This is a genomic window from Streptomyces sp. NPDC087845 (assembly GCF_044742755.1).
Taxonomy (GTDB): Bacteria; Actinomycetota; Actinomycetes; order Streptomycetales; family Streptomycetaceae; genus Streptomyces.
The window spans coordinates 82,516-140,186 of record NZ_JBIUVC010000017.1; the positions used below are offsets into that span (position 1 = coordinate 82,516).

Below are 57,671 nucleotides of genomic sequence, written 5' to 3' on the forward strand. Positions count from 1 at the left end.
GGCCGGGAGATTTCGGTAGGGGACCTGGCGAAAGCCCTGATCACCGCGTCCGGCCGGGACGCGGAGGTGGTGGTGGACCCGGCGCGGCTGCGGCCCTCCGGCAGCGAGGTCCAGCGGCTGCTGTCCGACAACACCCGGGCCCGCGAGTGGGCGGGCTGGCGGCCCGAAGTCCCCCTGGAGGAAGGCCTGGAGCGGACCTCCGCCTGGGTGGAGAAGCACCTCCACCTCTTCGCGCCGGGGCGCTATCAGGTCTGAGCCCCGGCCAGCCCGAGCAGCAGCAGAGAGGTGAAGTTGCGTGCCCACTCGGCGTCCACATGCTCGGCGCTCACCAGCGTCCGGTGCACCACGGCACCGGCGATCACATCGAAGATCAGGTCCGCGTTGTGGGCCGCGGTCTCGGCATCGTCCTCGTACGACAGCTCGCCGCGGGCCTGGGCACGTTCCCGGCCGAGGACGACCAGGCGCTTCTGCCGGTCCACGATGGCCGACCGGATCCGCAGCCGAAGCGAATCGTCCCGGGTGGACTCCGCGACCACCGCCATCAACGCGGTCCGGGTCTCCGGCCGCTCCAACAGCGCGGCGAACTGGAGCACGACGCCCTGCACATCGGCCGCCAGGCTGCCCAGGTCGGGGAGCTCCAGCTCGTCGAAGAGGACCGCGACCGCGTCGACGACCAGCTCGTTCTTGCCTGCCCAGCGCCGATAGAGGGTTGTCTTCGCGACTCCCGCCCGGGTCGCCACATCGCCCATGGTCAGCTTCGACCAGCCGAGCTCGACCAGGGACGCCCGGGTCGCCTCGAGGATGGCGGCATCGGCCGCAGTACTGCGCGGACGTCCTGTCCGGGAGGGGGTTTGGCCGCTGTGGCTCAGCATGCGGAGACCATACCGGTCAGTAGCAAGAACGAGGCGGCCCCGGTGTCCGTGAGACAGATCACCGGGATCATCTGTCCAGGAGAGCCCATCGGCAGTTACGCTACGGGCCGTAGCGTAAGGAAGGCGGCCAGGGTGCCGCGACTCGCGCCACGAACGAGTGACAACCACAGGCGACGGGTGGGGACCCGGAGCCGCACCAGGCACTGGACGGGGGTCCGGCTGCCGAACCGGGTCTTTCAGGGGCCCACCGGGGGTTCTTTTCGGCCCCTTCCGGGGTCCTGCGCGGGGCCCGGGACCGTGTCTGTCCGCCCGCCCCGCACGCCGGCAGGGGCCGCGGACCGATCCGGTTCACGTATCGCTTTCCGTATCGGTGCGCCAAGGGGGGAGGATGTACGCATGCAGCCTAGGAACATGTCCATGAGCGGCGTCGTCGACCTCGCCGCGGTGAAGGCGGCCGGCGAGGCCAAGGTGAAGGCGGAGCAGGCCCGTGCCGAGGCCGCCCGGCAGGGCGGTGGCGGTGCCGTGCCGCCGTCCGCCCTGGTGATCGATGTCGATGAGGCGGGCTTCGAGAGCGATGTCCTGCAGCGCTCCACCGAGGTCCCGGTCGTCATCGACTTCTGGGCCGAGTGGTGCGAGCCGTGCAAGCAGCTGGGACCGCTGCTGGAGCGCCTGGCCCACGAGTACAACGGCCGCTTCGTGCTGGCCAAGGTCGATGTCGACGCCAACCAGATGCTGATGCAGCAGTTCGGCATCCAGGGCATCCCGGCGGTCTTCGCCGTCGTCGCCGGGCAGGCCCTCCCGCTCTTCCAGGGCGCGGCCCCCGAGGCCCAGATCCGGCAGACGCTGGATCAGCTGATCCAGGTCGGTGAGGAGCGGTTCGGTCTCACCGGGATCGCCGTCGACCAGGACGCGGACGCCGCCGAGGAGGCAGGCCGGGCGCCGGCCGAGGCGCCCGCCGGGCCGTACGACGCCCTGCTCGAAGCGGCCGTGCAGGCCCTGGACGCCAATGACTTCCCCGGCGCCATCCAGGCGTACAGAGACGTCCTCGCCGACGACCCGGCCAACACCGAGGCCAAGCTCGGTCTCGCCCAGGCCGAACTGCTCGCCCGGGTCAAGGACTTGAACCCGCAGCAGGTCCGCAACGAAGCCGCGGAGAAGCCGGCCGACGTCACGGCACAGCTCGCGGCCGCCGATCTGGATCTCGCCGGCGGTCATGTAGAGGACGCCTTCGGGCGCCTCGTCGAGACGGTGCGCCGTACTTTCGGTGACGACCGGGAGGCGGCGCGGGTGCGGCTGCTGGAGCTGTTCGAGGTGATCGGCCCCGACGATCCGCGGGTCGTCGCCGCGCGCACGGCGCTGGCGCGCGTCTTGTTCTGATGTGACAACACGGCCGTGGCACCCCGGGGGTGTCACGGCCGTTTTCGTGATCGGGGCGATAAGAGACGGCTCCGCTTTACCAAATCTTGATAAAAGAACGCCCTGTTACTCGCAGTAAATGGCCCCTCGGGATCTGTCCCCATAAGGGCCTCGATTCTCCCTTTCGTCCTTCCGTTCGATGCCACCCTGTGTGGCCGGGCGGTACCACCCGGTCGCACGTCGGTTATCGGGCCGTTACTAGCGAGTAACGATCCCCCTTGTGCCGCGGGCGGGAATGCACCACGATCGGCCACGCTCGGTCCAATAACGCCAGCCCGGCTGCCAGTCGGCGCGGCGGCCCTGTTGGGTCCCCACCGAGTGGGTCGGCGGCAGGGCCGCCGACTCCGGACAGGGGGGTTCCTGTCGTCCGGCAGGGCCTGTCCGAACAGGTTGCGCGCATGCGTGGCCAGTGGTTGTCGCTCGGGGGTGATCGCCGGTGATTCGGACGCGGTTCCTGCCTCCGTACGCGGGCGCTCTCCTTTCCGAGGACGTAGCACTTCTCCCATCCCAGGACGGGCCCAGGCCCGGACCGGAGATGTACGTCCGAGAAGGAGGAAAAAAATTATGAGTTCCCAGGTTCGTGGCGGCACCAGATGGAAGCGTTTCGCCCTGGTCATGGTGCCGAGCGTGGCGGCGACCGCAGCGGTGGGCGTCGGCCTGGCGCAGGGTGCGCTCGCGGCTTCGTTCAGCGTGTCCGGCCAGAGCTTCAAGGTCAGTGCGGACAGTCTCGTCGGCCACAACTTCGTGCAGTACGGCAGCGTGGCGACCGGCACGGACCCCGAGGGCAAGAACGGGGCGCACGCCGTGGCCGTGTCCGGCTTCAGCGATGCCAAGATCACCAACATGTGCCAGTCGGTGGTCACTCCGAACCTTCCGTTCGGCCTCGGCACTGTCACGCTGGTGCTGAACGCGGGTACGAACCCGAAGAAGCCGGTGAGGGCGACCAACCTGTACCTGGACGTCGCCGAGCTCGACGCGGACGCCACGTTCAAGAACATCGACATCGGTGTTGCCGCGGGTTCCCTCAAGGACCCGAACAACCCTAAGTCGATAGGCATCCAGCCGCGCACCCAGGCGAACCCGAACGGCTTCTCGCAGCGCGCCGAAGAGGCCAAGCTGACCAACGTGCAGCAGACGGCGTGGGCGACCACTGCCGGCACCTTCAAGCTCAGCAACCTGAGCCTGCGGCTGAAGTCCGGCGACAAGTCCTGCTACTAGGGCACGTGCCCAGGGTGGCCGGGGTGCCCGCCACGGACCTCCGGCCGCCCGCCCCTTCTCTTCTCACAGCAGTACCGGTTCCAGGGAGCTGTTTTCCATGAGCCCCGAGTCCACAGGGCAGAACGAGCACCACCTCCGCGTCTTCCGGCGGGGATTCCGCACCTGGCGGGGTAACCGGCCGTTCTGGGCGGGCCTGTTCACCATGGTGGGTGGTCTACCCATCGCGTACTTCCCGTACGCCAACATGCACCTCGGCAACATCACGCTGGCGATGTCCACGACCGCCGGTGCGGGATCGCTGATCATCGGGGTCCTGCTGATCACGCTGGGCCTCACGATGTGGTTCCACCACATCGTGAGAGTTTTCGCCGGAGTTGCCGCGATCCTGCTGGCGCTGATCTCCATACCGGTCGCCAACATCGGCGGATTCCTGATCGGCTTCCTGTTCGCCCTGCTCGGTGGAGCGCTCTCCATCTCCTGGGCCCCGGGCGAGCCGAAGCCCGACGCGGCGCATGCCGGTGCGCAGGGACAGATGGCCGAGGACGCCGGTTTCGGGACGCAGAAGCCCGAACCCGAGTTCCACAGCACGGCGGCGGTGCCCCAGCAGCAGCCGGAGCAGTACGACACGACAGTTGAGGTCGACGGCGGGAGGCATCGTGCGGGGTGACGAGACGCAGCTGAACGCGACCGGGGAGAACCTCCGGACGAGAGGCGGACCGCGCCACGCGGCCCCCAGGAAGTCGTTGCTGACGAAGCTGCACATACCCGCCGGCAAGGCCTTCGCGCTCGCCGCCATGCCGACGGCCGTCTTCGTGGGTATGGGGCTCACTCCCAAACTCGCGCTGGCCGACGACAGAACGGACATCCCCTTCGCGCCCGGCCCCTGTGTGACCCGCTCCGACGAGCCGAGCGAATCGCCGTCCCCGTCCCCGTCCGCGTCGGAGACGAAGTCACCGTCCCCGTCCGCCACCGATTCCGGTGACAAGGGTGACGCGGCGACCCCGAAGCCCTCGGCGACTCCGTCCGCGAGCGACGCCGCGAAGCCTGAGGCGAAGACGAAGGCCGCCGATGCGCCCGCCGCCTCGCCGAGCGCCTCGCCCACGCCCACGAAGTCGAGGAACCCGCTCGACCCGCTGGGTCTCGGCGACGCGCTCAAGGACCTCTTCGACGGACCGGGCAAGGCGGCGGCGAGCCCGTCCCCGAGCGCCACCACCGCGTCTCCGAAGCCGTCGCAGAGCGACGCCGCCGAGCCCGCGGAGAAGCCCGCAGAGAAGCCCGCGGAGAAGGTCACGGGCGCCGCGAAGGAGACGGCTGACAGGACCGCCGCCGCCATCCGCGACGCCGCGGACCGGGCCGGCCGGCCGGTCGAGGAGCTCGACGACAGCGCCAAGGGGCTCGACGCCAAGAAGGACGAGGACATCCCGGACGGCGCCAAGCAGCGCTTCCCGTGTCCGACCGCCGACCCCGAGGCACTGGCCGCGGCCGAGCCGGAAACGGGCCTGCCGCTGCTGCCGACCGATCCGTGGATCCTGGACAGCTCGTTGCTCACTCTCAACGGGCTCGACTACAAGGGCATCGTCGAGGTGAAGACGCAGGACGGCACCGTCAAGAAGGTGCTGAAGTTCACCGCGAGCTCCGTCGACATCAAGGACCTCCACCAGCTGACGGTCGGCCCGGCCGGCACCACGGCCCACGTCCAGGCGCGGAAGGGCTCCACGTCCACCATCCGCGACGGCAAGGTGACGATGTACACGGAGGAGCTGAAGGGCAACCTCTTCGGCCTCATCCCGGTCACCTTCAGCCCGAAGACCCCGCCGCCGCTGAACGTCCCGTTCGCCTTCTTCACCAAGGTCAAGGTGACCCAGGCCGGCCAGTTCGGCGGCACGCTCACGGTGCCGGGGCTGCACAACTACTTCACCGGCGCCAACGGCTAGCGGACGCCGACCCGTTCGGGAGCCGCGTCAAGACCGTGGGCCGCACTCCAAAGGGAGTGCGGCCCACGGTCGTACGGGTACCGGGCGCGTCAGTCGCGCTCGCCGCCGCCCACGTGGTGCACCCGCACCATGTTCGTCGTGCCCGGGATGCCGGGGGGCGAGCCGGCCGTGATGACCATGGTGTCGCCCTCGTTGTAGCGGTCCAGCTTCAGGAGCTCCGCGTCGACCAGGTCGACCATCGCGTCCGTGTTGTCCACGTGCGGCACGACGTGGGCCTCGACGCCCCAGCTCAGGGCGAGTTGGTTGCGGGTGGACTCGTCCGTGGTGAACGCCAGGATGGGCTGCGCCGCGCGGTAGCGGGAGAGGCGGCGGGCCGTGTCGCCGGACTTGGTGAAGGCGACCAGCGCCCTGCCGTTCAGGAAGTCCGCGATCTCGCACGCGGCGCGGGCCACCGAACCGCCCTGGGTGCGGGGCTTCTTGCCCGGAACCAGCGGCTGGAGGCCCTTGGAGAGCAGCTCCTGCTCGGCCGCGACGACGATCTTCGACATCGTCTTGACCGTCTCGACCGGGTACGCGCCCACGCTGGACTCGGCGGACAGCATGACCGCGTCCGCGCCGTCCAGGATCGCGTTGGCGACGTCGGACGCCTCGGCGCGGGTCGGCCGCGAGTTGGTGATCATCGACTCCATCATCTGGGTCGCCACGATCACCGGCTTGGCGTTGCGGCGGCAGAGCTCCACCAGGCGCTTCTGCACCATCGGGACCTTCTCCAGGGGGTACTCGACGGCGAGGTCGCCACGGGCGACCATCACGCCGTCGAACGCCATGACGACGCCCTCCATGTGCTCGACGGCCTGCGGCTTCTCGACCTTGGCGATGACGGGGACCCGGCGGCCCTCCTCGTCCATCACCTTGTGGACGTCCTTGATGTCGTTGGCGTCGCGTACGAAGGAGAGCGCCACCAGGTCGCAGCCCATCCGCAGGGCGAACCGCAGGTCGTCGACGTCCTTCTCGGACAGCGCCGGGACGTTGACCGCCGCGCCGGGCAGGTTGATGCCCTTGTGGTCGGAGATGACACCGCCCTCGATGACGATGGTCTTCACCCGGGGGCCCTCGACCGCGACGACCTTCAGCTCGACGTTGCCGTCGTTGATCAGGATCGGGTCGCCCTTGGCGACGTCGCCGGGCAGGCCCTTGTAGGTCGTGCCGCAGATCGACCTGTCGCCGGGGACGTCCTCCGAGGTGATGGTGAACTCGTCCCCGCGGACCAGCTCGACGGGGCCCTCGGCGAACTTCGCCAGGCGGATCTTCGGGCCCTGGAGGTCGGCGAGCACACCGACCGCACGACCGGTCTCGGCGGCGGCCTTGCGGACCCGGTCGTAACGACCCTGGTGCTCCTCGTGGCTGCCGTGACTGAAGTTGAAGCGGGCCACGCTCATGCCGGCCTCGATCAGAGCGACGAGCTGCTCATGGGAGTCGACGGCGGGACCGAGTGTGCAGACGATTTTGGAACGGCGCATGAGGCGGATCCTATCGGTTTGTTTCGCTACGGAATATTCCGTCTGGTGGAAGGTACAAAGGGGCGCGGGGGTGCTCAGTTGTCGGCCTGTCCGACGAGTGCGAAGGTCTGGACGGCGATCTCCAGCTCCTCGTCCGTCGGCACCACGGCGACCGCGACCCGTGCGTAGTCCGGCGAGATCAGCCGCGGCACGTCGGACCGTACGGCGTTCAGATCCGGGTCCACCGCCAGGCCGAGCTCCTCCAGCCCGGCGATCGCAGCCTCCCGTACCGGCGCCGAGTTCTCCCCGACCCCCGCCGTGAAGACCACGGCATCCACCCGCCCGAGGACCGCCGAATAGGCGCCGATGTACTTCTTCAGCCGGTGCACATAGATGTCGAACGCCAGCGCGGCCCGCTCGTCGCCCTCGTCGACCCGGCGCCGGATCTCCCGCATGTCGTTGTCGCCGCAGAGCCCGACCAGACCGCTCCTCTTGTTGAGCAGCTCGTCGATCTCGTCCGTCGACATCCCGGCGACCCGCTTCAGGTGGAAGGTGACGGCCGGATCGATGTCTCCGGAGCGCGTACCCATCACCAGCCCCTCCAGCGGGGTCAGCCCCATCGAGGTGTCCACGCACCGGCCGCCCGCCACCGCCGACGCCGAGGCGCCGTTGCCCAGGTGCAGCACGATGACATTGACCTCCTCCGGGGTGCGCCCCAGCAGCCCGGCGGCCTTGCGGGAGACGTACGCGTGCGAGGTGCCGTGGAATCCGTAGCGCCGGATGCGGTGCGCGTCGGCCGTCTCCACGTCGATCGCGTACCGCGCCGCGTACTCCGGCATCGTCGTGTGGAACGCCGTGTCGAAGACCGCCACCTGCGGAAGGTCCGGACGCAGCGCCCGCGCCGTGCGGATGCCGGTGAGGTTCGCCGGGTTGTGCAGCGGGGCCACCGGAACCAGGCGCTCGATCTCCTCCAGCACCTCGTCGGTGATCACGGTCGGTTCGGTGAACCGCAGCCCGCCGTGCACCACCCGGTGACCGATCGCCGCCAGCGCGGGGGAGTCCAGGCCCAGCCCGTCGGCCGCCAGCTCCTCCGCCGCCGCCTTCAGCGCGGCCGCGTGGTCGGCGATCGGGCCGATGCGCTCGCGCGGCTCGGCGCCTCCCGCCCGTCGCCCGCCACCACCCTCGACGGAGGCCCTTCCGGCCACCTCTTCCGATGAGGCCAGCGGGGTGTGCACCAGGCGGGAGGTCTCCTCGCCGATCCGCTCGACCAGCCCGACCGCGAGCCGGGAGCGGTCGCGCATGTCCAGCAGCTGGTACTTCACCGACGAGGAGCCGGAGTTGAGGACCAGCACGCGGTACGCGCCCGTCGTGGAAGAGCCCTGTGCGGTCGGGGTGGTCATCCGTTCACTCCTCGCCCTGCGCCTGGATCGCCGTAATGGCCACGGTGTTGACGATGTCCTGGACGAGCGCGCCCCGGGACAGGTCGTTGACGGGCTTGCGCAGCCCCTGGAGCACCGGTCCGACGGCCACCGCGCCCGCCGAGCGCTGCACGGCCTTGTAGGTGTTGTTGCCGGTGTTCAGGTCCGGGAAGATCAACACCGTCGCCTGTCCCGCCACCTCGGAGCCGGGCAGCTTCGTCGCGGCGACGCTCGGCTCCACCGCGGCGTCGTACTGGATCGGTCCCTCGATCCTGAGGTCCGGCCTGCTCGCGCGGACCCGCTCCGTCGCCTCGCGCACCTTGTCGACGTCGGCCCCCGATCCGGAGGTGCCCGTCGAGTACGAGAGCATCGCGATCCGCGGCTCCACGCCGAAGCGGGCGGCGGTCGTGGCCGACTGCACCGCGATGTCCGCGAGCTGCGCCGCGTCCGGGTCCGGGTTGACCGCGCAGTCGCCGTACACCAGGACCTTGTCGGCGAGGCACATGAAGAAGACGGACGAGACGATCGAGGCGTCCGGCTTCGTCCCCCCGGCGTCCGCCGCCCCCCTGTCCGACGCGCTTCGCTCGGGCCCCTTTGTCCTCCCGTCGCCCGCCACCGCCCTGCCTGACGAGCTTCGCTCGGCCCCCTTTGCCCTCCCGTCGCCCGCCACCGCCCTGCCTGACGAGCTTCGCTCGGCCCCCTTTGTCTTGATGATCTCGAACGCCGGACGGATCGTCGCCGCGGTGGAGTGCACCGCCCCGGAGACCATGCCGTCCGCGAGCCCCTCCTGGACCATCATCGTGCCGAAGTAGTTGACGTCCACAATGACGTCGTACGCCAGCTCCACCGTGACCCCGCGGTGTGCGCGCAGCTGCGCGTACCGCTCGGCGAAGCCCTGGCGCAGCTCGGAGGTCTGCGGGTCGACGAGCCGCGTACCGGCGAGATCGATGCCGAGGTCCGCGGCCTTCTTGCGGATGACGTCGGTGTCGCCGAGGAGGGTCAGCTCGCAGACATCGCGGCGCAGCAGCACGTCGGCGGCGCGCAGCACCCGCTCCTCGGTGCCCTCGGGCAGGACGACGCGGCGCCGGTCGGCGCGGGCCTGCTCCAGCAGCTCGTGCTCGAACATCATCGGGGTGACGCGGCTGCTGCGGGCCACCGAGATCCGGTCCAGCAGCGCGGCGGTGTCCACATGGCGCTCGAAGAGGCCCAGCGCGGTCTCCGCCTTGCGGGGCGTCGCCGCGTTCAACTTTCCTTCCAGGGCGAAGAGTTGCCCAGCCGTGGGGAACGAACCGCCGACCACCGAGACGACCGGGGTCCCCGGTGCGAGCCGCGCGGCCAGCTTGAGTATCTCCTCGCCGGGACGCTCGTCCAGGGTCAGCAGCACACCGGCGATGGGCGGAGTCCCGGCGCTGTGCGCGGCGAGCGAACCGACCACCAGATCCGCCCGGTCCCCGGGCGTGACCACCAGGCAGCCCGGCGTCAGCGCCTTCAGCATGGTCGGCAGCATCGCACCGCCGAAGACGAAGTCCAGCGCGTCCCTGGCCAGCCCGGAGTCGTCGCCGAGCAGCACCGTGCCGCCGAGCGCCGCGGTGATCTGGGCGACGGTCGGCGCGGAGAGCGCCGCATCGTCCGGCAGCACCGAACAGGAGACGGGCAGCTGGGCCGTCAGCCGCTCCGCGATGGCATCGCGGTCCTCGGCCGCCACCCGGTTGACGATCATCGCGAGGACGTCGCAGCCCAGACCGGTGTACGCCCGGTAGGCATTGCGGGTCTCGGCCCGCACCGACTCCGCGGTCTGGCCCTTCCCGCCGACCACCGCGATCACCGAGGCGCCGAATTCATTGGCGAGGCGGGCGTTGAGCGCCAGCTCGTCGGGGAGCTGGGTGGCGGCGAAGTCGGTGCCGAGCACCAGCACGACCTCGTACTTCTGGGCCACCTGGTGGAAGCGTTCCACGAGCCGGGAGACCAGTTCGTCGGTGCCCTGCTCCGCCTGGAGCGCGGATGCCTCGTGGTAGTCCAGGCCGTAGGCCGACGCCGGGTCCTGGGGGAGGCGGTAGCGCGCCCGCAGGAGTTCGAAGAGCCGGTCGGGTCCGTCGTGGACGAGCGGCCGGAACACCCCGACCCGGTCCACCTGACGCGTCAGGAGCTCCATGACTCCCAGATCGACGACCTGGCGGCCGTCTCCCCGGTCGATCCCGGTCACGTACACGCTGCGCGTCACGCGTGCTCTCCCGTCCAGTTCTGCGGTTTGGGATGGTATTGCCATGTTGACGATACCTGCGGGGTCCTGGACGCCGCCCGCCGGGCGAGGGGCCCCGCGCCAGGGGCCGTACGGCCCGCCCCGGGACTCGCCGGACGCCTTGCCGCACCCGGCGGAACACCCGTGCGGGCATCCCCGGAGCGGCGGGGGAGCGCGAGGTCCAGACCTGACGTGGGACAATCGACGTGGCTCACAGTACGGGGGATTCGTACGGGGGATTCCGTAGTCACCCCCGAAATGCACGGCACCAGCGAGCAGGAGATACAGCACGATGCGCATCGGAGTTCTCACCGCAGGCGGCGACTGCCCGGGCCTGAACGCAGTGATCCGGTCGGTCGTGCACCGGGCCGTGGTGGGTCACGGCGACGAAGTCATCGGCTTCGAGGACGGATTCAAGGGACTCCTCGACGGCCACTTCCGCCCCCTCGACCTCAACGCGGTCAGCGGCATCCTCGCCCGCGGCGGCACCATCCTCGGTTCGGCCCGGCTGGAGCGCGACCGGCTGCGCGAGGCCGCCGAGAACTGCGCCGAGCTCAGCCGCCGTTACGGCATGGACGCCCTCATCCCGATCGGCGGCGAAGGCACCCTCACCGCCGCGCGGATGCTGGCGGACGCCGGAATGCCCGTCGTCGGCGTTCCCAAGACGATCGACAACGACATCTCCGCCACCGACCGCACCTTCGGCTTCGACACCGCGGTGGGCGTCGCCACCGAAGCCATAGACCGCCTCAAGACCACCGCCGAATCGCACCAGCGGGTCATGGTCGTCGAGGTGATGGGACGCCACGCGGGCTGGATCGCGCTGGAGTCCGGCATGGCGGGCGGCGCGCACGGCATCTGCCTCCCCGAGCGCCGTTTCCAGGTCGAGGACCTGGTCAAGATGGTCGAGGAGCGCTTCGCGCGCGGCAAGAAGTTCGCGGTCATCTGCGTCGCCGAGGGCGCGCACCCGGCCGAGGGCTCCATGCCGTACGCCAAGGGCGAGATCGACCAGTACGGTCACGAGCGCTTCCAGGGCATCGGCAACCGGCTGGCCATCGAGCTGGAGACCCGGCTCGGCAAGGAGGCCCGGCCGGTCATTCTCGGCCACGTGCAGCGGGGCGGGACGCCGACCGCGTACGACCGGGTGCTCGCCACCCGCTTCGGCTGGCACGCGGTGGAGGCCGCACACCGGGGCGACTTCGGCCGGATGACGGCCCTGCGCGGCAACGACATCGAGATGGTGCCGCTCGCCGACGCCATCACCCAGCTCAAGACGGTCCCGGCGGCCCGGATGGACGAGGCCGAGTCGGTCTTCTGACCCCGGACGCGCGCGGCGGCGCCCCCGGAACCTCACGGGAAACGGCCGGCGGCCCTGACTGTCCCCCCGTGGACGGTCAGGGCCGCTTGCCGTTCCCCCTGGCTCCCAGGGCCTTCTCCGGAGGTCGGGCCGGACCGGCCGTGGTGCCGGAATCCACTCTTGAGCCGGCGGCCCGGATCAACAAGGCTTACCCCTGTCCGGGACATGTCCCAACGCTGTCCGGGCGCTCGATTCGGGGGAGGGCACAGGGCATGGTGGTCGAGGACAGGGCTCCGGATCCGCGGGAGGCGCGGAGCGCGGCCGAGTTCGTCGCCCTGCTGCGGCTGCTCAAGGACGCGTCCGGTCTGACGTTCCGCGAGCTGACGCAGCGGGCGGACGCGGCCGGGGAGGTCCTGCCGCGCTCCACGATCGCCAACATGCTGGGGCGTACGTCGGTACCGCGCGAAGAACTCCTCGCCGCCTTCGTGCGGGCCTGCGGCTGCGGGCCCGCGGCGGTGGAGGACTGGCTCGCCGTACGCAAGGAACTCGCCGTGCACGGGCGGCGGAGCGGGGGAGCGGGCGAGGCCGAGGAGGTGCGTGGTACGGGTGGGGCCGGGGAGGTGCGTGGTACGGGCGGGGCCGGGGAGGTCCCGGCCGCGCCGCCCGAGCGGTCGCCCGAGCCGCCCGCCGGGACGTCTCCGGCCCGTCGCCGCCGCCGGTTTTGGAACGTGCTGGTGGCCGCCGCCTCGCTGCTGGTGCTCGCGGCCGCCGCGGTGGCCGTCGCCGTCCTCGCGCGCGACGAAGAGCCGGGGTCCCCTTCCGTCGCCGGGCCCGTGGCGGGACGGACGGTGCAGATCCGGTCCGTCCACTCCGGGCTCTGCCTCTCCGAGAAGCGGGGGTCCGACAGCGGCCGGCTCTACCAGGTGCCCTGCGACGGGGAGACGCTGCCGAGCTTCTCGCTGCGGCCACTGGGCGACGGCGTCTGGCGGATCGCGACCGACCACCCGGACTACGGCCCCGGCTGTACGGGTGTGTGGAACGGGATGCGGGAGGGCGGTGCCCCGATGCAGGACCAGGAGTGCGGCCGCCGCGGCTCCGCGGAGGCGTTCCGGATCGAGCCCCTGGGCCACCCCGCCGAGGGGTACCGGATCCGGCCCACCCACACCCGCCTGTGCGTCGGCGCCGAGGCGGGGAGCGGGGAGCGCGGCACCGAGATGGTGCAGCGGGGCTGCGACGGATCGGACCGGGGGAGCCTGTTCTCCTTCGACCCGGTGGCGACGGACGGCCCGGCGGCCCCGGACGCGGTCGGCGGCTGAGGGCGGCGCGGCCGGTGGCCGGTTGCCGGTGGCTGGGGGCGGCACGGACGGTGGGCGGTTGCCGACGGTTGCCCTCGGCTGAGGGCGGTGCGGGCCGTGGGCGGGGACGCGTGGCCGGGGGAAGCCGGGCGGCTCAGGCGCTGGTCCCCCGTACCCCCGCCGTCTGCCAGAACCGGTCCACGATGTTCGCCAGGAACGCCCGCCCCGCGTCACCCGTCGACCCGGTCCGCTCCGTACCCGTGCTGCTCCAGCCCAGCGTCGACACCATCAGTGCCTGGTAGTCGGCGTGCAGCTGTTCCAGTACGTCCTGCAGGAATCCGCGCTCCAGCGGCACCAGCTTCGCCACCGGCCGGACCTGGGCCTGCCAGCGCGTCGCCACCGCACCGCGCAACAGCTCCGCCAGCTCCTCCTCCCGGCCGGACACCGCCACGAACCCGGCGGCGGTCAGCCCCAGCACCTCGCTGAGCACCGCGGACTGGCGTTCGTTGCCGCGCCAGCGCCCCGCCTCCTCCATCCGCAGATACGCCGAGGCGGTCAGCCCCAGCAGCCGCGCCAGCTCCTCGACGGCCAGCTCCCGGGCCACCCGGTGCTCGCGCAGGGTGCGCGCGGCGGTGAGCAGCTCGCCCGGCGAGCACCACAGCACTCCGGCCAGCGCGGTGAGTTCGTACTCGGTCGGGACGGCGAGCCCGCGCTCCCAGGCGACCACCGTCTCGGTGCTGATACGGAGTCCGTACTGAGCCCCGAGACCGTAGGCGACATGGCCGGGAAGCATCCCCAGGGCCTCGCGGAGACGGCGCGCGGCGGGGGCGTTGAAGGGCGGGGAGGGGTGCACGGCCCCACCGTAGAAGTCGACACGCGGTCTGACTACGGTGTGTTCGACCGATATCACGGCTCGTATGAACGTCCTAGTGCGGTGGCTTCGGTGCTGTATGTCCCGGTGCCGTGTCTCCCGGCGCCGTCCGTCCCGGCGCCGTACGGATCAGCGCACCTGGGTCACCCAACGGTAGTGCAGCTCCGGACGCCCGACCTGGCCGTACTGCGGACTGCGTACCGCGCGCCCCACCGTCACCAGATGTTCCAGATAGCGGCGCGCGGTGATCCGCGAGATGCCCAGCTCCGACCCGGCCGCGCCTGCCGTGATCCCGTCCGGGGCGGCCCGCAGCACACGGGTGACGGCCTCCAGCGTGGGACCGCTCAGCCCCTTCGGCAGCCGGGTCGGCTGCGGCGCGCGCAGTGCGCCGAGCGCCCGGTCCACCTCGTCCTGACCGCTCGCCTCGCCGGCCGCCGCGCGGAACTCGGCGTAGCGGACGAGCCGGTCGCGCAGCGTGGCGAAGGTGAACGGCTTCAGCACGTACTGGACGACACCGAGCGACACCCCCTCCCGGACCACCGCCAGGTCGCGCGCCGACGTCACCGCGATGACGTCCGCCGAGTGGCCGGCCGCGCGCAACGAGCGCAGCAGCTGCAGGCCGTGCCCGTCCGGCAGGTACAGATCCAGGAGCAGCAGATCGACCGGCCCGCGGTCCAGCGCCCGCACCGCCTCCGCGCGCGAGTGCGCGACCGCGGCCACCTCGAATCCGGGGACGCGGCCCACGTACAGCCGATGGGCGTCCGCAGCTACGAGGTCGTCTTCTACGACCAGCACCTGGATCACGCGGTCGCCTCCTTCGTGGTGCGCGTCGTGCGGCCGCCGATGGTCAGCGGCAGCCGCACCGTGAACTCCGCACCGCCGTCCGGACCGCGGTCCAGCGCCACCGTCCCGCCGTTGCGGTGCACCGCCTGCCGCACGAGGGCCAGCCCGATCCCCCGGCCCGCGCCGCGCGTCGACCAGCCGCGGCCGAACACCGCTCCGGCGTCGTCCGGATCGATCCCGGCGCCGGTGTCGGCGACCCGCAGCAGCAGCCCGTCCTCCCCGGCGAGCGCGGTGACGGTGACCCGGGCGCGGGCGGCCCGGCCCGGCACCGCTCCCCGCTGGGCGGGCACGGCCGCGGGACCGGGCGGGCCGGCCTCTTCCGAGCCGGCCGCACCGGTCGCCGGGTCCGGCCCACCGGTCGCAGGATCCGGCTCACCGGTCAAGGGGTCCGGCCCACCGGTCGCCGGGTCCAGTCCACCGGCCACGGGGTCCGGCCCATCGGTCGCCGCCTCCGATGCCGCGTCCACCGCGTTGTCGATCAGGTTGCCGAGGATCGTCACCAGGTCCCGAGGGAGCAGTGTCGTCGGCAGGGCACCGTCGTCGATCAGACTGTCGTCCGCGAGCACCAGCTCCACCCCCCGCTCGTTCGCCTGTGCCGCCTTGCCCAGGAGCAGCGCCGCCAGCACCGGTTCGGCGACGGCTCCCACCACCCGGTCGGTGAGGGTCTGGGCCAGCTCCAGTTCGGCGGTGGCGAAACCGACCGCCTCCTCGGCCCGGCCCAGTTCGATCAGCGAGACGACGGTGTGCAGCCGGTTCGCCGCCTCGTGCGCCTGCGAGCGCAATGCCTGGGTGAACCCCCGCTCGGAGTCCAACTCGCCCGACAGCGCCTGGAGTTCGGTGTGATCACGCAGTGTCACGACCGTACCGCGCTGCTCCCCGCCCACCACCGGGCGGGTGTTGACCACGATCACCCGGTCGGTCGTCAGGTGCAGCTCGTCGACCCGTTCTTCGGAGGCGAGCAGCGCACCGGTGAGCGGCGCCGGCAGATCGAGGTCGGCGACCCTGCGTCCGACCGCCCCCGGGCCGAGACCGAGCAGCTCCCGGCCCGCGTCGTTGATCAGCGCGATCCTGCGCCGCCCGTCGAGCATCAGCAACCCCTCGCGCACCGCGTGCAGCGTGGCCTGGTGGTAGTCGTGCATCCGGCTCAGCTCGGCGGCGTTCATGCCGTGCGTGTGCCGCCGGAGCCGGGCGTTGATCACATACGTACCGATGCCGCCGAGTGCCAGCGCCCCGCCCGCCGCCAGCCCCAGCGCCCCCAGCTGCTCCCGCACCTGCGAGGAGACCCGCTCGACCGTGATGCCCGCACTGACCAGGCCGGTGATCCTGCCGCCGTCCCGGACCGGGGTGACGACCCGGATCGAGGGTCCGAGCGTGCCGGTGTACGTCTCCGAGAACGTCTCGCCGCGCAGCGCCCGCGCGGTGTGCCCGAGGAACTTCTCCCCGATCCGGTCGGCGTCCGGATGCGTCCAGCGGACCCGCTCCGGGGACATGATCGTGACGAAGGCGATCCCGGTGTCCCTGCGGACCTTGTCCGCGTACGGCTGCAGCACGGCGGACGGGTCCGGGGTGCGGATCGCCTCCCGTACGGACGGAGAGTCGGCGATCGCCAGCGCCGCCGCGGTGACCTGCCGGGCCGCGGTCTTCTTCGCCTGCTCGCTGCCGGAGGCGTAGGCGAAGAACGCGCACCCCGCCACCACGGCCGCGACCAGCACCACCTGCATGGCGAAGAGCTGCCCGGCCAGGCTGCGCGGGCGGGTACGGGGGCGGGGGAGACGCATGGCAACAGTCTGCCTGGCCGAAAACGCATGAACGAAATGCACGCAACAGTGACCGGCGTCACAAGGGGGCGGGATAGTCACCAAGCCCCCCAGGGACGGGGGAGCGACCCGGACGACCGAGGAGAACCCCCGTGGGAGTGGCAGCCGCCAAGCGGGACCGTACGCATTATCTGTATCTCGCCGTGATCGCGGCCGTGGGCCTCGGCATCCTCGTGGGCTTCGCGGCCCCGGACGTCGCCGTCGAACTCAAGCCGATCGGCACCGGCTTCGTGAACCTCATCAAGATGATGATCTCGCCCATCATCTTCTGCACGATCGTGCTGGGCGTCGGGTCGGTGCGCAAGGCCGCCAAGGTCGGCGCGGTCGGCGGCCTCGCCCTCGGCTACTTCCTGGTGATGTCGACCGTCGCGCTCGGCATCGGCCTGCTCGTCGGCAACTTCCTGGAGCCCGGCCAGGGCCTCCACCTCACCGAAGCGGTGCGCGCCGCGGGGGAGAAGCAGGCGGCGGGTGCCAGTGAGTCCACCGCGGACTTCCTGCTCGGCATCATCCCGACGACGATGGTCTCCGCCTTCACCGGGGGCGAGGTGCTGCAGACGCTGCTCATCGCCCTGCTCGCGGGCTTCGCGCTCCAGGCCATGGGCTCGGCCGGCGAGCCGGTCCTGCGCGGCATCGGCCACATCCAGCGCCTCGTCTTCCGCATCCTCGCCATGATCATGTGGGCCGCGCCGGTCGGTGCGTTCGGCGCGATGGCGGCGGTGGTCGGCGAGACCGGTGTCGACGCCCTGAAGTCCCTCGCGATCATCATGGTCGGCTTCTACCTCACCTGCGCGATCTTCGTCTTCGTGGTGCTCGGCACGATCCTGCGGCTGGTCGCCGGAGTGAACCTGGTGGCTCTGCTGAAGTACCTGGGCCGCGAATTCCTGCTGATCCTCTCCACCTCGTCGTCGGAGTCCGCGCTGCCGCGGCTCATCGCCAAGATGGAGCACCTCGGGGTCAGCAGGCCCGTCGTCGGCATCACCGTGCCGACCGGCTACTCCTTCAACCTCGACGGCACCGCGATCTACCTCACGATGTCCTCGCTCTTCATCGCCAACGCGATGGGCGACCCGCTGAGCGCCAGTGAGCAGATCTCGCTCCTGCTCTTCATGATCGTCGCCTCGAAGGGCGCGGCCGGAGTCACCGGCGCGGGCCTCGCCACCCTCGCGGGCGGCCTCCAGTCGCACCGCCCCGGCCTGGTCGACGGCGTCGGACTCATCGTCGGCATCGACCGCTTCATGAGCGAGGCCCGCGCCATGACGAACTTCGCGGGCAACGCGGTGGCCACGGTCCTGGTCGGAACCTGGACCAAGGAGATCGACAAGGAGCGGGTGGAGAAGGTCCTCTCCGGCGCGCTCCCCTGGAACGACGCGATGCTCAGCCAGGACGCCGATCACGGCGACGGCACCGGCAGCCTTCCGGAGTCTCGGGGCGACAGCACGGAAAGCCTCCCGGAGCCTCGGGGCGGCGACCAGGAGTCCGCCGCGGCGAAGGCCTAGTCACCGAAGAGCCCGGTACAGCGCCAGGGCCGTCGCGGGAGCTCCCGCGACGGCCCTTCGTGCTTGCCTTGACGTCCGCGTAAAGGTTTACGGTCACATACATGCGAATCGGGGAGCTGGCCGAGCGGGCCGGGACGACCACGCGGACTCTGCGGTACTACGAGTCGCGCGGGCTGCTGCCCGCGCGGCGGGCCGGCAACGGCTACCGCGCGTACGACGAGGAGGATCTGCGGCTCGTCCAGCAGATCCGGACCCTGCAGGACTTCGGGTTCGAGCTGGAGGAGACCCGGCCGTTCGTCGAGTGCCTGCGCGCCGGCCACCCGGCCGGCGACGCCTGCCCCGCCTCGCTCGCCGTCTACCGGCGCAAGCTCGGCGAGCTCGACTCGCTCATCGAGCAGCTCCAGGCGGTCCGCGCCCAGGTGGGCGCGCAGCTCGCCAAAGCCGAGCTGGAGGCCGCGGCGGAGCTTCCCGGCGGTCCGGAACCACGTTGTGAACTGGGAGGATGACAGATGATTCATGCAGCAGAGGGCGTGACCGAGGTCACCGACGACACCTTCGACGCGGAGGTACTCGCGGCCGGCCTTCCCGTACTGGTCGAGTTCACCGCCGACTGGTGCGGCCCGTGCCGCCAGCTCGCCCCCGTGCTCAGCGCCGTCGCCGCCGAGGAGGCCGGGCGCATCAAGATCGTCCAGATCGACGTCGACCACAACCCGGGGATAGCGAGCCGCTACGCGGTGCTGGCGATGCCGACCATGATGGTGTTCCGGTCCGGCGAACCCGTGAAGTCCATGGTGGGCGCCCGCCCCAAGCGCCGGCTGCTCCAGGAGCTGGAGGACGTGTTCGAGACGGTGTGAGGCGGGGCGTCGAGGACGCCCATGCCCTCCGCGCCGGACGATTCATCGGTCCGAGCACACCACGACGCGCCGGGACCGCACGTACGGTGACGCACGCGGGGCCTTCCCTTGATTCAGTTGCCTGGTCGCCGCTGATCTCGGAAGGCCTCGCTCCGTATCGCCCTCGCGCCACGCCATCGCCCTCGCGCCACGCCGTGGCCCCGGAGACCGCGGGGCGGCTCACCCGGGCTCGTCCACGAGGGCCAAAAGATTCGTACGGCGATGTCGAGAACCCGTGGCCTGCTCCGTCCTCGCAGTGAACGCGACCAGAATGGGTCGCACCAGCATCGAGGAGAATCACGATGGCCAAGTACTTGCTGCTCAAGCACTACCGCGGCGCCCCGGCCGCGGTCAACGACGTGCCCATGGACCAGTGGACGCCGGAGGAGATCTCGGCCCACATGCAGTACATGCAGGACTTCGCGGTCCGGCTGGAGGGAACCGGCGAGTTCGTCGACGGTCAGGCGCTCGCCCCCGAGGGGACGTGGGTCCGGTACGACGGCGAGGGCCGCCCGCCGGTCACCGACGGCCCGTTCGCCGAGACCAAGGACCTCATTGCCGGCTGGATGGTGATCGACGTCGACAGCTACGAGCGCGCCGTCGAGCTGGCCGGGGAGCTGTCGGCCGCCCCCGGGGCGGGCGGGAAGCCGATCCACGAGTGGCTCGAGGTGCGCCCGTTCCTGACCGCGCCGCCCACCATCACGGAGTGACCCCTCAGGTGAACGAGGCCCTGCTCCGGAGCCTCACGCCGAGCGTGCTCGGGATCCTCGTCCGCCGCGGAGCCGGCTTCGCGGCGGCCGAGGACGCCGTGCAGGACGCGCTGGTCGAGGCGGTCCGCGTCTGGCCGGCCGACCCGCCACGCGATGCGAAGGGCTGGCTGGTCACCGTGGCCTGGCGCCGGTTCCTCGACGCGACCAGGGCGGATGCCGCCCGCCGCCGGCGTGAGGACCGCGTCGACGAGGAGCCGGTGTCCGGGCCCGTGTCCGCGGTGGACGACACGCTCCAGCTCTACTTCCTGTGCGCCCACCCGTCGCTGACGCCGTCGTCCGCGGTCGCGCTCACGCTGCGCGCCGTCGGCGGGCTGACCACCCGCCAGATCGCCCGGGCCTACCTGGTGCCCGAGGCGACCATGGCGCAGCGCATCAGCCGGGCCAAGCGCACCGTCTCCGGCGTGCGGTTCGACCGGCCCGGCGACGTCGCCACCGTGCTGCGCGTCCTCTACCTGGTCTTCAACGAGGGCTACTCCGGCGATGTCGACCTCGCCGCCGAGGCCATCCGGCTCACCCGGCAGCTCGCGGCCGCGATCGACCACCCCGAGGTGGCGGGGCTGCTCGCACTCATGCTGCTCCACCACGCCCGGCGTGCCGCCCGGACCGCGCCCGACGGCAGCCTGGTGCCGCTCGCCGAGCAGGACCGCGGCCGGTGGGACACCGAGTCGATCGCCGAGGGCGTCGAGATCCTGCAGGCGGCCCTCGCCCGCGACCGGCTGGGTGAGTTCCAGGCCCAGGCCGCCATCGCGGCACTCCATGCCGACGCGCCCACCGCCGCGGAGACCGACTGGGTGCAGATCGTCGAGTGGTACGACGAGCTCGCGCGCCTGACCGGCAGTCCGGTCGTCCGGCTCAACCGCGCGGTGGCCGTCGGCGAGGCCGACGGGCCGCGTGCCGGCCTGGCGGCACTCGTGGTGCTGGACGACTCACTGCCCCGCCACGCCGCGGTGGCGGCGTACCTCCACGAACGCGACGGCGACCTGGCGACGGCGGCACGGTTGTACGCCGAGGCGGCCCTCAAGGCACCCAACCTCGCCGAGCGCGACCACCTGACGCGTCAGGCCGCCCGGCTCAACGCCCGCGGTTGCCGCTGACGGACCGTGCTCGGATCTGCCCGCAGCACCTGGCGCGGCCCCGCGCCGGACAGACCGTGGGCAGTACCCACCGCACCGTCCGGCAGGCAGTCCTCCGCCGCAAGGCCGGGGAGGCCGCTCGGTGGTCCGGGCGAGGGACCGGTCCCGGAGGGCCGCGAGGGCGGGCGGTGGGGTCGTCGCGGGTGGGATGACGTGCCCGTGGGTGTTGAGCAAGCAGTTCGCCTGGGCGCGGGAGCGTCAGGGGCGCTTGAGCATGCCCCGGAGTTCGGCGACGAGGCCGCGGACATCGCGTCCGGCGTCGGCTCCGGCGGCCTGCTCGCTCGTGGGGTGCGGGGCGGGGGTGCGGCAGGGGCGGCAGAGGCCGTCGGGGAGTGCTTCGGATGGGCCGGGTGTGCCGCATTCGGTGCATTCCACCATCAGGTGGCGAGCGGGGCTGTTGGGCGTGGCCGGTGCCGGGACGGTGGGCAGGTGGGGTGGGATCTTGTCGGTGAGGCGGCGGCGTACGAAGCTGATGGGGGAGCCGACCTGGGTGGGGAGGCCGCCCTCATGGACGGAGCCGCCGCTCGGAAGTCACGGTACGGCCACACCAGTCCCGACACCGTGATTGGCCTCGCTGTGGCTCTGGCCGGCGGTCAGCGCGGAGAGAGATCCAGCAGCATGGTGTGAAAGAGCGGCGCGTTCGGGATGCGTGGTCGCAGATCGCCCAGTGTCTTCCAGCCCCATGACTTGTACAACGTGTGGACCTTGGGGTGGTCCTGGACGACCAGGAGCGTGGCGCGCTGCTCGGGCCGTGGGGTGAGCAGCGCGTCGTGGAGTTGGCGGGCGGTGCCGGTCTTCCGCCACGGTGTGCGGACCATCAGCTCACTGAGGGCGTAGGTGCGTGTGCCGGTCTCGGCGATGGTGTCGGGGGGTACGTCGGTGAGTAGTCCGCCCCACCAGCGGCTGCCGGGGAGAAGCGGGGCCCCATACGCGTAGCCGACGGGCTGTCCGTCGTCGTAGCCGACGACGCAGCTCCAGCCCGGCCGGGCGGACCAGTTGTCGAGTCCCTCGGCGAACCGGTCGATGGCACAGAACGGGTCGCTCTGCGCAGCCTCGGCGTAGACCTCGGCGTACACCCTCAGCAGGAGTGGGCGCAGTTGGGCGGCTTGGTGGGTGGTGTAGTGGCGGAGTTCTATGGCAGCGGTCACTGCGGCGATTCTCCTATGCGGTGGAGAGGGCATGGTGGACAGCGGCGAGGCGACCGGTGATGTTCTCGCTGCTGACCTTCGAGGTGTCGACCGTCGCCGCGGTGGTTCGGGCGCCGGCCGTGTTGCCCTGGGCGATCTGGAGCTCGGCGAGTTGGACGCTGTAGTACGCGCGGCTGCGACGCAGGCCGGGTTCGAGGAGCGCGAGGGCCTGGGCGGTGGCGGTCTCGGCGTCGGCGAGCTGTCCCATGGCCTGGTGGGTGATGGCGGCGAGTCCGCTGATTTCGGCGGCGGTGAGGAAGTTCAGCCATCGGGGTGCGGGTTCGGTCGGGTCGATGCGGCCGTGTGCGGCTTGAGCGGCGACGAGGGCGCGGGCGGCGGCCGGGCGGTTGCCGATGCGGGCGTGGCCGATGGCGAGCCGGGATTGCAGCAGGGCCGCGTAGCGCGGGTCCTGGCGGGCTTCGCGGCTGGCAAGGGCGGTCTGGCTGATGCGCAGGGCTTCGCGATGGTGACCTCCGCGGCGGGCGTGGACCGCAAGGTCGGACCATGCACGGGCCTGGGCCCGGTGGCCGGCTCCGAGGATGGCTCTTTGTAGCGCAGTGGTGCGCCACCGGTGTGCTGCGTCCAGGTCCCCGGCATCGTCGGCGGCCCATCCGGCGGAACTGCACAGGGCCGCGATCGCGGTGTGGAGAGCCTGTTCGACGCGAGGCCCGTAGGTGCAGTGGTCGGCCGCGGTGGTCAGGCGGTCCAGGTAGGCGGTCGCGACGTCCAGGAGAGGTGCGCCACCGATTGCACTGAAGTGGGCGTCGAGGCGGTCGATCCGCTCGTGGGCACGAGCAATGTCGCTCATCGACAGACGGCCGCGCAGAGGGGTTTCGTCGATGCTGAGGGCAAGTGCGACCGTCGCGGCGGCGGACGCGGTGATGAAGCGGCGGCGGCGCACAGGCGCCTCCTTCGTCGGTGCGGGGGATTGTGGCGGGGCGGGCAGATTCGCGCTGTGCCTCCCCCTCGGGATGAACCCGAGTGCTTGCGCCGGACGGTCGAAGAGCTGTTCCAAGGCGTGAAGGTAGCGGGTCCAGGGCCAGTGGACTTCGCCACTGATCCAGCGCCTGACATGGCGATCGGTGCAATGGTGAGGGTGGTTCTCTCCGAAGATCTGCGCGGTGATCCGGTTGATCTCGTCGGCCAAGCCCTGGTGTGTGAGGCCGTACTCGGCCATCAGCGCTTCGAGCCGGACGTTTCGCTGTCTGTCCATCAGGTCCCCCGCAGGTGCCGGTCGTGGCGTAGACGGTACTTCTGCCGCTTTTCTCCTGCTGGTAAAACTGTCCGGTCCCTACCCCGGAGATGCCTGGAATCTGGCCTGAGCCCACCCGAACGTGTCGCGGTTGTCTAGGAGTGCACCGACAAACGCTTCGGGGAGATCCCTATGCCGAACTCATTCAGCCGCAACAACACCGCCCGGCTCTTACCGTCGAAGGTACGGAGGAGGGTCACGGCCCGCCAAGCCCCGACAGCGGGTGAAACCGCAGTCGCCCAGGTCACCACGGTTGCGCTGTACGCCGTGGTCCCGGTGCCGGGCGTGGAGAACCTGGTGCTGGCGCCCCTCGCCGCGCACGCGGACGCGCGGGGCTGGATCGTCCCAGCCGGTTGCGCGGTGAGCGACATCGGGCCACTCGGCCAGGACACCGACCTGAGGACAGGCTGGACACGGATCCGCGAAGCGGCAGACGACGGCCGGATCACCGGGATCACCGTCCCCTCGTTCGCGCACATCGCCTACCGCTGGAACGACTGGTGCGCGCAACGGTCCTGGCTGTTGCAGCGAGGACTGTTCGTCATCGCCACCGACCCCACCGACATGGCCATGGGCCTGGAACCGGAGGAGTCGCAATCGTGAGCCACTCCGTGCTGTACGACCCCGAGGCAGTCCGGACCGAGGAGCTGCCGCTCGACCGCGCACCCTTTATGGCGCTGGCCGACGCGATGCTGGCCCGGAAAGACGCGAGCGGCCTGCGGGCGGGCGACTGCACGCAGATCGCCCTGGTGCTCACCGGGCACGCTCGAATCGTCGCCGCCGAAGTCAGCCGGCAATTCGAGTCACTGCCCACAGGAAGTGAGCTACGGCCGGTGACTGAACAGGTCCTCCAGGAGGCGGGGCGCCGCCTGTCGGTGATTTGCCAGACCACCCTCGCGCACGCGCAACAGCGAGCCCGGCTGGTGAGAGCGCTGTATCGAGTACTGGACCAACTCGATGGAACGCGGCCCGTCCCGGCCCCCTGGCCGCCCGTGGCCTCTCCCGAGAATAAGGCACAGGAAGGCGCTCAACTCGCTGCTCTCAACGCCGAATCCAGGCGCGGAGCATGAGCGGGCCCCGTGCCATCGTGAGGCACGTCCAGTGGACCCTCGCGCCGAACCAGGAGTCGGATGCGGAACCGCAGACGTACGCCATGCTGTGCGTCGTCTGCGGAGAGTCCTCCCCTGTGGTAGAAGACTGGGACGCCCCGCAGGGCTGGGCCCTTTCGCACTCGGGGCGCAATCCGTCCCATCACACGTACCGTGAGTTGATCACCAGGCCTTGGCGAACATGGATGAACTCCTGACAAGGATCACTGTCCTGGTCGCTGCGCCGCCGGACGTCGCCGAACCGGCGGTGTGAGAGCGGCGCATTACACGGTGTTGGCGGTCCCGTACGGCGCGATAGCCTGTCGTTGTCCAGCACATCAAGACCTGTGACGCGCGAGGGGGATCGTGGAGCGGCGCGATGTACAAGGGCACTATGAAGAGCTGGCCGCCGAGTACGACGAGCACTGGGTGTACGGGCCGGACTACATCCCTTGGATGTCGGCCCGCATCGCCGAAACGCTGAGTCTCACCGCCAACGACCGTATCGCCGACATCGGTTGCGGTACAGGGCTGTTCGCCCGCGAAGTGGCGAAGTCCGTCCGGCCGACCCGTCCCATTCTCTGCGCCGATCCCTCAGAGGCGATGCTTCGTCAGATCGGGAAGCCACCCCCACCCGGTCTGGCACCGGTTCTCGCCTCGGCCGAAGACATTGCCGAGGGGAATGTCGACCTGCCCTCTGGCCGGCTCGATGCGATGTGGCTGAAGGAATCGGTGCACCACCTCCCGGATCCGGCCCGGACGTTGCGTGGCCTGGCGGGGCGGCTGGCGGTCGGTGGACGCCTGCTCGTGGTCATGCTCCCGGCCACGATCCAGTACCCGTTGTTCGAGAGTGCTCTCAGGCGCTTCGAGGAGCTGCAACCCGACCCGTTCGGCATCGTGGAGTATTTGGCAGCGGCTGGGATGGAGGCAGGTCTCTCCCACGTCGAGCACGAGCTGCGCATCGACCGGGACAGGTACTTCGGCATGGTGCGCGCTCGTTACATGTCCTTGCTCTCCACCTTCGGCGACCATGAGATCGAAAAGGGGATCGAGGAGATGCGTGCCGCCCACCCCGAGCCCGTCCTTGTGTTTCCCGACCGGTTCGCCTTTGTCCTTGGGGAACTGCCGGATCAACGAGGTGAGGGCGAGTGAGTACCGTGGTCGATGAGCGGCTGCGTCGGCTCCGGAGTGAATTGGACGATCACGCACGGATTGCGGACCGTCTCGGACTCGACCTCGAGCGTCCTCTGCGTTCCCTCGACGACGGCTATCCCGAGAACGCTGTTGCGCTTGTCGGCAAACTGACCGAGAAGCTGCTCAAGGAGTTATGGCGCCACCACAACATCGAAGGTGATCCTTCGACCAAGGCGCTGAACGACCTCGTCAAGCGCTGCCGTCCACACATCCGAAGCAGCACCGTGATGGACGCTCTGGACGACATCCGCCGTCTTCGTAATCGTTCCACGCACGACGGCTACGACATCAGCGACGAAGACGGGCTGCTGGCCGTGCGCCGCCTCGTCGATGTGCTGGTCTGGTTCACGAACACGGGGAGCCCCGCGCTCCTTGGCGGAGAGCCGGACCTGGCTCCCGAGGTGGCCCGCCGTTGTGAGTTCCTCGCAGGTCTGTACGTCACACTCGGCTATCGGCAGGCCAAACGCTTCGTTCTCAGCCCCGACACCGTCTACCAGCTGTTCTGCCGTGAATCGGGTATGCGGCTGGAGTACGTGGAGCTCATGCTCTCCCGGGACGCCGACGATCTGAGCACGGTCCTTGCCTCCAGCGACGGTGAGTTGTTGCGCACCCGACTGCCCAAACTCACCAGGTTCGTCGTCTTGGAGGATGACAACGACAGTGCGGCATCCGGGGCGCTCCACCAGATGCTTGGACTGGACTTCCGCATCGTCCGCTACGACGGCTTCGTCGACACTCTCGTCAACCTCGAAACACACCTCGGCGCCGTCTCCTCCACGGCCGCACCCGCAGAGCCCCGCGTGGCGATCAACGCCGCCGTACTGTCCAACGACCCGCACACCGGGGAGCCCCGGACAACGGAGTCCGCGGACGCTGCGGAGCTGCTCACCAGTCTTGCCCGGGGCAGCGCGAACGTACTGGTCACCGGTCGCCCCGGGAGTGGCAAGAGCACGCTTCTGCGCTCTCTGGCCGTCAACCCGGACACCCGCCGATTCCGCTTCTACTTCGATCTTGGACTCAAGCCCAAGGACGAGCCCTTCTCGGAATACGCCGCGCGACTTCTGGCACCGTCCATGGCTTCGGACCGCTCCCGCGCCTACGACCTCTTTCTCTATTTGATCCGCTCAGGCACTGCACTCTGCGTGCTCGACGCCGTCGACGAGGGCGTCGATGAGGCGAGCCCCGCCGGTTTCCTGCGCCTCTTCGTGGATCTGGCGGCCGTGCTCTCGGCGGAGTCCGCCGTTGTCATGAGCTCGCGCGTGTCCTTCCTTGCCGACTCGCCACAGGTCCGCCAACTGCTGGACAGCGGCGCAGGCCGTTCCGAACAGCTCGTCGAGCAGATGTATGCCAATGGAGTCGACCCGGCCAGGGTTCCGCACTTCCACCTCGTACGCCTCGCCGAACCTGATGCAACACCGTTGGAAAAGAGGCTCACCGCGTCGCTCGGGCTGTCTCCGGGGCGTTCCCTCGCCGACATCCTCGGAACGCACATCACCCGGACCCTGGCCGCTTGCGGACAGGCCGGCATCGAGCAACGTCTGCCCGACTGCTTCGGGCACGCCTTTCTCACCGACCGGACGGTGTTTTCCCTCCTCGACCTGCACCGGTCGCTGGGGACAGGCGCGTTCACCGACGGACGCCTTGAGCTCGACACCTGTGTGCTCTCACCCTTGCTACGTCCGGCAGGGCCCGACCAGGTTGCCTTCGTGCACACTGCATACCAGGAACTGCTTGCGGCGCGGTATCTGGCCGAGGCCGGAAACCAGGTCGCGGCAGTGGACATGCCGGGGGGCGCTTTCCTCACCGAGCAGGTTCGGGCCTTCCTCGCCGGCCTTCCCAGTGCTCCCGCGACCGACGACTGCGTACTGCCCGCCGGGACGTACCTGGTCGGCCCGGCCGAACGACTGCTGCTTCGTCGAGTCCCGCGATCCGTACGATTCGACCGCCACGCCGTGACAGTGCAGCGCTACCGGCGCTTCCTCCAAGTGCTCAACGGCGACGGCACGTCGAGCTGGGACCATCCCGACCAGCCGGCAAACGTTACGCACCATCCGTGGACCGACAGGTTGCGCGAATCCGACTACTACGCCGACGCGCGCTACGACGCGTACCCGGCCGTCTGTGTCAACTGGTGGAGCGCGTACGCCTTCGCCGGGTTCGAGGGCAAGAGGCTGCCCACCTCCCTGGAGTGGGAGGCCGCTGCGCGTGGTACGAACGGCCGCCTGTTTCCCTGGGGCGACGAGCCCCGGGACGGACTGATCAACTGTGCGGACTCATGGGTCGGGCGCCCTGTCGTCACCTACCAGGCGTGGTACGAAGACTTCGCAGGCGACGCCGTCCGCCGGGCCTGGGTGACGCCATCGAACGAACGGCCCGGAAACCGCTCTCCGTTCGGCATCGGCGACATGGTGGGCAACTGCTGGGAATGGACGTCGACGAGCCTCGGTGATCCGGGTGAGGCCGTCCTTTGCGGCGGCAGCTATGACAATCCGATGCGCGCTGTGCAGGCAAGCAGTAAGGGCCTCTACCGGAAACGCGGGGGAAGTAACGCGGTCGGCTTCCGGTGCGTGGAGGACATCACCGACACCGAGGAGGCGATGGCATGAGTGGCGAGCCGCGTCACGGCACGATTGTCGACAGGCGTTCGAGTGGCGGGGGAGTGAACGGCACGCTCGGTTCGTACATCGTCCGAGACGACGAAGACCAGCAGTATTACGGATTCGACTACCGGCAGATCGTGACTGAAGGCTTCCGCACCATCCGCACCGGTGAGCGTGTTCGCTTCCATGTCTCGGCGAGCCCCGGCCAGGCCACATTCGTCATCCGCCTCGACCAGCCCGATCCGTCCGAGTACTACGGATGACCGCCGTGTCCCCCTCACTCGAAACCATCACCGGTGTGCGCCAAGAACTGACAGTTGTCGTCCCGGTACGTCTGCTGCGGACCCCCGACTGGGCAGAGGGGCCGTTCCCGTTCGAGCTGGGCAGCCGTCGCACTGATACCGCGACCCGGGCGACCTATTTCGCTCCGGCCTCCGCGAGAGTCCTTTACGGCGCGCCCGGCCGGCCCCGACGCTGGTACCGGTCGGCGTCGATCGTTCACAACGGTCTGCACCTCATCGGTATGGAGCTTCTCCGTACGGCCACCGCCCGTAATCCTGAACACGCTCTCGCGGTCCTTCACTTCACGGTGTACAGGCCGCTGTTGCCTGTGGTGCGCGCGATAGCGGGACGAGTGATTACCGACGGCGACGCCGCGACGCTCACAGGCCCGCTGGATTCCGGCGAGCTTCTCGCAGGTATCGCGGCAGTCACCAGCGGTACAGGCACATTCGCCATAGCCCGCCCCTACACCATTGCCTTTCTGACCCCCGAGGCCGAGCACAGGCCAGCGCTGCGCGCAGGCCACGAAGGGCTACTGCCGGCCACTGCCGACCGCTGGCTCTGGCAGCTGGCGTCACGCTCGAACCCGGCCGACTTTCCGCTTGCCCCGGAGACCGCCGCGGCAGAGCTCGGCGGCGCCGTGCGTATCTCGGCGGACTGGAGCGCTCTGGTGCTCCGGCAGGGCGCCGCATTCCTCGGTCATCGTGCCGATGCGGGGGACGGTGACTTCTACGCGTTCGGCGCCCTGCACTCGCGCACCGTCTACCTTGACGCCCTGTTGCTCGGGTCACTCCAGCGCGACCACATCGACGAGCTGACCGACGAACTCTCGGACGTCTTCGACACCACGCAACTGGCGCGAAGAGTCGCGATGCTGGAGCGGAACATCGCGGTCTTCCGCAGCACCTACTGGCGTCAGCACCTGACCGCCCACGGTCCGGCCAACGAACTGCTGCTCGCCTTCCAACAGCAGCACCGACTACCGGACCGCTTCGGAGAGATCTTGGCCGAGGCAGCCGACTACAGCCGACTGGTGCAGACTCAGGAGAGCCAGCAGATCAGCGGCGCCCTGGGGATCCTCACGATTCTGGGCCTGCCGCTCGGCACCGCGCTCGGCATCCTTCAGGTCATCGGCGACGAGTCGCTCTCGCACCTGCTCGTCGCTCTCGGGCTCTCCGTCGCCGCAACGGGAGCCGCGCTCGCGACGCGTTACGGGCGACTGGTTCTGTCCTCGCTGCGCAAGGGCAGCAGGCTGTAGACGGGCGCTCCTCAGCCCTCGCGCCGTAGTCACCGCTGCTGTAGTCCGTGCTCCGGTCGTCCGGGTCCGACGTGCCCACCGCCGCGGAGACCGACTGGGTGCAGATCGTCGAGTGGTACGACGAGCTCGCGCGCCTGACCGGCAGTCCGGTCGTCCGGCTCAACCGCGCGGTGGCCGTCGGCGAGGCCGACGGGCCGCGTGCCGGCCTGGCGGCACTCGTGGCGCTGGGCGACTCACTGCCCCGCCACGCCGCGGTGGCGGCGTACCTCCATGAACGCGACGGCGACCTGGCGACGGCGGCACGGTTGTACGCCGAGGCGGCCCTCAAGGCACCCAACCTCGCCGAGCGCGACCACCTGACGCGTCAGGCCGCCCGGCTCAATGCCCGCGGTTGCCGCTGACGGGCCGTGCTCGGATCTGCCCGCAGCACCTGGCGCGGCTCCGCGCCGGGCAGACCGTGGGCAGTACCCACCGCACCGTCCGGTTGCCCCGGGCACGTCCGGCGGACCCTCGCTGCGAAGCGGGAGCCGGATGCCGAACCCGAACACGAGCCCAGCTCCTGGCCTAGGACGTGGCGTCGAGCGGCCGCAGGAAGCGGCGCTCGTACCGCTTGATGCAGCGGGTGCGACGGGCCAGTTCGAAGGCGTCCTGGCACTCCGGGTCGGACATGCTGTCCGTGCGGTACTGCTCGTACGCGGCGAGGCTGGGAAAGGAGAAGAGGGCGTAGGCGATGTCGCTGTCGCCCTCACTCGGCAGGAAGTAGCCGTGGTGCGTCCCGCCGAAACGGTTGACGAGCCCGACCCAGCGGCGGCCGTATTCCTCGAAGTCCGCGAGCTTGTCGGCGTCGATCTCGTATTTCAGATGAATGGTGATCACGCGCACATGATGCTGCATGCCGGTTCGGGCTCGAAGGCGGGCACGGTGCGGGGCCCGCAGCCAGAAGCCGGCCGCGGGCCCCGCGGGTGGACTCACACCGGCTTCAGCCAGACCGTCGCCAGTGGCGGCAGCGTCAGCAGAATGCTGCCGGGCCGGCCGTGCGCCGCGACCCGTTCGGGCTTCAGCGGTCCGGGACGGCGCACGTCGCTGCCGCCGTACCGTGCGGCGTCCGTGTTGAGGACCTCCGTCCACGCGACCTGATCACCGAGGACGTCCGGCACGCCGATGCGGTAGTCGTGCCGCACCACCGGGGAGAAATTGCTGACGGCGAGCAGCGGCGAGCCGTGCGCGTCGTAGCGCAGGAAGGCGAAGGCGTTGTCCTCGGCCGCACCGCCGTCCACCCAGGCGAAGCCCTCCGGGACGGTGTCGCGCTGCCAGAGCGCGGGGGTGGCGGCGTACACCGCGTTCAGATCGCCCACCAGGGCGCGTACACCCCGGTGGTCGCTCTCCGCCTCGTACGAGGGGTCGAGCAGCCACCAGTCCGGGCCGTGCCCCTCCGACCACTCGGCGCCCTGCGCGAACTCCTGTCCCATGAAGAGGAGTTGCTTGCCAGGGTGGGCCCACATGAAGCCGAGGTACGCCCGGTGGTTGGCGCGCCGCTGCCACCAGTCGCCGGGCATCTTGCTGACGAGCGCCTGCTTTCCGTGCACCACCTCGTCGTGCGAGATCGGCAGGACATAGTTCTCGCTGTACGCGTACACCATCGAGAAGGTCATCTCGTTGTGGTGGTACTTGCGGTGCACCGGCTCCTTCGACATGTACTGGAGGGAGTCGTGCATCCAGCCCATGTTCCACTTCAGCCCGAAGCCGAGCCCGCCGAAACCGTCGGGGCCGACGTGGTGGGTGGCGCGGGTGACGCCGTTCCAGGCGGTGGACTCCTCGGCGATGGTGACGACGCCCGGGTTGCGCCGGTAGACGGTGGCGTTCATCTCCTGGAGGAAGGAGACGGCGTCCAGATTCTCCCGGCCGCCGCGCTCGTTCGGGGACCAGTCCCCGTCCTCGCGCGAGTAGTCGAGATAGAGCATCGAGGCGACGGCGTCGACCCGCAGGCCGTCGATGTGGAACTCCTCGCACCAGTAAGTGGCGTTGGACACAAGGAAGTTGCGCACTTCCTTGCGTCCGAAGTCGAATTCCAGCGTGCCCCAGTCCGGATGCGCCGCCCGCGACGGGTCCGAGTGCTCGTACAGCGGACGGCCGTCGAACTCCGCGAGCGCCCAGTCGTCGCGCGGGAAGTGCGCGGGCACCCAGTCGACGAGGACGCCGATGCCGGCCCGGTGCAGCGCGTCGACCAGGAATCGGAAGTCGTCCGGTGTGCCCAGACGCGACGTCGGTGCGTAGAAGCCGGTGACCTGATAGCCCCACGAACCGCCGAAGGGATGCTCGGAGACCGGCATCATCTCCACATGCGTGAACCCCAGGTCCTTCACGTACGCGGGAAGTTGCGAGGCAAGCTGACGATACGTCAAGCCAGGTCGCCAGGAAGGCAGATGCACCTCGTACACGGAGAACGGCGCCTCGTGCACCGGTACGTCCCCCCGGTGCGCCATCCACTCCTGGTCCCGCCACTCGTGATGCGGGGCCGTCACGATCGAGGCGGTGGCGGGCGGTACCTCGGTGTGGCGGGCCATCGGGTCGGCGCGCGTGGTGTGCGAGCCGTCCGGGCGGCAGATGTCGAACTTGTAGAGCGTGCCCTCCCCGATCGCGGGCAGGAACAGCTCCCACACCCCGCTGGAGCCGAGCGAACGCATCGGGAAGCCGGTGCCGTCCCAGAAGTTGAAATCGCCGACGACCCGCACCCCGCGGGCGTCCGGAGCCCAGACGGTGAACCGCGTGCCCGTGACGCCCTGGTGTTCCATGGGCTGCGCGCCGAGGGCGGTCCACAGCTCCTCGTGCCGCCCCTCGCCGATCAGATGCAGATCGAGGTCGCCGAGCGCGGGCAGGAAGCGGTACGGGTCGTGCACCTCGATCTCGTTGTCGTCGTAGGCGACCAGGAGCCGGTACTCGGGGAGCGCGGGCATCGGCAGCAGCCCGGAGAAGAGGCCGTCGCCGTCGTCGTGCAGCTGGGCCCGCAGCCCCTTGGCGAGCACGGTGACGGACCGCGCGTACGGGCGCAGCACCCGGAAGGCGACACCGCCGCGGACCGGGTGGGCGCCGAGCAGGTCGTGCGGGGCGTGGTGCTCGCCGGAGAGGAGCCGGGCCCGGTCGCCGTCGTCGAGGGGCGGGGCCGTTCGTACCCCCTGGCTTCCGGCGCCTTGCCGGGGCCGCTGCGCCTCGGCGGCCTCGGTGCCGGCGGCCGTTCGTCCGGCCGCCGGTTTCTCCCGCTCGGCCGGAGTGGCCGCTTCCGGTGACGGCGGGGCGGCCGCTTCCGGGGAGGGCCGGGCGGCCGCCTCCGCCGGAGCCGCGGGGGATGCCGTCCCGGCCGGTGTCGGTGGCGGGACCTGGGGGACCTCGGTCTCGGTGCGGGCGGGCGTGGGGCGGGACGGCTTGCGGGCGGTCACAGGGACGGCCTCCTCGGGAGGTGGGGGCGGAACGGTGAGGGCGGGGCGGGGAAGGAACAGGGTGAAAAGAGCGGGTACCGGAGCGACGGTGGCGGGGCCGTGAACGGGAAGGAGCGGTGTCCGGTCCGTCAGTCGGCGACGGTGGCGAGGCGGTGGATCGCCGCCATCGGGACCGGAAGCCAGTCGGGCCGGTGCCGTGCCTCGTACAGCACCTCGTACACCGCCTTGTCGGTCTCGTGGGCGCGCAGCAGTTCCGGTTCGCTGCGCGGGTCGATGCCCGCGGCCTCGGCGTACCCCTCGCAGTAGGCGGTCCGGCAGTGTGCCGCCCACTCGGCGTTCCACGGGCGGTGCGAGCGGGCCGCGTAGTCGAAGGAGCGGAGCATGCCCGCGATGTCGCGCACCGGGGGCTGCGGCCGGCGGCGCTCGGGCAGCGGCTTGGCCGGTTCGCCCTCGAAGTCGATCAGTGACCAGAAGCCGTCGGCCGCGCGCAGGGTCTGGCCGAGGTGGAGATCGCCGTGCACCCGCTGGGCCGCCCAGCCGCGGCCCCGGTGCCCCAGCGAGGCCACCGCGTCGAAGGCGGTGCGCAGGCCGGGGACGTACGGCACGAGCGCCGGCACCGCGTGCGCGGCGGCTTCCAGCCGCTGCACCATCGCGGCGGCGAGATGTTCGGTCTGGGCGCGGCGCAGGGCGGGTGTCGGCAGGGCGGCGGCGAGCGCGGTGTGGACCTCGGCGGTGGCCCTGCCGAGGGCGTGTGCCTCGCCGGTGAAGTCGAGGCCCTTGGCGAGGGCGCGCAGGGCGAGCTGCCAGCCGTCCTCCGCGCCGCGCAGGAACGGCTGCAGGACACCGAGGGTGAGCGGCTCGGGGGTGGCGGCCTCGAACCAGGCGACGGGGGAGGGCACCCGGCCGCAGCCCTCGCGCGCGAGCGCGAGCGGCAGTTCCAGATCGGGGTTGGTGCCCGGGAAGATCCGGCGGAAGATCTTGAGGATGTAGGCGTCGCCGTAGACGAGTGAGGTGTTGGACTGCTCGGTGTCGAGCAGTCGCGGCGCCAGCCTCGCGGCGATCGGGGCGCTGCCCCGGTCGAAGCGCAGCGCGCCGAGGGTGCCGGGGGTGCGCAGCCGCTCCAGCAGGAGTTCGGCCAGGCGCGGATCGTGCAGGCCCTCGTAGACGCTGCGGCCGGCCAGCGGTCCGCCCGCCACATGACCGATGAGTGCGGGTGCCAGCCGCGGCGGCAGCGCGGACCGTACGCCGAGGAGCAGTTGGTAGCAGTCGTCCGGCGACTGGCCGGGCATGGAGGGCTGATGGGCTCGCACCAGCAGATGGAGCAGTCCGGTCCGGGTGCTGAGGGAGTCCGTGCCCACCGGCAGTATCTCGGTCGCCGACAGCAGTGAGAAGGCCGTGATCGGCTGGCCCTTGCCCGCGAACCACCGCTGCCGGGGCAGCCATTCGTGCAGCAGGGGGGCGAGGGACGGGAGCAGAGCTGTGCTGTCGGTCAGGGCGACCCGAGTGGATGCAGCCTCCGACATGGCATCGCGTCCTTTCCCCGGGCACACCACAGGATGCGAAGAGTGTCCCGGATTGCGGCAATAGCTGTCCGGCTGTGCGGGACGTGTCGGGTCAGGATGGTCCGTACGGACTCGACTCGAAGGGATCGAAACGCCGGAGGGGACCCGGAAGGGCCCGGAAGCGTCCGATGCGGGGGAGAGTGCCCCGTGCGGGGCGGCGGAAACCGCCCCGCGACGGGTGGTGCGCGGTGCCGTTCGGTCAGCTCGGCGGCGCGTCCTTGCGCAGCCGGAACCAGTAGAACCCGTGTCCCGCGAGCGTCAGCAGGTAGGGCCACTGACCGATGGCGGGGAAGCGCACTCCACCGATCAGCTCCACCGGATGCCGCCCGCTGAACGACCGCAGATCGACCTCCGTGGGCTGCGCGAACCGCGAGAAGTTGTGTACGCACAGCACGAGATCGTCCCCGTGCTCACGGGTGAAGGCGAGGACGGCGGGGTTCGACGACGGCAGCTCGTTGAAGGAGCCGAGGCCGAAGGCGGGGTTCTGCTTGCGGATCTCGATCATCCGCCGCGTCCAGTGCAGCAGCGACGACGGGGAGGCCATCGACGCCTCGACATTGGTGACTTGGTAGCCGTAGACCGGATCCATGATCGTGGGGAGGTAGAGCCGCCCGGGGTCGCTGGAGGAGAAACCGGCATTCCGGTCGGGCGTCCACTGCATCGGCGTCCGTACCGCGTCCCGGTCGCCCAGCCAGATGTTGTCGCCCATCCCGATCTCGTCCCCGTAGTAGAGGATCGGGGAGCCGGGCAGGGAGAGCAGCAGCGCCGTGAACAGTTCGATCTGGTTGCGGTCGTTGTCCAGCAGGGGCGCCAGCCGTCGCCGGATGCCGATGTTGGCCCGCATCCGCGGATCCTTGGCGTACTCCGCGTACATGTAGTCGCGCTCTTCGTCCGTGACCATTTCGAGGGTGAGCTCGTCGTGGTTGCGCAGGAAGATGCCCCACTGGCAGTTCTCCGGGATCGCCGGTGTCTTCGCCAGGATTTCGGAGACCGGGTAGCGGCTCTCGCGCCGGACGGCCATGAAGATCCGCGGCATCACGGGGAAGTGGAACGCCATGTGGCACTCGTCGCCGCCGGCCTGGAACTCGCCGAAGTAGTCGACGACGTCCTCCGGCCACTGGTTGGCCTCGGCGAGCAGCACGGTGTCCGGGTAGTGCGCGTCGATCTCCTTGCGGACCCGCTTGAGGAAGTCGTGGGTCTCCGGGAGGTTCTCGCAGTTGGTGCCCTCGCGCTGGTAGAGGTACGGCACGGCGTCCACACGGAATCCGTCGATGCCGAGGTCCAGCCAGAAGCGCAGCGCGGAGATGATCTCCTCCTGCACCGCCGGGTTCTCGTAGTTGAGATCGGGCTGGTGGGAGAAGAACCGGTGCCAGTAGTACTGCTTGCGCACCGGGTCGAAGGTCCAGTTGGACGTCTCCGTGTCGACGAAGATGATCCGGGCGTCCGGGAACTGCTTGTCGTCGTCGGCCCAGACGTAGTAGTCGCCGTACGGTCCCTCCGGGTCGGTGCGGGACTGCTGGAACCAGTCGTGCTGATCGCTCGTGTGGTTCATGACGAAGTCGATGATCACGCGCATCCCGCGCTGGTGCGCGGCGTCGACGAACTCCACGAAGTCGGCCAGGTCGCCGAACTCCGGGAGCACGGCGGTGTAGTCGGAGACGTCGTAACCGCCGTCGCGCAGCGGCGACTTGAAGAACGGCGGCAGCCAGAGGCAGTCGACGCCGAGCCACTGCAGATAGTCCAGCTTGGCGGTGATGCCCTTGAGGTCGCCGATGCCGTCGCCGTTGGAGTCCTGGAAGGACCGGACGAGGACCTCATAGAAAACGGCGCGCTTGAACCAGTCGGGATCGCGGTCCTTGGCCGGGGTGTCCTCGAACGTGTCGTGGACGGGCTCATTGACGATCATGGTGTGGGTGACCCTCCGGTCGGCGGGGACGGTCGCAGGACGACGATGTGCGCGGGCGTGACGCCCGGCTCCAGACGCACATAGAAGGTCCTGCCCCAGTGATAGGTATCGCCGGTGAGCTCGTCGCGCACCGGCACGCTCTCGTGCCGGTCGAGGCCGAGTCGCGGCATGTCCAACGAGACCGTGGCCTCCTGGGTGTGGTGCGGGTCGAGGTTGACGACCACCAGAACGATGTTCGACCCGGAACGCTTGCTGTAAGCGATCAAGGCGTCGTTGTCGACGGAGTGGAAGTGGACATCGCGCAGTTGCTGCAGCGCCGGGTGGCATCGCCTGATGCGGTTGAGCCGGGTGATGAGGGGGGCCAGGGAGCGGCCCTCGCGCTCCGCCGACTCCCAGTCCCGGGGCCGGATCTGATACTTCTCCGAGTCGAGGTACTCCTCACTGCCGGGCCCTGCCGGGGTGTTCTCGCACAGTTCGTACCCCGCGTACACCCCCCAGGACGGAGAGAGCGTGGCGGCCAGGACGGCCCGTGCCTCGAAGGCCGGACGGCCGCCGTCCTGGAGGTATTCCGGCAGGATGTCCGGGGTGTTCACGAAGAAGTTGGGCCGCATGTAGGAGGCGGTCTCGGCCGACAACTCGGTGACGTAGTCGGTGATTTCCTGCTTGCTGTTGCGCCAGGTGAAATACGTGTACGACTGCTGGAATCCGATGGTGGCGAGCGCACGCATCATCGCGGGCCGGGTGAATGCCTCGGCCAGGAAGATCACATCCGGATCGGTCCGATTGATATCGGCGATCACCTTCTCCCAGAAGATCACCGGTTTGGTGTGCGGATTGTCGACACGGAAGATCCGCACCCCGTGATCCATCCAGAAACGGAGAATGCGTACGGTCTCCGCGACCAGCCCGCGCAGATCCTTGTCGAAGGCGATCGGATAGATGTCCTGATATTTCTTCGGCGGATTCTCCGCATAGGCGATCGTGCCGTCCGCGCGATGGTGGAACCATTCGGGGTGCTTCTCGACCCAGGGGTGGTCGGGCGAGCACTGGAGCGCGAAATCCAGCGCGATCTCCATGCGCAGGGTGCGGGCGGTCGCGACGAAATGATCGAAGTCGTCGAGCGTGCCGAGCTCGGGATGCACGGAGTCGTGACCGCCCTCGGCCGAGCCGATCGCCCAGGGCACGCCCACGTCGTGAGGGGCGGGGGAGAGCGAGTTGTTGGGGCCCTTGCGATGGGTGGTTCCGATGGGGTGGACGGGTGGGAGGTAGACCACGTCGAAGCCCATGGCGGCGACCGCGGGGAGCCGCTCGGCAGCCGTACGGAAGGTGCCGCTGATGATCCTCTCCGGCCGGGCCGCGGTCTTCCCGGCCCTGCCCTTCTTCGCCGTACCGGCCGGCCCGGCGGGCACGACCCTGGCGCCCTCGGAGCGGGGGAACAGCTCGTACCAGGATCCGAACAGGGCCCGCCGGCGTTCGACCAGCAGGGGGAGCGGCGGGGACGCGGTGACCAGTTCGCGCAGCGGGTGACGGGCGAGCGCGGCCAGTGCCTCGGGGGCGAGCGCCCCGGCGAGCCGGGCGGCGGCCGGACGGGACGTGTCGCGCAAGGCGTCGGCCGCGTCCAGCACCGCCTCGCGCCCGTCCCGCTTGGGCACGCCCGCGGCGGCCCGCTCGTACAGCTCGGCGCCCTCCGCCAGGACGAGCGCGGTGTCGATACCGGCCGGGATCTTGACCCCGGCGTGCTGCTGCCAGGTGGTGACCGGATCGCTCCAGGCCTCGACCGTATACGTCCAGCGGCCCTCGGCGGACGGGGTGACGTCGGCGCCCCAGCGATCGGTGCCGGGAGCGAGCTCGCGCATCGCCGTCCAGGGGCCGGGGCGCCCGTTCGGATCCCGCAGGACCACCTGGGCGGCGACGGCGTCGTGGCCCTCCCGGAAGACGGTCGCGGTGATCTGGAAGGTCTCACCGGCAACGGCCTTGGCGGGCCTTCTGCCGCAGTCGACGAGAGGGCGGACGTCGAGGACGGGAATGCGACCGATCATGGAATCACCTGGGGACTGGGGCTCGGGCCGAACGGGACGCGACGTGACCGCGGAGGGCGGAATACGCGCACCGCGACCGATGGGGTCCGTCCTTTCTAGCTGCTCTGTCGACGGCTGACGGGGTGTGGGCATGGCCGCTCCTGTCCGCATTCACTCGAATGGCACTCGAATGGCCGGGGTGCGGATGTGTTTCGCGGAGGTAAACCGGATGAACACCGGTCCCGCGGGTGCCTCGCATTCATGCTGCATTCGGGCGGCATTCGCATGTTCCCTGGATGCACTCGGGCTGTGTACCGGAGAAGCCTTCCCATGCTTCTCGGTGGGCCAATCCGGTGGCGTGTCAACTAATCGGGCGTATCTGTGACGACCGGAATGCGCCGAGCACCGCCGCGCGTGTGCGGGCCCGTCGGTGCTCCCGGACGCCACTGGGAAGCCTTCCTCTTGGTGTGAAGCGCCACAAGACCGAATGAGGGGGCGGAATCGGCCATTACGCATGGGGCGGGTGGTTTTTGATGGGCCGTATGGGATTTCGGATGCGTATGAGGAGAGGCGGGGCGTACGGATTTCGGGCCGTCTCGGAGCGGCATCGGGAGAAATCCGGAGCGGGCCCGGGGGCGACGGCGGGCGGGCGACCCGTCCGGCGGCACGTGCGCGGACGGAAGAAGGGGAAGAACGCCGTCGAGCGTGCGGCGGCCCGCCCGGCGGCCCGCCCGGCGGCCCGTCCGGCGGGTCGTGCCGTGAGCCGGTCGTGGGCCGCGGCCGCGGTGCGCGGTCCGTCGTCGGCGCCGAGGGTGACGGAGCGGCGCACACCGTGGTGCGTCCCCTCGGATCCGTGCGTCCCCTGTAAAGGTGGAACACGTGAAGGCCATTCGTCGATTCACCGTGCGTCCCGTCCTCCCCGATCCCCTTCAACCGCTCAGCGACCTCGCCCGCAATCTGCGCTGGTCCTGGCACACCGAGACCCGTGAGCTCTTCCAGGCCGTCGACCCGGAGGCCCGGCGGACGGCGGAGTGCGACCCGGTGCGGCTGCTCGGTGCCGTGTCCGCCGGGCGACTCGCCGAGCTCGCCCGCGACCGGCAGTTCCTGCACCGGCTGACCGAGGTGTCCGCGGACCTCCGGGACTACCTGCACGGGCCCAGGTGGTACCAGGAGCAACTGGCCCGGGGGGCGGAGCTGCCGGCCGCCGTCGCCTACTTCTCACCCGAGTTCGGGGTGACCGCCGCGCTGCCCCAGTACTCCGGCGGGCTCGGCATCCTCGCCGGGGACCATCTGAAGGCCGCCAGCGACCTCGGCGTCCCCCTCGTCGCGGTCGGCCTGCTCTACCGGCACGGCTACTTCCGCCAGAGCCTGTCCCGCGACGGCTGGCAGCAGGAGCACTATCCCGTGCTCGACCCGAACGAGCTCCCGCTCGCCCTGATGCGCGAGCCCGACGGCACCCCGAGCCAGGTGGTGCTGGCCCTGCCCGGCGGCCGTTCGCTGCACGCCCACATCTGGCGGGCCCAGGTGGGACGCGTACCGCTGCTGATGCTCGACTCCGCCGTGGAGGAGAACGCGCCGGGCGAACGCGAGGTGACCGACCGGCTGTACGGCGGCGGCAGCGAGCACCGGCTGCTCCAGGAGATGCTCCTCGGCATCGGCGGCGTACGGGCCGTACGGACGTACTGCCGTCTCACCGGGCATCCGGCGCCCGAGGTGTTCCACACCAACGAGGGGCACGCCGGTTTCCTCGGGCTCGAACGCATCCGTGAACTCTCCGGCAGCGGGCTGGACTTCGACTCCGCGGTGGAGTCGGTACGGGCCGGCACGGTCTTCACCACCCACACGCCCGTGCCGGCCGGGATCGACCGGTTCGACCGCGAGCTCGTCGCCCGGCACTTCGGGGACGACGGCGAACTCCCCGGGGTGGGCGTCGAACGCATCCTGCAACTGGGCATGGAGACCTACCCCGGCGGTGAACCCGAGCTGTTCAACATGGCGGTGATGGGGCTGCGGCTCGCCCAGCGGGCCAACGGAGTCTCCACCCTGCACGGCTCGGTCAGCCGGGAGATGTTCGCCGGGCTGTGGCCCGGCTTCGACGCGGCGGAGGTGCCGATCACCTCGGTGACCAACGGGGTACACGCGCCCACCTGGGTCGCGCCCGAGATCCTCCGGCTCCGCAAGGGCTACGGCGGTACTCCCGGCCGCTGGGACTCCGCCGTCGACGTCCCGGACCGGGAACTCTGGGAACTGCGGCGGGCCCTGCGCGCACAACTGGTCGCCGAGGTGCGCGAACGGCTCTACGCCTCCTGGCGCGACCGGGGCGCGGAAGCCGCCGAACTCGGCTGGATCGACAACGTGCTGGACCCGGACGTGCTGACGATCGGCTTCGCCCGGCGGGTGCCCTCGTACAAGCGGCTGACGCTGATGCTGCGCGACCGCGACCGGCTGAGGGAACTGCTGCTCCACCCGACCCATCCGATCCAGATCGTCGTCGCGGGCAAGGCCCACCCCGCCGACGACGGCGGGAAGCGGCTGGTGCGGGAGCTGGTGCGGTTTACCGACGATCCACGTGTGCGCCATCGCATCGTGTTCCTGCCGGACTACGGGATGGCCATGGCGCAGAAGCTCTACCCGGGCTGCGACGTCTGGCTCAACAACCCCCTGCGCCCGCTGGAGGCCTGTGGTACGAGCGGCATGAAGGCCGCGCTCAACGGCTGCCTCAACCTCTCGGTCCTCGACGGCTGGTGGGACGAGTGGTTCGAGCCGGACTTCGGCTGGGCGATCCCGACGGCCGACGGACTGGGTTCGGACGAGGACCGCCGGGACGATCTGGAGGCGGGTGCCCTCTACGAGCTGATCGAGGACCGGATCGCGCCGCGCTTCTACGACCGGGGCGGCGAGGGTCTCCCCGAGCGCTGGATCGAGATGGTCCGCCGCACCCTGGGCACGCTCGGGCCCAAGGTCCTGGCGGGGCGCATGGTGGCCGAGTACGTGGAACGGCTGTACGCGCCCGCCGCGACCGCCCAGCGTGCGCTGGACCCCGGCACGGCGCGGCAGCTCGCGGACTGGAAGGCCCGGGTCCGCGCCGCCTGGCCGCGCGTCGCCGTCGACCATGTGGAGGGCGTGGCGTCCGATACCGCGGGCGGCCCGGCCGAGCTGGGGTCGACGCTGCTGCTGCGGGCCCGGATCGCGCTCGGGGTGCTGGAGCCGGACGATGTGGAGGTGCAGGCGGTGGCGGGCCGGGTGGACGCCGCCGACGGGATCTCGGACGCCCAGGTCTTCCCGCTGAAGCCCGCCGGAGGCCAGGACCTGGAGGGCCGCTGGCTGTACGACGGTCCACTCGCCCTCGACCGCACCGGTCCGTACGGCTACACCGTGCGCGTGCTCCCCGCCCATCCCCTGCTGGCGACCGGCGCGGAACTCGGCCTGGTGGCGCTGCCCGCGGAGTCGGCGAGGGACGGCGCGGGCCTGCTGATGCGCTGACGTACCGCCCGAGGGGACCGGCGCCGCAGGCCGAAGCCGCCGCGGACGGGAAACCGCCCGGGAGGAAGCGAGAGCTCCTCCCGGGCGGTTCGTGCCGGGCCGGACCCGGCTTGGGTGGTGCAGAGGGTGCAGCCGGATCAGAAGGTCAGCTTGAAGCTGTTGATCTTGCCGGTGTCGCCCGAGTAGAGGTCCTGGACCTTCAGCTTCCAGGTGCCGTTGGCCGCCTTGGCGGAGGCGTCGACCGTGTAGGTGGTCTGGACGTTGTCCGCCGAGTCGCTGGACGAGGCGTTCTTCAGCCGGTAGGCCGTGCCGTCCGGGGCGACGAGGTCGATGACCAGGTCACCGCGCCAGGTGTGGGTGATGTCCACGCCGACCTTGAGGGTGCTGGGCGCGTTGCCCGTGCGGCCGGTGACGTTGATCGAGCTGGTGACGGCCGAGCCGTGGTCCGGGATGGCGACCGCGGTGGAGTTCTCGAAGACCGTGCCGCCGGGGTCGGTGCCGCCGCCGGGGCGCGCGCCGACGTTGATGCCGGCCCAGGCGTCGGCGACGGACTTGTACTCGGCGCTGGTGGTGCCGTACAGCTCACCGGCCGCCGCGAGGGTGCCGGTACGGGCCGACGCGTAGTTCGTGGTGGAGGTGAACTTGGTGGTGAGCGCCTTGTACCAGATCAGCGCGGCCTTGTCCCGGCCGATGCCGGTCACCGGCAGCCCGTCGGAGGTCGGGGAGTCGTAGGAGACGCCGTTGATGACCTTGGCGCCGCTGCCCTCGGAGAGCAGGTAGAAGAAGTGGTTCGCCGGGCCCGAGGAGTAGTGGACGTCGACGTTGCCGATACCCGAGTACCACGCGTCCTTGGACATGCCGTCCCTGCTCGGCTTGTCCTGGTAGCGCAGCGGGGTGCCGTCGCCGTTGATGTCGATCTTCTCACCGATGAGGTAGTCGCCCTTGTCGGTGGCGTTGTTGGCGTAGAACTCGACCGCGGTGGCGAAGATGTCGCTGGTCGCCTCGTTGAGGCCACCGGACTCACCGCTGTAGACCAGGTCGGCGGTGGCGGAGGTGACGCCGTGCGTCATCTCGTGCGCGGCCACGTCGAGGGCGGTCAGCGGGTTCACGTTGCCGTCGCCGTCGCCGTAGGTCATGCAGAAGCAGCTGTCGTCCCAGAAGGCGTTGACGTAGTTGTTGCCGTAGTGGACGCGGGAGTACGCGCCGACGCCGTCGCCCCGGATGCCGGTGCGGCCGTACACGTTCTTGTAGTAGTCCCACGTCTCCGCGGCGCCGTAGTGGGCGTCCGCGGCGGCGGTCTCCGAGTTCTGCGGGGTGCCGTCGCCCCACACGTCGGTGGACTTGGAGTACAGCGTCCCGGTGCCGGAGCTGCCGTGGTTCAGGTTGTACGTCTTGTGGTTGCCGCGGCCCGTGTCGGTCAGCGTGTACGACGGCGCGGTGCCGAGGGTGACCTGGCCGCTGTACTCGGTGTTGCCGGTGCCGTTCTCGATGCCCTGCCACTCGTACAGCTTCGCGCCGGTGGTGGCGTCGGTGATGACGTGCAGCTGGTTCGGGGTGCCGTCCTTCTGGAGACCGCCGACGACGGTCTCGTAGGCGAGCTGCGGCTTGCCCTGCGCCATCCAGACCACCTTGCGGGGTGCCCGGTCGGCCGCGGCCTTCTTGGAGCCGTCGGCCTTGGCGAGTCCGAGCGCCTGCTTCTCCGCCGCGGCGGGTGCGAGGTCGGCCGACGTGTCCACGGCCTTCAGCTGGGCGCTGGAGACCTTGGACGCCTTGGTGACGCTCTCCGTGGTCCCGGCCTTGGTCTCCTGGACGACCAGGTCGCCGCCGAGCACCGGAAGTCCGGCGAAGGTGCGCTCGTAACGCGTGTGCGTGGTGCCGTCGTTGTCCTGGACGACGTCCTTGACGACGAGCTTCTCCTGAGAGCCGAGACCGAGGTCCTTGGCCGTGGCCGCCGTGCTCGCGCTGGCCTTGCGGATCAGCTCGGCGCGCTGGGACGGGGTGAGCTGCTTGGCCAGGGCGCCGTGGTCGGCGCCCGCGGCCGCCGGCAGCGCTGCGGTGGCGCTGCCGGGAGTGGCAGTGGCCGTACCGGCCTGGACTCCGACGGCGAGGAGGGCTGCTGCGGCTATCAGAGCGCCGGTCGCGGTGGCACGACGGCTGGGCGTGGATCTCACGCGGACTCCTTCTGCGAGGGGGGTACCGGCGGCAGGTGGCCGTCGGGAGAACGAGAAGTGCGCAGAACGGGGTGAAGAGTGTCAGCCGGAAGACGGTTCTGTCAGGACCGCGTCAACAAGTTGGCCGGAAGTCGTCCGTTGCCGGAAAGGTCATGTTCGTTAAGCGGACGTTTCGCCGATCATCACCGCGATGACGTCCAGCGTCCTTCACGGGCCGAATTCGAAGAGTGCGTCGAGGCCGAGCTCGAACTCATCGTGTTCGAATGGGCGGGCGAGGAACGGGTGGTCGCCCCTGGCCGAGATGACATCGAACTGTGGCTCATTTCTTACCATCCGCTCCGGGCTGGAGAGTCCGGTGCGCTGTCGCGCCCGTGCCTCCACGCCGGCGCCCACGGCCGGTCCCCGGACGTGGGCGAGCGGGACGAGAGGGATGTGCGGCCTCGTGTGCGGCGGCGGCCCGGTGCCCGCCGGGGCGTGCGGCACCCACTCCGGGTACCGCGTCACCCGCGGGGACGCCGATGGCCGGGCAGAGGAAATCGCGGCGTTCGTCACCCACGGATGACGCCCGTACACCGACCGGAGCCACCGGGCGGCGAATTCCAGCCCCGACCGCCGACCGTCGGGCGCCGACCGCCGGGCACCGTGCCTCTCGGGCGGTCGTGCGGGTGGAGGTCACGCGGTCGCCCGGGGCGAGCTCGCCGGAGGCGATCCGGCTGCGGAGTCGACCGGCGATGCCGAGGCGGGACGGCCCGGTCTGCGTGGGCGCACCGTACCGGCGCGCCGGAACGCCGTACGTCCCGTGGACGCACGGGACATGACGGGCCGGTACGGGACGGCCCGGACATGCGCCACGGTGATGTATGCGGCGTACGCGGTGTGTGGTGTACGCGGCGCGGCTGCCGCGCTCCCGGCGGGGCCTCGGGACCGTGCGTCCCGGTGGGGCCTCAGGACCGTGCGCCGGCACCGCCCGCCCGTATCCGAGCCCGGCGCCGGTGCGCGCCCGGTCCCGCCGTCCCGTGTGGCGCACGGCGGGGACGTCCTGGGGGAGTGGTGACGGCCGCGGTGGAGCCGGCCGCTCCTGCGCGGGGCGGGGCGCGTCAGCCGGTGGTGAGCACCATCCGGAAGCGGGCGGCGCCGGACATCATCTTCCGGTACGCCTCGGTGGCCCCGTCCAGCGGCACGGTCTCGGTCATCGGGCGGATCCCGTGCAGGGCGCTGAACGCCAGGGTGTCCTGTACGTCCTGCGCGGTGCCGGACGGGTGGCCCCGGACGACCCTGCCGTCCATGATCAGCTGGGCCGGGCTGATTCCCAGCGGCTCGGGATCCACGCCGATGACCACCAGCTCGCCGCGCGGCGCGAGCCCTTCCACGGTCGCCGTGATGGCCGCGGAGTTGGCGGCGGTGGCCAGGACGACCCTGGCGCCGCCGAGGGCCTGCAGCGCGTCCGCGACGGAGGTGCCCGCCGTGCTGTCGATGTAGTGGTGCGCGCCGAGCTCCTTGGCGAAGTCGGCCTTGGCCGCTCCACGGGCGATGGCCACGGTCTCGAAGCCCATCGCGGCCGCGTACTGCACCCCCAGGTGGCCGAGGCCCCCGATGCCGAGCACGGCGACCAGGTCGCCCGGCCGGGCGGAGCTGCGCCGCAGCCCGTTGTACGTGGTCACGCCCGCGCAGCCGATGGGCGCCGCGTCGGCCGGGGCCAGCGCGTCGGGGATCCGGGCCAGCGCGTCCGCCGGCGCGATCACCCTCTCGGCATACCCCCCGTCGTACGCCCAGCCGGGAATCTTCAGGTTCCGGCACACGATGAAGTCGCCCTGCCTGCAGGGCGTGCAGTGGCCGCAGCTGCCGCCGAACCAGCCCACCGCCACGCGGTCGCCCACCTGCCAGGCGTCCTGCGTCCCCTCACCGAGCTCCTCGATCCGCCCGGCGATCTCATGCCCCGGGACCAGCGGAAACCGTACGCCCGGAAGCGCGGCGTCCACGAAGAGGGCGTCGCTGTGGCAGATCCCGCAGGCGTCCACGGCCACCCGCACGTGGCGGGGGCCCGGCTGCGGCATCTCGCGCTCGACGATCTCGAACGGACCACCGGCGGTGGTGACCTGCGCGGCTCGATAGACGTGGGGGACGCTCATCTGGATCTCTCCGGGATATGGGTGGACGGCCCCCGGAATCAGCAGATCAGCTCCGGCCCGATCGCGCACGCCGGGCGGGGCAGGCGAGGGGCGGGCACGGGCCCCGCCGTCCTGCCCCGTCGCCGCCCCGCGCATCCGCCGGGATCGAGGACCCCGAGCCCGCCCCCGTCACGCCAGGCTCTCCCGCCACGCGCGGTGGAGGCCGGCGAAGCGGCCGGTGCCGCCGATGAGTTCGGACGGGGCGCCGTCCTCCACGATGCGGCCGTGTTCCATCACCAGGACCCGGTCCGCGATCTCCACGGTCGACAGGCGGTGGGCGATCACCACCGCGGTGCGGCCGTGGAGCACCGTGTCCATGGCCCGCTGCACCGCCCGTTCGCCGGGAATGTCCAGCGAGCTCGTCGCCTCGTCGAGGATCAGCACCGACGGGTTCGCGAGCAGAGCCCGGGCGAACGAGACCAGTTGGCGCTGGCCGGCCGAGATCCGGCCGCCCCGCTTGCGCACGTCCGTCTCGTACCCCTCGGGCAGCCCGGCGATGAAATCGTGTGCGCCGATCGCCTTGGCGGCCTGCTCGATCTCCTCGCGGGTGGCGTCCGGGCTGCCGATCGCGATGTTCTCCGCGACCGTCCCGGAGAACAGGAAGGTCTCCTGGGTCACCATCACCACACCCCGCCGCAGCTCGGGCACGGCCAGATCCCGCAGATCGGTCCCGTCGAGCAGGACCCGGCCCTCGGTCGGGTCGTAGAAGCGGGCCAGCAGCTTGGCGAGCGTCGACTTGCCCGCGCCCGTCGAACCGACCACCGCCACGGTCTGCCCGGCCGGGACCGTCAGATCGAAGCGGGGCAGCACCTCGCCGCCCGTCCGGTAGGCGAAGCGGACCGAGTCGAAGACGACCTCGCGGCCCGGGTGCGCACCGGCGAGCGCGGGCAGCTCGACCGGATTCGGCGTCTCGGGGACGGAAGGGGTCTGGGCCAGCAGGCCCGCGATCTTCTCCAGTGAAGCGGCGGCCGACTGGTAGGAGTTGAGGAACATGCCGAGCCGGTCGATCGGGTCGTAGAGGCGGCGCAGATAGAGCACGGCCGCGGCCAGCACACCGAGCGCCAGGGTGCCCGATGCCACGCGGTACGCACCCCACAGCACGATCCCGGCGACCGCCGTGTTGGCGACCAGCCGGGAGCCGACGACATAGCGGCCCATCTCCAGCATCGCGCCGCCGTTCGACTGCCGGTGAGCGTTGTTGAGGCCCTCGAAGTGCGCGTCGTTGATGTGCTCGCGGCGGAAGGCCTGCACGGGACGGATGCCGTTCATCGACTCGGCGAACTTCACGATGACCGCGGCGATCGCCGAGGACCGTGCGGCGTAGAGCACTCCGGCCCGCCGCTGGAAGCGCCGCACCAGCAGATACAGCGGGACGAAGGACAGCACGGCCAGCGCGCCCAGACCGAAGTCCAGCCAGAGCAGCATCAGTGAGATGGAGACGAACGAGAGGACGACGCCGATCAGTTCCTGGAGTCCTTCGCTGAGCAGCTCCCGCAGCGACTCCACGTCCGTGGTGGACCGGGAGATCAGCCGGCCCGAGGTGTAGCGCTCGTGGAAGTCCACGCTCAGGGCCTGTGCGTGACGGAAGATCCGCCCGCGCAGATCGAGCAGCGCGTCCTGGTTGATCCGGGCGGAGGCCATGATGAACGTGTACTGCATGGCCCCGGCGACGGCCGAGCACAGCGCGTACCCCACGGCCACCGCGATCAGCGGCCCGTAGTCCTTGTCCCGGAAGGCGGGCACACCGCTGTCGATGGCGTACGCGACGAGCAGCGGGCCCGCCTGCACCGCCGCCTGCTGGATCAGCAGCAACAGCGCGACCAGCGCCACCCGGGCCTTCATCGGCCGCAGCAGCGATCTCAGCAGTGCCCCGGTCGCGCCGGGCGGGGTGGGCAGGTCGTCCCGGTCGAACCGGTCCCCGGCGGCCTCGGGACCCGTGGCGTCCGCCGGGTCCTGGGCGGGGGCCGGGTCCGTCGTCGTACTGGTCATTGGGTGCCCTTCTCGGCGAGGAGGTCCTCGGCGGACAGATCGGGGAAGGCGTCCTCGGCGGGCGCGTCCGGTGCGCCTTCGGTGCCCGACATCAGCCACGCGTACTCGGCGCTGCTGCGCAGCAGTTCCTGATGGGTGCCCACGGCGGTGATCCGCCCCTGCGAGAGCAGCGCCACCCGGTCCGCGAGCATCACGGTGGACGGCCGGTGCGCGACCACGATCGCCGTGGTCTCCGCCAGGACCTGCCGCAGGGCGGCCTCCACCAGCGCTTCCGTGTGCACGTCCAGCGCGGAGAGCGGATCGTCCAGGACCAGGAAGCGCGGCCGGCCGACCACGGCACGGGCCAGCGCGAGCCGTTGCCGCTGTCCGCCGGAGAGGCTGAGCCCCTGCTCGCCGACCTGGGTGCCGATGCCCTCGGGCAGGTCGTACACGAAGTCGGCCTGGGCGACGGCGAGCGCCCGGCGCAACTCGTCGTCCCCGGCGCCCTCGGCGCCCATCAGCACGTTCTCCCCGACGCTCGCCGAGAAGAGCGTCGGCTCTTCGAAGGCCACCGACACCAGCTCGCGCAGCCGCTCCCGGGGCATGGCGGTGATGTCCGCACCGTCCAGGGTGATCCGCCCCGCGGTGGCCTCGTGCAGCCGCGGCACGAGGGCGGTGAGCGTCGTCTTCCCGGAACCCGTGGCCCCGACCAGGGCCATCGTCTCGCCGGGCCGGATCCGCAGATCGATCCGGGACAGCACGGGCGCGGAGCCGGGCTCCGCGTCGGGATAGCGGAACTCCACGCCCTCGAAGACCATTTCGCCCCGGGCCGACTCGCTCTCCCGGGCCTGCCCGTCCACGCCGGACGCGTCCGCCTCCTCGGCCACGTCCATCACCTCGAAGAACCGCTCGGTCGCCGTCGCCGACTCCTGGCTCATCGCCAGCAGGAAGCCGATCGACTCGATCGGCCAGCGCAGCGCGAGCGCGGTGGAGAGAAAGGCGACCAGGGTGCCCGCGGAGAGGCCGCCGTCCGCGACCTGGACCGTGCCGAGCACCAGCGCCGCACCGATGGCCAGCTCCGGGAGCACGGTGATGGAGGCCCAGATGCCCGCGAGGAGACGGGCCTTGGCCAGCTCCGTGGTGCGCAGCCGCTGCGTGAGGGAACGGAAGGCGAGGGCCTGGCTGCGGTGCCGGCCGAAGCCCTTGATGATGCGGATGCCGAGCACGCTCTCCTCGACGACCGTCGTCAGATCGCCGACCTGGTCCTGGGCCCGGCGCGCCACGGCCGAGAACTTCGTCTCGAAGACCAGGCAGATGATCATCAGCGGCGCCGCCGGCGCGAGCAGCACCAGCCCCAGCGTCCACTGCTGCATCAGCAGAATGACGAAGCCGATCAGGACCGTCGCCCCGTTGACCAGCAGGAAGGTCAGCGGGAAGGCCAGGAACTGACGCAGCAGCATCAGATCCGTGGTCGCGCGCGAGAGCAACTGCCCCGAAGGCCAGCGGTCGTGGAACGCCACCGGCAGCCGTTGCAGATGCCGGTACAGATCGGCCCGCATCGACGCCTCGACCCCGGCCAGCGGCCGCGCCACCATCCATCGCCGCACCCCGAACAGCGCGGCCTCGCCGATGCCCAGCAGCAGCAGATACAGCGCGCCGAGCCAGACCCCGCCGGGGTCGCGGTCCGCCACCGGGCCGTCGACCATCCACTTCAGCACGAGGGGAATCACCAGGCCGACGCAGGACGCGGCGATCGCGACCAGAGCGGCGCCGAACAGGCGCTTGCGCACCGGCTTCACATAAGGCCACAACCGCAACAGGGACTGAACGGTGGACCGATCCTTGGGCTCTGCATGTTCTTCGGGCATCACAGTCGAGCCTACGGTTCACCCCTGACATCGCTCATGTGGTTTTCCGGCCGACGGGAGGTGGCTCCGCCCCGGGGAGCGCAGGTCGTATCCCGTATCAACCGATCGGCTGATGCCGCTTCGAGCGCGATGGACGATGGTGCGCCCCTCCCCGCGACGCGATGCTCTTGGGCATGGCAATCATCGAAGCGAACGGGGTGCACAAGGCGTACGCCGGGCGCACCGTGGTCGACGGAGTGAGCTTCGCCGTCGACGAGGGGGAGATCTTCGGGATCCTCGGTCCCAACGGCGCGGGCAAGACCACCACCGTCGAGTGCATCGGGGGACTGCGGGTCCCCGACGCCGGTACGGTCCGCGTCGCCGGACTCGACCCCGTCGCCGACCACGACCGGGTCACCCGGCTGCTCGGCACCCAGCTCCAGGAGAGCGAGCTCCAGCCCAAGATCACCGTGGCCGAGGCGCTGGAGCTCTACAGCGCCTTCTACCCCGCCCCCGCCGACTGGCGCGTGCTGGCCGAACGGCTCGGTCTGCACACCATGTACGGCACCCGCTTCGCCAAGCTGTCCGGCGGTCAGAAGCAGCGGCTGTCCATCGCGCTCGCCCTGGTCGGCAACCCGCGGGTGGTGGTGCTCGACGAGCTGACCACCGGGCTGGACCCACGGGCCCGCCGGGACACCTGGAAGCTGATCGAGGACGTACGCGACAGTGGCGTGACGGTCCTTCTGGTCACCCACTTCATGGAAGAGGCCAGACGTCTCTGCGACCGTGTCGCCGTGATCGACAAGGGCAAGGTCGTCGCCCTGGACACCCCGGCCGGACTGATCGGCCGGGCCGACAGCTCCACGGTCATCTCCTTCACCCCGTCACAGCCACTGGACGACACCGACCTGGGCGCGCTGCCCGGAGCGGTCTCCACGGAGCGGAAGGACGGCCGCATCGTCATCCACGGCACCGACGAGACGGTCAACGCGGTGATCTCGCTGCTGGCCCTCCACCGCGTCACCGCACACCAACTCCGCGTCTCCGAGGCAACGCTGGACGACGCCTTCCTCGACCTCACAGAACAGGCGGCCTGAGATGACCACGGCGAACCCGGCCACGGCGACGGACGGGCCGACCCCATGGGCGGCGGTGCTCAGGACCGAGACCCGGCTCTTCCTCCGCGAACCCGGCGCCCTGTTCTGGATCGTCGTCTTCCCGACCGCGCTCCTGACGATCCTCGGCCTCATCCCCTCCTTCGGAGAACACAAGGACGAACTCGGCGGCCGGCGCGTCATCGATCTGTACGTACCGGTGGCGGTCCTGCTCGCCATGATCATGGCCGGACTCCAGGCCATGCCGCCCGTCCTCACCGGCTACCGCGAACGCGGCATCCTGCGCCGGATGTCCACCACTCCGGTGCGTCCCTCCGCGCTGCTCACCGCGCAGATCGCCCTGCACGGTGCCGCCGCCCTCGCCTCCGCCGCACTGGCGATGACCGTCGGCCGGATCGCCTTCGGCGTCGAACTGCCCGGACAGCCCGTCGGCTACGCCCTGGCGCTGCTCCTGTCGACCGCGAGCGTGCTGACCCTCGGCGCACTGCTCTGCGCCCTCTCCCGTACGGCCAAGGCGTCCGCCGCCATCAGCTCGGTCGTGAACCTCCTGATGATGTTCACCGCCGGGGTCTGGATCCCGGTGCAGACCATGCCCGACACCCTCCGGCGCATCGTCGAGGCCACCCCGTTCGGCGCGGCCTCCCAGGCACTGGACCGGGCAGCGTCCGGCGGCTGGCCCGGCTGGGTACAGCTGGGCGTCATGGCGCTCTGGGCGGCCCTGGTGACTCTCCTCGCGACCCGCCTGTTCCGGTGGGAGTGAGCGCGATTCCGGGGAGGCGGGCGGGGAAGCGGGGAGACTTCACCCATGGACACGGGGGATGCAGCAACGACGACCACCACCGGACCGACGACGGCCGCGCAGTGGTGGGAACGGTTCTTCCGGTACGGGCCGTACGGTCTGCTCGGCCTGGGCACCGCGGTCTCGGCGGTGACCGCCCCCCTCATCATGTCCCGCTCGGACGTACACGTCGCCGCGGCGCTGGCCCCGGCGGCGCTCGTCCTCCAGCTCTGGTGGGGGCGGGTCCGGCAGAGCGTTCCCCCGAAGTCGCGGGCGGCGCAGTTCTACTTCGTCGCCCGCACGGCGCTCGCCCTCGGACTGACCGAGTGCAACCCGTTCTTCTCCATGTTCGCGGTTCTCGGCTACTTCGACGCCGGCCGCCTGCTTCCGCACCGGGCCGTCAGAGCCGGGCTGCTGGCCACCGCCGTCATCATGGCGGGCTCGCAGTCCGGCAGCGGTCTCCCGCCGGCCGATCTCATGAACTGGGTAGCCTTCGGTGTCCTCTTCGCCCTGCACGCGACCCTCACCATGGTGTTCGCCCAGATCGGCGACCGGGAGGCCGAGCAGACCCGCGCCCAGGTCGACACCATCGCCGAACTGGAGTCGGCCAACGCCCGCCTCGAACAGGCCCTCGCGGAGAATGCCGGCCTGCACGCCCAACTCCTCGTCCAGGCCCGCGAGGCGGGCGTCGCCGACGAGCGCCGACGGCTGGCCGCCGAGATCCACGACACCCTCGCACAGGGCCTGACCGGCATCATCGCCCAGCTCCAGGTGGTGACTTCGGTCGCCGGCACCGACCCGGCCCTGGCCCGGCAGCACCTCGACCGCGCCGCCGCCCTCGCCCGGCACAGCCTGGGCGAGGCGCGCCGCTCGGTACACGACCTGGTTCCCGCCGCCCTGGAGCACGACGACCTCCCCGGCGCGCTGAAGAAGACGGTCGCCGGCTGGGGGGAACACCAGGGGATCCGGGCCGATTTCACCGTCACCGGTACCGTCGAGCCGGTCCACGACGAGATAGCCGCCACCCTGCTCCGCATCGCCGAGGAGGCCCTCGCCAACGCCGGCCGCCATGCCGGGGCCTCGCGGGTCGGCATCACCCTGTCCTTCATGGGCGACGAACTCACCCTGGACGTACGGGACGACGGCCGCGGCTTCGACCCGGCCGCCCTGCCGCCGTACCGCCGCGGCGCGGGCGGCTTCGGGCTCGGCGGCATGCGGGCCCGCGCCGAACGCGTCGCGGGCACCGTCGAGGTGGAGACCGAGCCGGGCCGCGGAACGGCGGTCTGCGCCCGGGTGCCCCTGGTCCGCAACAGCCGATGACCAGTACGGTTGGCCTGCCATGGCTGAGGATTCCGCACGCGTCATCACGCTCGTCGTCGTCGACGACCACCCCGTCGTACGGGACGGTCTGCGCGGCATGTTCGATTCCGATCCGGGGTTCCGGGTCCTCGGGGAGGCGTCGAACGGGGTGGCGGGCGTCGACCTCGTGGCCCGGCTCGACCCCGATGTCGTCCTGATGGACCTGCGGATGCCGGGCGGCGGCGGAGTCCCCGCCATCGCCGAACTGACCGGACGCGGAGCCCGGTCCAAGGTGCTCGTCCTCACCACGTACGACACCGACTCCGACACCCTCCCCGCGATCGAGGCCGGCGCGACCGGCTATCTGCTCAAGGACGCGCCGCGCGACGAGCTGTTCACCGCCGTCCGCGCCGCCGCCGACGGCCGCACCGTGCTCTCGCCCGCCGTCGCCTCCCGCCTCGTCTCACGGGTGCGCACCCCGTCGGCCCCGGGCAACGAGTCGCTGTCGGCCCGTGAGCGCGAGGTGCTCGAACTCGTCGCGAAGGGCACCTCGAACCGTGAGATAGCCGCCGAGCTGTTCATCAGCGAGGCCACCGTGAAGACCCACCTCACCCATGTCTTCGCCAAGCTGGGCGCCAAGGACCGGGCCGCCGCCGTCGCGATCGGCTACGACCGGGGCATCCTCGGCTGACCCCGGGACGGCTGAGCGCCCCTCACTCCCCGACCCGGAGCAGCAGCACCGACCTGGCCGGCACGGTCAGTGTCCCGTCACCCGGGTGGACGGTGCCGGGAGCCGCGGTCTGGTCCTCCCGCGAGGTGTCCAGGACCAGTTCGTAGCTCCGCGCCCACGGCGGGCCGGGGAGCCGGAAGCCGCTCGGCCGGTGGTCCGCGTGCAGGATCGCCAGAAAGCTGTCGTCCGTGACGGGTTCGCCGTGCACGTCCCGGCCGGGGATGTCGCGACCGGAGAGATAGAGCCCGACCGTCGCGGCCGGCGCGTACCAGTCCTGCTCCGTCATCTCCTCGCCCTGCCGGGTGAACCACGCCAGGTCCCGCAGCCCGTCCGCCGCCTGCGCCCGCCCGGAGAAGAAGGCACGGCGGCGCAGCACCGGATGGGTGTGGCGCAGGGCGAGGACCCGGGAGGCCAGCTCGGTCAGCGCCCGCCACTCGGGCCGGTCGAGCAGGGACCAGTCCAGCCAGCCGACCTCGTTGTCCTGGCAGTACGCGTTGTTGTTGCCGCGCTGCGTACGGCCCATCTCGTCGCCCGCGACCAGCATCGGCACGCCCGTCGACAGCAGCAGTGTGGTCAGCAGGTTGCGCAGCTGGCGGCGGCGCAGCGCGTTGACGGCGGGTTCGTCGCTCTCGCCCTCGGCGCCGCAGTTCCAGGCCCGGTTGTCCGAGGTGCCGTCCCGGTTGCCCTCGCCGTTGGCCTCGTTGTGCTTCTGTTCGTAGCTGACCAGGTCGCGCAGGGTGAAGCCGTCGTGCGCGGTGACGAAGTTGACCGAGGCGTACGGCCGCCTGCCGCCCCACGCGTACAGATCGCTGGATCCCGTCAGCCGGTAGCCGAGATCCCGTACGTCGGGCAGGGCGCCGCGCCAGAAGTCCCGTACGGCGTCCCGGTAGTGGTCGTTCCACTCGGTCCACAGCGGGGGGAAGGCGCCGACCTGGTAGCCGCCGCTGCCGACGTCCCACGGCTCGGCGATCAGCTTCACCCGGCGCAGCACCGGGTCCTGGGCGATCACCGCGAGGAACGGGGAGAGCATGTCGACGTCGTGCATCGAGCGGGCCAGCGCGGCCGCCAGGTCGAAGCGGAAGCCGTCGACGCCCATCTCGGTGACCCAGTAGCGCAGCGAGTCCGTGATCAGCCGCAGGACGTGCGGCTGGACCACGTGCAGGGTGTTGCCGCAGCCCGTGTAGTCCGCGTATCTGCGGGCGTCGGGCTGGAGGCGGTAGTAGCCGCGGTTGTCGATGCCGCGCAGCGACAGCATCGGGCCCAGTTCGCCCGCCTCCGCCGTGTGGTTGTAGACCACGTCGAGGATCACCTCGATCCCGGCGTCGTGCAGGGCCCGTACCATCCGCTTGAACTCGCCGACCTGCTGGCCCGCGGTGCCGCTGGCCGAGTAGTCGGCGTGCGGGGCGAAGTAGCCGATGGAGTTGTAGCCCCAGTAGTTGCGCAGGCCGCGCCGGAGCAGATGGTCCTCGTGGGCGAACTGATGCACCGGCAGCAGCTCGACCGCCGTGACCCCGAGCCGCCGCAGATGCCCGATGGCCGCGGGATGGGCGAGACCCGCGTAGGTGCCCCGCAGCTCCTCGGGGATCTCGGGGTGCAGCTTGGTGAAGCCGCGCACATGCAGCTCGTAGATGACGGAGTCCGCCCACGGGGTCTTGGGCCGGCGGTCCTCGGCCCAGTCGTCGTCGTCATGGACGACGACGCCCTTGGGGACGTACGGAGCGGAGTCCCGTTCGTCGCGCACGGTGTCGGCGACCTGCTGGTGCGGCCAGTCCCTCACATGGCCGTACACCTCGGCCGGGAGGGTGAACGAGCCGTCCACGGCACGCGCGTACGGGTCGAGGAGCAGCTTCGCCGCGTTCCAGCGGGCACCGGTCCAGGGGTCCCAGCGGCCGTGCACCCGGTAGCCGTACCGCTGACCCGGCCGTACGCCCGGCACGAAGCCGTGCCAGATCTCATGGGTCAGTTCGGTCAGCGGGAGGCGCCTCTCGCCTCCCTCCTCGTCGAAGAGGCAGAGCTCGACGGCCTCCGCACCGCCCGCCCAGAGCGCGAAATTGGTGCCCGCCACCCCGTCCGGGCCCACCCTGAAGCGGGCCCCGAGCGGCGTCGGGGCGCCCGGCCACACGGTGGCCGGCCCGGCCGTCGGCGCGCTCTGCCGCCCCGCCGGCGCCCCGGCCTCCCGCACTGTTTCCTGCACTGCTGCCTGCTCGGCTGCGCTCGACACCTGCTCGCCTCCCGCGGCTCGTGGGGACCGGCACCGAAGAGGAGCGCACGGCGTCCCGGCCGTGGTCCTTTGCGTGTGGTCCTCCCCTCTGTTCTGCCCACACCGGCGCCGGGACTCACGTTTCCCCCGACCGGCCCCCGTCGTTGGGGGGATGTGAACCACGTAGCGAAGAGGGCGGTGGCGAGCTCGGCCGCCGTGCTGACATGGGCAGGACTACTCACCGTGCCGGCCCTCCTGAGCGGCTGCACCGGCGCCGGTTCGGTCTTCAGCGGGAAGGCACACTCCCCGCAGGACACGATCCTGATCACCCCGCGCGACGGGGCGAGGGACATCGGCCCCGACGACCGCTTGGAGGTGAAGGTCCCCGACGGGCGGCTGGAGAGCGTCGAGGTGAAGCGGACCGAGGACGCGCGGAGCCAGGAGGTGACGGGCCGGATCGCGCAGGACGGCCTCTCCTGGTCACCCCGGGGGAGGACGGGCCGGCTCGGGCTCGCCGCCAAGTACAGCGTCGACGTGGTCGCCGTGGACGGCTCCGGGCACCGCTCGGCCCGCCACACGACGTTCACCACGGTGGTCCCCGATCACCGCTTCATCGGTTACTTCAAGCCGGAGAACCGTTCCACGGTCGGCACCGGAATGATCGTTTCCTTCGCCTTCAACCGCCCGGTCAAGAACCGCGCGGCCGTGCAGAGGGCCATCCGGGTCACCTCCGTTCCGGCGGTCGAGGTGGTGGGGCACTGGTTCGGCGACAGCCGCCTCGACTTCCGCCCCGCCGCCTACTGGGTGCCGGGCACCGAGGTCACCGTGGCGATGGGGCTGCGCGATGTGGAGGGCGCGCCGCACGTGTACGGCACCCAGGACAAGAAGGTCGCCTTCACGGTGGGCCGTTCCCAGACGTCCCGGGTCGACGCGGCCGCACACACCATGGAGGTACGCCGCGACGGCCGGCTCGTCTCCACGGTTCCGATCACGGCGGGCTACCCCGGTATGGAGACGTACAACGGGAAGATGGTGGTCAGCGAGATGCACGACGTGACCCGGATGGACGGCCGCACGGTCGGCTTCGGCGGGGAGTACGACATCAAGGACGTGCCGCACG

The 57,671-nt window shown here is 70.7% G+C and carries 45 protein-coding genes and 1 pseudogene (2 of these 46 only partly in view); 25 read left to right on the top strand and 21 right to left on the bottom strand.

The window, feature by feature from the left end; genetic code table 11:
* Positions 1 to 255, top strand: partial view of a GDP-mannose 4,6-dehydratase gene (locus ACIOMQ_RS33060; RefSeq protein WP_402191533.1) — the end only. It extends 765 nt beyond the left edge of the window; 255 of the gene's 1,020 nt are visible here — the last part of the coding sequence; its start codon lies beyond the left edge, outside the window; it ends in the stop codon at positions 253 to 255.
* Here the strand turns inward: ACIOMQ_RS33060 and ACIOMQ_RS33065 are convergent.
* Positions 246 to 872: a TetR/AcrR family transcriptional regulator gene (locus tag ACIOMQ_RS33065; protein WP_362204787.1), complete on the bottom strand. Its 627-nt coding sequence runs from the start codon at positions 870 to 872 to the stop codon at positions 246 to 248. The genes ACIOMQ_RS33060 and ACIOMQ_RS33065 overlap by 10 nt on opposite strands.
* Before the next feature lie 396 nt (positions 873 to 1,268).
* Here ACIOMQ_RS33065 and ACIOMQ_RS33070 point away from each other — a divergent pair, with 396 nt between their 5' ends.
* The 4 genes from ACIOMQ_RS33070 (at position 1,269) to ACIOMQ_RS33085 (ending at position 5,440) form a co-directional block, all read left to right on the top strand.
* Entirely contained in the window at positions 1,269 to 2,249 is a 981-nt protein-coding gene (locus tag ACIOMQ_RS33070) for a tetratricopeptide repeat protein (RefSeq protein WP_401260963.1), read from the top strand.
* Positions 2,250 to 2,852: 603 nt separating this feature from the next.
* Positions 2,853 to 3,506 (top strand): DUF6230 family protein, encoded by a 654-nt coding sequence (locus ACIOMQ_RS33075; protein WP_362204793.1) that lies wholly within the window; start codon positions 2,853 to 2,855, stop codon positions 3,504 to 3,506.
* Positions 3,507 to 3,603: 97 nt separating this feature from the next.
* Positions 3,604 to 4,173: a DUF6114 domain-containing protein gene (locus ACIOMQ_RS33080; protein ID WP_401754022.1), complete on the top strand. Its 570-nt coding sequence runs from the start codon at positions 3,604 to 3,606 to the stop codon at positions 4,171 to 4,173.
* Positions 4,163 to 5,440, top strand: coding sequence for a hypothetical protein (locus ACIOMQ_RS33085; RefSeq protein ID WP_402191536.1), 1,278 nt, complete (start codon positions 4,163 to 4,165; stop codon positions 5,438 to 5,440). The genes ACIOMQ_RS33080 and ACIOMQ_RS33085 overlap by 11 nt, the downstream gene beginning before the upstream one ends.
* An 89-nt stretch (positions 5,441 to 5,529) precedes the next feature.
* On the opposite strand, the gene pyk is transcribed toward ACIOMQ_RS33085, so the two are convergent.
* From pyk to pta, 3 genes are all read right to left on the bottom strand, one after another.
* Positions 5,530 to 6,960 carry a pyruvate kinase gene (gene pyk / locus ACIOMQ_RS33090; RefSeq protein ID WP_362204802.1) on the bottom strand — a complete coding sequence of 477 codons (1,431 nt, stop codon included), beginning with the start codon at positions 6,958 to 6,960 and terminating at the stop codon, positions 5,530 to 5,532.
* Positions 6,961 to 7,034: 74 nt separating this feature from the next.
* Positions 7,035 to 8,339 (bottom strand): acetate kinase, encoded by a 1,305-nt coding sequence (locus tag ACIOMQ_RS33095; RefSeq protein ID WP_401754028.1) that lies wholly within the window; start codon positions 8,337 to 8,339, stop codon positions 7,035 to 7,037.
* Positions 8,340 to 8,343: 4 nt separating this feature from the next.
* Positions 8,344 to 10,578 carry a phosphate acetyltransferase gene (pta, locus tag ACIOMQ_RS33100; protein WP_402191538.1) on the bottom strand — a complete coding sequence of 745 codons (2,235 nt, stop codon included), beginning with the start codon at positions 10,576 to 10,578 and terminating at the stop codon, positions 8,344 to 8,346.
* 310 nt (positions 10,579 to 10,888) lie between these two features.
* Here pta and ACIOMQ_RS33105 point away from each other — a divergent pair, with 310 nt between their 5' ends.
* Together ACIOMQ_RS33105 and ACIOMQ_RS33110 are read left to right on the top strand one after the other, a co-directional pair.
* On the top strand, positions 10,889 to 11,914 hold the full coding sequence (locus tag ACIOMQ_RS33105) for an ATP-dependent 6-phosphofructokinase (protein ID WP_362204811.1): 1,026 nt from the start codon (positions 10,889 to 10,891) through the stop codon (positions 11,912 to 11,914).
* A 251-nt stretch (positions 11,915 to 12,165) separates the two neighbouring features.
* Complete coding sequence (locus ACIOMQ_RS33110; protein ID WP_402191541.1) at positions 12,166 to 13,209, top strand: helix-turn-helix domain-containing protein; 1,044 nt, start codon at positions 12,166 to 12,168, stop codon at positions 13,207 to 13,209.
* Between the two features lie 133 nt (positions 13,210 to 13,342).
* On the opposite strand, the gene ACIOMQ_RS33115 is transcribed toward ACIOMQ_RS33110, so the two are convergent.
* From ACIOMQ_RS33115 to ACIOMQ_RS33125, 3 genes are all read right to left on the bottom strand, one after another.
* Positions 13,343 to 13,981: an XRE family transcriptional regulator gene (locus ACIOMQ_RS33115; RefSeq protein ID WP_362205012.1), complete on the bottom strand. Its 639-nt coding sequence runs from the start codon at positions 13,979 to 13,981 to the stop codon at positions 13,343 to 13,345.
* Between the two features lie 207 nt (positions 13,982 to 14,188).
* Positions 14,189 to 14,863, bottom strand: coding sequence for a response regulator (locus ACIOMQ_RS33120; RefSeq protein ID WP_362204817.1), 675 nt, complete (start codon positions 14,861 to 14,863; stop codon positions 14,189 to 14,191).
* Positions 14,860 to 16,680 (bottom strand): ATP-binding protein, encoded by a 1,821-nt coding sequence (locus ACIOMQ_RS33125; protein WP_362204820.1) that lies wholly within the window; start codon positions 16,678 to 16,680, stop codon positions 14,860 to 14,862. Before ACIOMQ_RS33125 ends, ACIOMQ_RS33120 begins: the two co-directional genes overlap by 4 nt.
* Before the next feature lie 131 nt (positions 16,681 to 16,811).
* Here ACIOMQ_RS33125 and ACIOMQ_RS33130 point away from each other — a divergent pair, with 131 nt between their 5' ends.
* The 5 genes from ACIOMQ_RS33130 to ACIOMQ_RS33150 all read left to right on the top strand — a co-directional run bounded on the left by ACIOMQ_RS33130 (position 16,812) and on the right by ACIOMQ_RS33150 (position 20,972).
* Positions 16,812 to 18,215 carry a cation:dicarboxylate symporter family transporter gene (locus ACIOMQ_RS33130; RefSeq protein ID WP_362204823.1) on the top strand — a complete coding sequence of 468 codons (1,404 nt, stop codon included), beginning with the start codon at positions 16,812 to 16,814 and terminating at the stop codon, positions 18,213 to 18,215.
* A 101-nt stretch (positions 18,216 to 18,316) separates the two neighbouring features.
* On the top strand, positions 18,317 to 18,721 hold the full coding sequence (locus ACIOMQ_RS33135; protein WP_362204826.1) for a MerR family transcriptional regulator: 405 nt from the start codon (positions 18,317 to 18,319) through the stop codon (positions 18,719 to 18,721).
* 3 nt (positions 18,722 to 18,724) lie between these two features.
* Complete coding sequence (trxA, locus tag ACIOMQ_RS33140; protein ID WP_362204829.1) at positions 18,725 to 19,069, top strand: thioredoxin; 345 nt, start codon at positions 18,725 to 18,727, stop codon at positions 19,067 to 19,069.
* Between the two features lie 341 nt (positions 19,070 to 19,410).
* Positions 19,411 to 19,818 carry a YciI family protein gene (locus tag ACIOMQ_RS33145; protein WP_362204832.1) on the top strand — a complete coding sequence of 136 codons (408 nt, stop codon included), beginning with the start codon at positions 19,411 to 19,413 and terminating at the stop codon, positions 19,816 to 19,818.
* 8 nt (positions 19,819 to 19,826) lie between these two features.
* On the top strand, positions 19,827 to 20,972 hold the full coding sequence (locus ACIOMQ_RS33150) for an RNA polymerase sigma factor (RefSeq protein WP_401261640.1): 1,146 nt from the start codon (positions 19,827 to 19,829) through the stop codon (positions 20,970 to 20,972).
* Positions 20,973 to 21,209: 237 nt separating this feature from the next.
* Here the strand turns inward: ACIOMQ_RS33150 and ACIOMQ_RS33155 are convergent, their stop codons facing one another.
* The 3 genes from ACIOMQ_RS33155 to ACIOMQ_RS33165 form a co-directional block, all read right to left on the bottom strand.
* Positions 21,210 to 21,389, bottom strand: a complete 180-nt coding sequence (locus tag ACIOMQ_RS33155) for a hypothetical protein (protein ID WP_402191544.1) — start codon at positions 21,387 to 21,389, stop codon at positions 21,210 to 21,212.
* 215 nt (positions 21,390 to 21,604) lie between these two features.
* Positions 21,605 to 22,159 carry a GNAT family N-acetyltransferase gene (locus ACIOMQ_RS33160; protein ID WP_362204838.1) on the bottom strand — a complete coding sequence of 185 codons (555 nt, stop codon included), beginning with the start codon at positions 22,157 to 22,159 and terminating at the stop codon, positions 21,605 to 21,607.
* Positions 22,160 to 22,172: 13 nt separating this feature from the next.
* Positions 22,173 to 23,411 (bottom strand): twin-arginine translocation signal domain-containing protein, encoded by a 1,239-nt coding sequence (locus ACIOMQ_RS33165; RefSeq protein ID WP_402191546.1) that lies wholly within the window; start codon positions 23,409 to 23,411, stop codon positions 22,173 to 22,175.
* Between the two features lie 171 nt (positions 23,412 to 23,582).
* Between ACIOMQ_RS33165 and ACIOMQ_RS33170 the strand changes: the two genes are divergently transcribed.
* The 7 genes and pseudogenes from ACIOMQ_RS33170 to ACIOMQ_RS33200 all read left to right on the top strand — a co-directional run.
* On the top strand, positions 23,583 to 24,053 hold the full coding sequence (locus ACIOMQ_RS33170) for a hypothetical protein (protein ID WP_362204844.1): 471 nt from the start codon (positions 23,583 to 23,585) through the stop codon (positions 24,051 to 24,053).
* Positions 24,050 to 24,520 carry a restriction endonuclease gene (locus ACIOMQ_RS33175; RefSeq protein WP_402191548.1) on the top strand — a complete coding sequence of 157 codons (471 nt, stop codon included), beginning with the start codon at positions 24,050 to 24,052 and terminating at the stop codon, positions 24,518 to 24,520. Before ACIOMQ_RS33170 ends, ACIOMQ_RS33175 begins: the two co-directional genes overlap by 4 nt.
* Before the next feature lie 384 nt (positions 24,521 to 24,904).
* Complete coding sequence (locus ACIOMQ_RS33180; protein WP_362204850.1) at positions 24,905 to 25,690, top strand: class I SAM-dependent methyltransferase; 786 nt, start codon at positions 24,905 to 24,907, stop codon at positions 25,688 to 25,690.
* Positions 25,687 to 28,338: an SUMF1/EgtB/PvdO family nonheme iron enzyme gene (locus ACIOMQ_RS33185; RefSeq protein ID WP_362204853.1), complete on the top strand. Its 2,652-nt coding sequence runs from the start codon at positions 25,687 to 25,689 to the stop codon at positions 28,336 to 28,338. The genes ACIOMQ_RS33180 and ACIOMQ_RS33185 overlap by 4 nt, the downstream gene beginning before the upstream one ends.
* Positions 28,335 to 28,595, top strand: a complete 261-nt coding sequence (locus tag ACIOMQ_RS33190; protein ID WP_362204856.1) for a hypothetical protein — start codon at positions 28,335 to 28,337, stop codon at positions 28,593 to 28,595. Before ACIOMQ_RS33185 ends, ACIOMQ_RS33190 begins: the two co-directional genes overlap by 4 nt.
* Complete coding sequence (locus ACIOMQ_RS33195) at positions 28,592 to 29,872, top strand: hypothetical protein (protein ID WP_362204859.1); 1,281 nt, start codon at positions 28,592 to 28,594, stop codon at positions 29,870 to 29,872. The genes ACIOMQ_RS33190 and ACIOMQ_RS33195 overlap by 4 nt, the downstream gene beginning before the upstream one ends.
* Positions 29,873 to 29,937: 65 nt before the next feature.
* Positions 29,938 to 30,273, top strand: a pseudogene (locus tag ACIOMQ_RS33200) (RNA polymerase subunit sigma-24); the annotation flags it as partial.
* 163 nt (positions 30,274 to 30,436) lie between these two features.
* Here ACIOMQ_RS33200 and ACIOMQ_RS33205 read toward each other — a convergent pair.
* The 5 genes from ACIOMQ_RS33205 to ACIOMQ_RS33225 form a co-directional block, all read right to left on the bottom strand.
* On the bottom strand, positions 30,437 to 30,748 hold the full coding sequence (locus tag ACIOMQ_RS33205) for an NIPSNAP family protein (protein WP_362204862.1): 312 nt from the start codon (positions 30,746 to 30,748) through the stop codon (positions 30,437 to 30,439).
* 92 nt (positions 30,749 to 30,840) lie between these two features.
* Positions 30,841 to 33,306 (bottom strand): 1,4-alpha-glucan branching enzyme, encoded by a 2,466-nt coding sequence (glgB, locus tag ACIOMQ_RS33210; protein ID WP_402191550.1) that lies wholly within the window; start codon positions 33,304 to 33,306, stop codon positions 30,841 to 30,843.
* Positions 33,307 to 33,434: 128 nt separating this feature from the next.
* Positions 33,435 to 34,829 (bottom strand): maltokinase N-terminal cap-like domain-containing protein, encoded by a 1,395-nt coding sequence (locus ACIOMQ_RS33215; protein ID WP_362204868.1) that lies wholly within the window; start codon positions 34,827 to 34,829, stop codon positions 33,435 to 33,437.
* Between the two features lie 238 nt (positions 34,830 to 35,067).
* Entirely contained in the window at positions 35,068 to 36,774 is a 1,707-nt protein-coding gene (treS, locus tag ACIOMQ_RS33220; RefSeq protein ID WP_362204871.1) for a maltose alpha-D-glucosyltransferase, read from the bottom strand.
* Entirely contained in the window at positions 36,771 to 38,813 is a 2,043-nt protein-coding gene (locus tag ACIOMQ_RS33225) for an alpha-1,4-glucan--maltose-1-phosphate maltosyltransferase (RefSeq protein ID WP_402191553.1), read from the bottom strand. Before ACIOMQ_RS33225 ends, treS begins: the two co-directional genes overlap by 4 nt.
* A gap of 858 nt (positions 38,814 to 39,671) precedes the next feature.
* On the opposite strand from ACIOMQ_RS33225, the gene glgP reads away from it, so the two are divergent.
* Positions 39,672 to 42,275 carry an alpha-glucan family phosphorylase gene (glgP, locus tag ACIOMQ_RS33230; RefSeq protein WP_362204877.1) on the top strand — a complete coding sequence of 868 codons (2,604 nt, stop codon included), beginning with the start codon at positions 39,672 to 39,674 and terminating at the stop codon, positions 42,273 to 42,275.
* A gap of 137 nt (positions 42,276 to 42,412) precedes the next feature.
* On the opposite strand, the gene ACIOMQ_RS33235 is transcribed toward glgP, so the two are convergent.
* From ACIOMQ_RS33235 to ACIOMQ_RS33255, 5 genes are all read right to left on the bottom strand, one after another.
* Positions 42,413 to 44,446, bottom strand: a complete 2,034-nt coding sequence (locus ACIOMQ_RS33235; protein WP_362204880.1) for a M4 family metallopeptidase — start codon at positions 44,444 to 44,446, stop codon at positions 42,413 to 42,415.
* A 207-nt stretch (positions 44,447 to 44,653) separates the two neighbouring features.
* A complete protein-coding gene (locus tag ACIOMQ_RS33240) occupies positions 44,654 to 44,929 on the bottom strand; it encodes a hypothetical protein (protein ID WP_402191555.1) in 276 nt (91 codons plus the stop codon).
* 614 nt (positions 44,930 to 45,543) lie between these two features.
* The gene (locus ACIOMQ_RS33245) at positions 45,544 to 46,575 is read right to left on the bottom strand and encodes an alcohol dehydrogenase (RefSeq protein WP_362204886.1); all 1,032 of its coding nucleotides are present in this window, start codon (positions 46,573 to 46,575) and stop codon (positions 45,544 to 45,546) included.
* 168 nt (positions 46,576 to 46,743) lie between these two features.
* The gene (locus tag ACIOMQ_RS33250) at positions 46,744 to 48,603 is read right to left on the bottom strand and encodes an ABC transporter ATP-binding protein (RefSeq protein ID WP_402191557.1); all 1,860 of its coding nucleotides are present in this window, start codon (positions 48,601 to 48,603) and stop codon (positions 46,744 to 46,746) included.
* Complete coding sequence (locus ACIOMQ_RS33255; protein WP_401754052.1) at positions 48,600 to 50,450, bottom strand: ABC transporter ATP-binding protein; 1,851 nt, start codon at positions 50,448 to 50,450, stop codon at positions 48,600 to 48,602. Before ACIOMQ_RS33255 ends, ACIOMQ_RS33250 begins: the two co-directional genes overlap by 4 nt.
* Positions 50,451 to 50,623: 173 nt before the next feature.
* Here ACIOMQ_RS33255 and ACIOMQ_RS33260 point away from each other — a divergent pair, with 173 nt between their 5' ends.
* From ACIOMQ_RS33260 to ACIOMQ_RS33275, 4 genes are read left to right on the top strand one after another with little or no spacing between them, the layout of a single operon-like run.
* Complete coding sequence (locus tag ACIOMQ_RS33260) at positions 50,624 to 51,526, top strand: ABC transporter ATP-binding protein (protein ID WP_402191561.1); 903 nt, start codon at positions 50,624 to 50,626, stop codon at positions 51,524 to 51,526.
* A 1-nt stretch (position 51,527) separates the two neighbouring features.
* Positions 51,528 to 52,304 carry an ABC transporter permease gene (locus ACIOMQ_RS33265; RefSeq protein WP_362204898.1) on the top strand — a complete coding sequence of 259 codons (777 nt, stop codon included), beginning with the start codon at positions 51,528 to 51,530 and terminating at the stop codon, positions 52,302 to 52,304.
* Positions 52,305 to 52,349: 45 nt separating this feature from the next.
* A complete protein-coding gene (locus tag ACIOMQ_RS33270) occupies positions 52,350 to 53,642 on the top strand; it encodes a sensor histidine kinase (RefSeq protein ID WP_401260927.1) in 1,293 nt (430 codons plus the stop codon).
* Between the two features lie 19 nt (positions 53,643 to 53,661).
* The gene (locus ACIOMQ_RS33275; RefSeq protein ID WP_401260924.1) at positions 53,662 to 54,312 is read left to right on the top strand and encodes a response regulator; all 651 of its coding nucleotides are present in this window, start codon (positions 53,662 to 53,664) and stop codon (positions 54,310 to 54,312) included.
* Positions 54,313 to 54,334: 22 nt separating this feature from the next.
* On the opposite strand, the gene glgX is transcribed toward ACIOMQ_RS33275, so the two are convergent.
* Complete coding sequence (glgX, locus tag ACIOMQ_RS33280; RefSeq protein WP_401754060.1) at positions 54,335 to 56,572, bottom strand: glycogen debranching protein GlgX; 2,238 nt, start codon at positions 56,570 to 56,572, stop codon at positions 54,335 to 54,337.
* A gap of 153 nt (positions 56,573 to 56,725) precedes the next feature.
* On the opposite strand from glgX, the gene ACIOMQ_RS33285 reads away from it, so the two are divergent.
* Positions 56,726 to 57,671, top strand: partial view of an Ig-like domain-containing protein gene (locus ACIOMQ_RS33285; protein WP_362204907.1) — the 5' portion only. 278 nt of this gene lie beyond the right edge of the window; only the first 946 of its 1,224 coding nucleotides appear in the window; its start codon is at positions 56,726 to 56,728; its stop codon lies beyond the right edge, outside the window.

Excerpts from the sequence above, each read along its gene's own strand:
- ACIOMQ_RS33065 (WP_362204787.1), bottom strand. The coding sequence starts at position 872 with ATGCTGAGCCACAGCGGCCAAACCCCCTCCCGGACAGGACGTCCGCGC.
- ACIOMQ_RS33070 (WP_401260963.1), top strand. The coding sequence starts at position 1,269 with ATGCAGCCTAGGAACATGTCCATGAGCGGCGTCGTCGACCTCGCCGCG.
- ACIOMQ_RS33075 (WP_362204793.1), top strand. The coding sequence starts at position 2,853 with ATGAGTTCCCAGGTTCGTGGCGGCACCAGATGGAAGCGTTTCGCCCTG.
- ACIOMQ_RS33080 (WP_401754022.1), top strand. The coding sequence starts at position 3,604 with ATGAGCCCCGAGTCCACAGGGCAGAACGAGCACCACCTCCGCGTCTTC.
- pyk (WP_362204802.1), bottom strand. The coding sequence starts at position 6,960 with ATGCGCCGTTCCAAAATCGTCTGCACACTCGGTCCCGCCGTCGACTCC.
- ACIOMQ_RS33095 (WP_401754028.1), bottom strand. The coding sequence starts at position 8,339 with ATGACCACCCCGACCGCACAGGGCTCTTCCACGACGGGCGCGTACCGC.
- ACIOMQ_RS33105 (WP_362204811.1), top strand. The coding sequence starts at position 10,889 with ATGCGCATCGGAGTTCTCACCGCAGGCGGCGACTGCCCGGGCCTGAAC.
- ACIOMQ_RS33110 (WP_402191541.1), top strand. The coding sequence starts at position 12,166 with ATGGTGGTCGAGGACAGGGCTCCGGATCCGCGGGAGGCGCGGAGCGCG.
- ACIOMQ_RS33115 (WP_362205012.1), bottom strand. The coding sequence starts at position 13,981 with ATGCTTCCCGGCCATGTCGCCTACGGTCTCGGGGCTCAGTACGGACTC.
- ACIOMQ_RS33125 (WP_362204820.1), bottom strand. The coding sequence starts at position 16,680 with ATGCGTCTCCCCCGCCCCCGTACCCGCCCGCGCAGCCTGGCCGGGCAG.
- ACIOMQ_RS33135 (WP_362204826.1), top strand. The coding sequence starts at position 18,317 with ATGCGAATCGGGGAGCTGGCCGAGCGGGCCGGGACGACCACGCGGACT.
- trxA (WP_362204829.1), top strand. The coding sequence starts at position 18,725 with ATGATTCATGCAGCAGAGGGCGTGACCGAGGTCACCGACGACACCTTC.
- ACIOMQ_RS33145 (WP_362204832.1), top strand. The coding sequence starts at position 19,411 with ATGGCCAAGTACTTGCTGCTCAAGCACTACCGCGGCGCCCCGGCCGCG.
- ACIOMQ_RS33155 (WP_402191544.1), bottom strand. The coding sequence starts at position 21,389 with ATGGTGGAATGCACCGAATGCGGCACACCCGGCCCATCCGAAGCACTC.
- ACIOMQ_RS33165 (WP_402191546.1), bottom strand. The coding sequence starts at position 23,411 with ATGGACAGACAGCGAAACGTCCGGCTCGAAGCGCTGATGGCCGAGTAC.
- ACIOMQ_RS33170 (WP_362204844.1), top strand. The coding sequence starts at position 23,583 with ATGCCGAACTCATTCAGCCGCAACAACACCGCCCGGCTCTTACCGTCG.
- ACIOMQ_RS33190 (WP_362204856.1), top strand. The coding sequence starts at position 28,335 with ATGAGTGGCGAGCCGCGTCACGGCACGATTGTCGACAGGCGTTCGAGT.
- ACIOMQ_RS33195 (WP_362204859.1), top strand. The coding sequence starts at position 28,592 with ATGACCGCCGTGTCCCCCTCACTCGAAACCATCACCGGTGTGCGCCAA.
- ACIOMQ_RS33215 (WP_362204868.1), bottom strand. The coding sequence starts at position 34,829 with ATGTCGGAGGCTGCATCCACTCGGGTCGCCCTGACCGACAGCACAGCT.
- treS (WP_362204871.1), bottom strand. The coding sequence starts at position 36,774 with ATGATCGTCAATGAGCCCGTCCACGACACGTTCGAGGACACCCCGGCC.
- ACIOMQ_RS33225 (WP_402191553.1), bottom strand. The coding sequence starts at position 38,813 with ATGATCGGTCGCATTCCCGTCCTCGACGTCCGCCCTCTCGTCGACTGC.
- ACIOMQ_RS33245 (WP_362204886.1), bottom strand. The coding sequence starts at position 46,575 with ATGAGCGTCCCCCACGTCTATCGAGCCGCGCAGGTCACCACCGCCGGT.
- ACIOMQ_RS33250 (WP_402191557.1), bottom strand. The coding sequence starts at position 48,603 with ATGACCAGTACGACGACGGACCCGGCCCCCGCCCAGGACCCGGCGGAC.
- ACIOMQ_RS33255 (WP_401754052.1), bottom strand. The coding sequence starts at position 50,450 with ATGCCCGAAGAACATGCAGAGCCCAAGGATCGGTCCACCGTTCAGTCC.
- ACIOMQ_RS33260 (WP_402191561.1), top strand. The coding sequence starts at position 50,624 with ATGGCAATCATCGAAGCGAACGGGGTGCACAAGGCGTACGCCGGGCGC.
- ACIOMQ_RS33265 (WP_362204898.1), top strand. The coding sequence starts at position 51,528 with ATGACCACGGCGAACCCGGCCACGGCGACGGACGGGCCGACCCCATGG.
- ACIOMQ_RS33270 (WP_401260927.1), top strand. The coding sequence starts at position 52,350 with ATGGACACGGGGGATGCAGCAACGACGACCACCACCGGACCGACGACG.
- ACIOMQ_RS33275 (WP_401260924.1), top strand. The coding sequence starts at position 53,662 with ATGGCTGAGGATTCCGCACGCGTCATCACGCTCGTCGTCGTCGACGAC.